Consider the following 57,671-nt stretch of genomic DNA (forward strand, 5'->3'; position numbering starts at 1 on the left):
TTTTTTCAGCTGACGGCGCGTCGGCTTCCCGCACGAACTACATCTCGAGGTGTGCCCGACAAACTGCCGCGACGGCTTCGGAGTGTCCTGAGAGGTGGACCTGCGCGGCGGCTTGGCGCCCGAACAAGTACAGCAACAACTCACCAGGGGTGCCACTGAGCCGCGCAATGGGTTCGCCCGGGTGGACGTAGATCGATTCGTCTGTTCCGGCCCAGTCAATTTCAAGTCCGACCCCACTCAACCGGCGACACAAATAGCGGCTGCCGTGGCGGATGTTGCGCCACAGGGCGGCTTCGAACTCGGGCGACAGAACGCGCGGGCCCAACCCGTTGGCTCTGCGCACATCCTCGTGGTGAACGAAGAACTCGTTGAGGTTCGCTGTGCGACGGACGATCCCGAGGCGAAAGAACCCGGGCGGCGGGCCCGACCGGATCAGAGCGACAAGATCCTCGAACGTGTGCGACGTCGCCACTTCGATCCGGCGTCGCTCGGCAAAACGTTGGAACCGACCGGGAAGCACCAAACAAGGGCCGCCGATGCGGTCTCGTTCCCGCAGGACCAGATGGGCAGCAAGGCCGCACGCGGTCCAGCCTTTGATCAGCGTGGGCGCGTCTGCGCCCACTGCCTCGAACAGATCGCAGAGTTGGCGTCGTTCATGTATGTCGAACATAGGATCAGCCACGTCACCGTCCTGCCAACGAGCCCGCGATGCGAGAACATTCCGCGCTAGGTCATGCCTACGAAACGGTCGATGTCGTTGACGCGGCCGGTCACCAAAATAGTGTCGTCGTAGGCTAATTCGGTGTCGGCGGCGGCGTAAGTGAAGGGTTCGTCTCCGCTTTTCACCGCAACCACGGTGATACCGAACTTCGACCGTATCTTCGTTTGGCCGAGCGGGAGGCCGACAACGTAATGCGGCGGATGGATCTTGGCGATGGCAAAGTCGTCGTCGACCTGGAGATAATCCAGTAACTGCCCTGAGACGAGGTGAGCCACCCGCTCCCCGGCTTCGCGCTCGGGAAACACCACATGCGTGGCTCCTACGCGTTCGAGGATGCGGCCGTGGTGGGAGGTGATCGCTTTCGCCCAGACGTCCTCGACTTCGAGTTCAACGCGCGATGAGGTGATGAGGATGCTCGCCTCGATATCGGTGCCCACCGCCACCACGGCCCGATAGAACTCGTCGACCCCGAGCTCGCGAAGCGTGGCGATATCGGTGCAGTCGGCCGCCACCACCTGGGTGAGGTGCCCTGAGAGTCCCTGCACGACCTTGACGGATTCATCGATGGCCAGCACCTCCGTCCCGCGGCGGGTCAACTCCGACGCGATGGCGGTGCCGAATCGGCCGAGTCCGATGACAACTACCGGCTCGTTTCGCTGATCAGCCAACGACGGTCCTTTCCATCGGTCGTTCGTAGCGGCGCTCGCGTTGCCGCAGCGCCAACGCCGAGGCCAACGTGAGTGGGCCCAGACGCCCGACGTACATCAACACGATAATGAGCCACTTGCCGGTATCAGGAAGATCCGCGGTGATGCCTGTCGAGAGCCCCACCGTGCTCAAGGCCGATACCGCCTCGAACAGCACCTGGTCGAGAGGAAAGTCGGTCAGGGTCAACAGCGTGAACGATGCAGCGGTGCTCAGCACAACAAACAGAACAGCCACGGCCAACGCTTGCCGTTGATTGTCGGCGGGCACCTGCCGCACTCCGACATTGACGCGGCTCTCACCGCGCATCTCCGCCCACAATACTACGGCCAACAAACCAAACGTCGTCACCTTGATCCCCCCTGCGGTGCTGGCGCTCCCGCCGCCGATGAACATCAGCAGATCGGTGAACAACAGCCCTTCTGAGCTCATGGCACCGATGTCGATCGCGTTGAATCCCGCGGTGCGCGGCATGGTTGCGGTGAACACGGCCGCCAACAGCCGGGTGCCGACAGGCATCGAACCCAGCGTGTCGGGATTGTGCCGCTCGACGGCCGCGATCACCACCGTGCCGACGATCAACAGCGTCACAGTGACGCTGACCGTCAACTTGGTGGTCACCGACCATGCCCGGAGGTGCCGCCAAGCACGCGCCAACTCGAACACCACTGGGAAACCCAACCCGCCGACGATCACTGCCGCGCTGACCGGCAGCATGACCCACGCGTCGGCAACATAGCCGACCAGACTGTCCGCATTGAGTGAGAAGCCGGCGTTGTTGAACGCCGATACCGAGTGAAACACTCCGTGCCACAAGGCTCCCCGCACCGTGAACTGCCCGATGACGATGAAGCGAGCCACCAGTATGGCCGCTACGACCGCTTCACAGGCCAGGCTGAAGAGGATCACGTTGCGTACGACGCGGCCCACATCACGCGGTGTCAACGTCCGGGTCTGGGCTTGGGCGACCAACCGGGCCCGCAACCCCAACCGCCGCGACAACAGAACCACCATCAACGAAGCAACCGTCATTATGCCCAAACCACCGAGTTGGATGAGCACCAGAATCACGACTTCTCCGAAGGTCGACCAATACGTCGCGGTGTCGACGGTGATCAGCTCGGTCACACGCACACCGCCGAGGTTGCGGTGAACACCGCATCGAGCACACTCGCGCCGACGCCGGATTCCGTGGCCGCTGGCAGCGCCAACTATGCACTGCCGATTGCGATCGCCGCGGCGAACGAGGCCATGATGACCCGGCCCGGATGGAATCGTTCCGCGTTGCCGGCCACGCGGCGATGCTACGTCGTGCGGATTGGCTGTGGTAGCTGGCCCTGGCCTGCGGGCCCTATCCTCCTCCACTCCGCTGTGCATCCAGCGCACTCTCCAGACGCTCCAACACCTCCCGCAAATCCTCAATGGCCGCTTGGATTTCATCGACGCTCAGGGTTGGCGGCTCGGTGATCGTAGGCGCGGCTGGGAGCCCAGGCGGGTGGGTGGTCGCCGGTGCCTGCGCTGGTGGGGCGGGTGCCGCTGCCCCACCGCCGGGTGCAGTGGCGATTGCTCCGGTGCCGGGCCCGAACACCTGGTCGAGGGCTTCGGCCAGGGTGGGTGCGTAGCCGACCCGCACACCGCCGTCGACGCGAGGTTCGCGCAGGCTGACCAACACCCGCGACAGCTGTGGGAACGTCGAACTATTGGATGTGGTGGGGATGCGTTCGGTGTAGAGCGGCTCGACGTAGAGAATGCCGCCGTCGGCGATCGGCAACGTCAGCAGGTTGCCGTACTGGATCCTGTTGGATCTTTCGAGCAGTGTCCGCTCGGACGCGACCCGGGTGTCGGAGATCATGGAGTTCTGAATCTGTTGGGGACCTTGCGTCAATGTGTCGGTAGGCAATCGCAGCACTGTGATCTTGCCGTAGGTGGCCGGATCTGAGTCGACCGAGATGTGCGCGGCCAAGAACTCGCGGTTGTACCCCACCATCGCGCTGGCAAGTCGGAACGACGGTTGCGCCGTGTCGGGATCACCGATGAGCACGTAGAACGGCGGCTGGGCGGGATTGGCGTCGTTGGTGGAATCCGAGGGCACCGACCAGAATGCGTTGGTGGTAAAGAATTCTCGTGGATCGTTGACGTGGTACTTGGCCAGCATCTCCCGTTGCAGGCCGAACAGATCCTCCGGGTAGCGGAAATGGCTGTGAAGTTCCTCGGACACCTGCTCTTCGCCGGTGACCGTGCCCGGGAAGACCCGCATCCACGCCGCGAGCACTGGATCATCGCGATCGACCTGATACAAGGTCACCGTGCCGTCGTACGCATCGACAGTGGCCTTGACCGAATTGCGGACGTACGACACCCGATTGGGCTGCACCAGCGAACCGCTCTGACCAGCAGACTGGGCCGACAGCCTGCCGGGCTGTGCATACGGGTAATTGTCGAGCGTGGTGTAGGCATCGACGATCCATACGATCCGCCCGGACACCACGGCCGGGTAGGCGTTGGAGTCCACGGTCAGCCATGGCGCGACGCGCTGCACCCGTTCTTTGGGGTCGCGATGGAAGATGACCTTCGATTCGGAGCCGATCGCACGCGAGAACAGAATGCGGTGCTGGCCGAATCGGAACGCAAACGCCGTGCGGGTGAACCAGTTCCCGATCGACACACCCCCGAAGCCGGTGTATGTGTAGCGTGAACTGTCAGTGTCGTATTCGCCTGGCGGCTGGTCGGGGCCGGCGCCGACGATGGCGTAATCGGGGTCTGCCTGTGCGATGATCTCGCCGAAGTAGATCCGCGGTTGTTCGACGGGGATGAGCTGCTTACCCGTGGCCTGAGAAGCCAGATCACTGATGGCGTAGATTGGGTAGCCACTGTTGCTGTCGGAGCTGTTGGCCGCATCACGGACTGCGGCGTTGACCCGGTTGGCCGGGGCGGCGACGAACCCGTTGCCGTGGGTATACACCGTGTGGCGATTGATCCAGTCCCGTTGGTTTCCGGTCAAACTGTCCGGTGACAGCTCGCGCACGCCAACTACGTAGTCGCGCAGCTGGCCCTCGATTCGGTAGCGGTCCAGGTCAAGTGGATCGGGGAAGCTGTAGAAGTTCTTGAGTTGCTGTTGCTGGGTGAAGGTGCGTGACAACACACTCGGATCGAGCAACCGAACATTGGAAATCGTGGTCCGGTCCGCGGCGACTTCGCGTGGAGGGGCCGTGCCGATTCCCGGGTAGTCGCGATATTCGACCCAGTCACCGTCGAGGCGATACGCATGGCGCGTTGCGGCGATGTTGCGTTCGATGTAGTCGCGTTCCATCTCTGCGGCATTGGGCCGCACCGAAAACTGTTCCATCAGCAGTGGCCACGCCCCGCCCACCAGAACTGAGGAGAGCACCAGCAGTGCGGTGGCCATCGCAGGGATCCTCAGATCCCGCACCACCACGACGGCGAAGAAGGCCACCGCGCACAACACCGCGATAGCCAGCAGCAGGAGCTTGGCGGGCATGGTGGCGTGAACATCGGTGTAACTCGCGCCGGTGAACATCGGCTCTTTGCGGCTTCCCGACAGCAGCAGATACCGATCTAACCAGTACGCGACGGCTTTGAGAAGAACGACTAATCCGGCGATCACTGCAAGCTGAATGCGAGCGGGCCTGGTCACCACCCGCTGAGTCGTGGTCACCCGAACGCCGCTGAAGATGACATGGGTTGCGGCACTGGTGATCAACGCGAAAACCGCAGCCACGAACAACCAGCTCAGCACCCACCGATAGAACGGCAGCTCGAACGCGAAAAACCCGATGTCGAGGCCGAATTCGGGATCGGTGACGCCAAATAGGCCACGGTGCAAAAACAGCTGCACCATGGGCCATCTCGATTCACCCGTCGTACCGGCGTGACCGGGTCGTTCGCGGTCGCGGGTACGACAGCGGGCCGGGATGCGTACGCCAATCGCATGGCCGCTCCCACGCTGGCACTCACCAGCAGGGCCAGCACGACAAACAACGCGACGCGTGTCGCCAGGACCGTGACCCAGGCGCGACGAAAACCCAACTCGCCGAACCACAACCAATCGACATACGCATCCAATAATGGCGCGACGACGAACAACACCGTCACCAGGCCGACCAACGCCGTCACCAGCGTGATACGAGCACGACGCGAAAGCATAGGGACGCTACCCGACTCGGGTTTGGCCATCATGCGCTCCGCACTCATCAGGTGGCGGGCGCAAGTACTGTCCAACGATCAGCGGTGAACCCGCCTCATGATCGATACGCTGAATTCTACGGCAGTCGGCCCGTTCAGAAGGTGTTTCCGGACCACCGGTTCCGCGGTCCAGTCCCCCGCACGTCTCGCGGGTCTGATGCTGCATCCGATCTCGAACCATCCCGGGCGAATGGTCTGCCGGCGTTAAGGATGCGTAAGGATTGGTGCGGTTGGCCGCTGTGGAGTGGGTCGATGTGGTTGGCATCACCGTGGTGCTCTCACACGTCAGCGGTCCATGGACGGCGCTGACCCTCGCCACGGTGGTGTTTCTCGGCACCGGAATCGCCGTCTACGTCGCCGCCGGGGACACAGCTCGCACAGCCCGCACGGTGTCAGCGGTGTGGCTGGCCGCGCATGAAACGGTCCCATCCGAGCTTCACCGCACGCTGCAGCACCTCGCACACACGCTGTCTGACGCTGAGGGACGCCACCGCGACGGGCTGATGTCCAAGGCGGAGTACGAGCACACCTGCTGGCAGGTCTATGACGAGTTGGCAGGCGAACGGTTCGTGCCTGCAAATGACCCCAGCAGTCGTCAAGCCAGAACCTGGGCATCCGCCGCGACGCTCGCTGACTCGTACCACCGCTAACTCCGCGAGGCCGTTCTGCGCACCGTGCAAGCCGACAGCCATGATCCGATTGGGAGCCGCAACTAGCCCGGCATCGGTTGGTTGAAGGGTGTGCCACGTACATTCTTGCGGGCTGTCACCGTGAGCACCGCGCACGGACGAGTCAGTCGTCATCGTCAGCGATTCGGATGTACAGCAGGCGGTCGCCTGGCCGCAGTTCGGCCCAATGCCCGTCAAATCTTTCGGCGGTCGCCCTTCTTCAAACGATCGGACCTCGCGTTCGGCGATCGCAAACCCGACATCAGGCGTCAGCAGGTCTTCCATCATCTCCACCACGCTGGGCGTCTGCGTCGCGATGCCCAGCAGACGGCCCGCGGTCTCCGAGGACACCACGGTCGAATCCGCACCCGACTGCCGCAGCAGGTGCTGGTTCTCGGCTTCCCGGGCGGCCGCGATGATCTTCGCCTTGTTCAGTTTCCCGCCAGCCGGTTTCAACGAGCAGATCCGCAACTCCACGCGGGTCTATCCCGAATTTCCACAGTCCTTTACGGACGACGAATCGCTGATAGGAATCCCGCGCACCGTACAGGCACTGCCCGTCGACAAAGTCTTTGCGGAAGTACGTAAACCCCAAGCGGCTGCGCACGGCGCATGCGGCCATCGACTGCAAGGTGCGCCGCACCGCCACCTCGCGCAGGTACATCGTGACCGATTCCAGCACGAAGAATGTCCGCATGTTGGCATCAAATCCACTGTTGGCCAACCATTCTGCAAGATCGTCGGTATCCAGGTCCATTGCCAGCAAAGTGACGGTGGGCGGGATGCGGCCGAAACAGCGGCGCAACGCGGCCGACTTCGCTTCGATGTTGGCCGGCAGATCCACTTCCCAGATTGCTGCCCCCGCCAGCTCATCCACCCGGTAGGCGCGGGTGTCCAAGCCCGCGCCAACAATCACCACCGCATCAAGCCCGTTCCCAGCCGCTTCGCGCAGCAGGTCGTCGATATAGCGCTTGCGGCACAGCAGACTGGTCCACGCACCAGGGGCCGACTTGTCACTCACGGCGCGCAACATGCGCCGCACCGCGCCAAACCGGCACAGTGCCAACGGTACTCGCCACGAAGGTGGAAGAATCCGGGCCGCCCACGGGTCGCGCACCAGCGGGGGTGACTCAAACTGGTCGACTGCCACCAGCAACATCGGACCGATCGCGGTCCGCTCGACATCCATACCCACGGTGCACACCCCATTGTCGCAGAATCATCACTTCTGCCGACTAGGCTTCCCGGCACACCATGTCCGACGCTAGCAGCACCCGCGCCGCCCGACCAGTCCTGACTCACGGCCCGCCTAGCGCGACACCGTGAGACGCAGCGCCTGGTGGGCTCAGGGCAGCAGCCCAACTTGGCGATACAGTGCACACAGGTGGTGCCGCATCTATCCATCATCGGGTGGAACAGGCTGCAAGACATGATGAATCACGCCAGCCACCAATCACGGCCTGCCGCATCGCTGGATGTCCCCGCCGGGCGGGGCGCTCGATCAATCACACGAATCGACAATCCGCACAGTCTCAAACCCACACGCCGGCGTCAACCTGGTATGTCCGGCCCCTGGCACGACGACGTCCACGTCAGCGCACCGTGCCACACGCTCAACCAGCACTGCCTCAACCTCCGACTATATGTTGATATTGGAAACTATATCTCTATATTGTTGTCGTCGTGGAACGTCCCTACGGTGCTCAGGATCGTGGCCCCGACGACCTGACGGCTCGCGCACGCATCCGCGACGCTGCGTTGATCCAGTTCGGCGAACGCGGCGTCAAAGGCGCAACCATCACCGGGATCGCCGAACTGGCAGGTGTATCACCGGGTTTGGTACAACATCACTTCGGCACGAAGGACAATCTGCGTCAGGCCTGTGATGCAGAGGTCATCGAGGTATTCCGCCGCCGCACCACCCGAGGCGTGGAAACCGGAGCGATCACCCAGCCCGGTTTCATCGCTGACCTCTATCAGCTGAGCACGCCGATCATGCGCTATCTCGCCAGAACCGCGGTAGAAGGTGGCCCAGCGGCGGCAGCCATCCTCGACGAACTCACCGCGGGTGCCGAGGAGTTCCTCATCAGCACCTGGCCGCAACGATTCACCCGCGGATCTTCACGTGCTCGCGATGCTGCGGCAGTGATGTGTGCGATGCACACCGGAGTGATCATGCTCCACGACCATTTGGCCCGACAGATGGGCTCAGATCTCACGGGCGGTGAAGCGGCCCGGGTCGGCCTGGCGATGGCCGACCTCTATTCGGTCATCGGCGAATTCATGAACTCCGACACCGGTCGCGGCATCACCGACGCCGTGACCCAATACCGCGACGACACGAAAGGCGCACCATGACAGTCACCTTCGACGGCCTCACCCCGATCGAGAAGACCCTGCTGGTAACCCTCAGCGGCCGCGCCCTCGATATCCAACAGAAACGGCCGCTGCTGGGCGATCGGTCGGCGGAAACCGTGAGCAACCGCCTCGACCACGACATCCCCAAACTTTCAAGCACGGTCCGACTCGCCGTCGCCGTACGCAGTCGGATGCTCGACCGGCTCGTCGATCAATTCATCGCCGACCATCCTGATGCCGTCGTGGTGGAACTGGGGTGCGGTCTGGAAACCCGCATGCACCGCCTGGCACCGCCGGTCACCGTCGACTGGTACGACATCGACCTCCCCGACGTCATCGCCCTACGCCGGCAGCTCATTCCAGAACTGGATCGTGGCCACCCTATCGCAGCTTCGCTGACCGAACCCGGATGGCTCACAGAGATCCCCTGCGAACAGCCGGCAATCATCGTCGCCGACGGCGTGTTGGGCTTTCTCACCGAAGCCGACAACAAACAGATCCTTCGCACCATCACCGACCACTTCACGGCAGGCGGTGAACTCATATTCAACGCCTACACACCCTTGGTCGCACGCATGATGGGCGCACTCCGCGTGCTCCGCGACGTCGGGATCCCGAAAAACTATCGTGGTTACGGTATAGCGAACCCACATGCCATCGAAGAACTCAACCCGAACCTGACGTTCATCGAAGAACAACTCGGCGCACAAGCACCCGAAGCCGACCAATTCCCCTGGGCCACACGCCTGATCGCCAAAATCTTCGCCCGCTGGCGCGCACAGGCGCGCCGCGGTGTCTGGATCGTGCTCTACCACTTCTAATACCAGGAACCAGCTACAGCAGGTGTGGCTACGCTTCGGCGACACTGACAGATTTCTGATGACCAGCGCCTAGAACGCGTGCTTAGGATGCTGAAACATGCCCTGCGCGACCACAAGCCACATGTCTATATGTTGTTCAGATTGATTTGCAACCGGTTTCATCAGCGATTATTCCAGTCTGCTCGGGATCCATTGTGCGGGCCACGATGGAGTGAGCCTGGCTCAGCCTCATTCCGAGGACGATCAAACGCATCCACAACACCCCGTCGCTGTCGTGGCCGGCGACCCGTTTCCCAAATTGCGCACCGTTGAGCGCAAATGGGAGTCGTCCAGCGCCGGCGTCGGTGGTCACCGTCATCGATGCGGGCCCCGGATGTACCTGGTAGGTGCCGGCAATCTCCTGCTGACGACCCGAGCCTGCCGCACTCGTGCCGGCGACTGCGTACCCGCATGCGACCAGCTCACCGACGACCCCTGGAAGAGCGATCCTCGACAGCTGCTCGAGCGAAAGGTTCGACTCTGGGAGAAGCACGAATGTCAACTCGATCATCATCGCCACCGAACGGAAAGAGCGACCGAGCTATCGCAGCATCTCCCGGTGACCGACCTGCCCGCGTGTTGCAGGTGGTTCTCGCCCGGCTGGCCATAGTGCTGGTATACCGGGTGCAGGTGCGGTCGAGAGGGTGTAGTGGTGGCGGTGCGGGGCAAGGTGTCGGTCGATGAGTCGGCAGATGTGATCACGGATGCGTTGGTGACCGCGTCGCGGTTGTTGGTGGCGATTTCTGCTCGTTCGATTGCCGAGGTTGACGAGTCGATCACCATTCCGCAGTTCCGCGCCCTGGTGATCCTGTCCTCCCGCGGTCCGTCCAACCTGGCGACGTTGGCGGGATTACTCGATGTCCAGCCATCGACGATCGGCCGGATGGCCGAGCGGTTGGTCTCTGCCGGTTTGATCGACCGGCGACCGCACCCGAATTCACGCCGCGAGCTCATGGTCGAGTTGAGTGCGCGTGGACGAGACGTCGTAGATACGGTCACGGCTCGCCGCCGGCGTGAGATCGCCCGCGTGGTGAAGGCGATGCCGGAGCGTGAACGTCGCGGTCTGGTCACTGCGTTGACCGCGTTCACCGCTGCCGGGGGTGAGCCGCCCGCCCACAGCGTGATTTGACCGTGGGTTACTGAATGGCATGGGTTACGACGTCCTCGTAGGCACGTTTCTGGTCAGCATTGACCGTAGGATTGAACACCATCACGACGTTGAAGAGCTGAAAGCTGTGGTCTGTCAAGCCCGCGTGGAGTTCCGCCACACCGCTGCTGCGGAACGTCATGACCGACACCGTGTCGGACTCGATCTTGTCGGTACATCGAATGACTGGACAGTCTCGTCGACTCACATCGTGTGCGTGCGGTAGCGGCAAGCCCGACTCGGTGATCATGGCTGCGAGATCGCCTGCGCTATAGCGATTCATCACGAAGACCGGATTCGGTGGCGAAGCCACGTCCGTCGAAGGCTCTGCGGGCGTTCCTGAGGTACATCCAGTCACAGCCAATGTAGCTGCCACGGCGAGCACGGAGCCGATCCGAACTGCCCCTGTCGAGCCTGGCGAGCGCCCTCTGATGGTCATCGATTGATCGACGCAATCTGCACCGCCATCGCCAGGGCATGGTAGACGGTACGCGGGTCTTTCCAGCTGACGCCGTCCTCCTCATTCACGAGTGCGGACAAACGCCGTTGCAGTGGTTCGGCCGGTTCATCGTGATTGAGCACGTCCACAGCGATCGCGGCAGCAAGGTAGTGAGCGTCGGTATGGTGCAACGTCGCGAACGCCGAGTGCTTGTCCATGGCGATCGCGAACTCACGTAGCGATTGGGTCAGCCTGCCAGGGCCTGCTACTCGAAGTATCCACTCGACCGCCGACAGTCGATACCGATGTCCTGAATCGCGGTAACGATCGACCACTGTGGCTGCACCTGCCCTGCGTGTTTCGACCGCCGCTTTGAGGATTTGGGTGGACATCGCGTCCCTCCCGGTTCCGGGTCGCCCGGATCGTAGTAATGGATGCGCTCGCTCCCGGGAGCCGCGGGCGACCGTTGGGCGATGCGAGGGGTGCGGCCGCCCGCGGCAGCCTGACGGGTAAGCGGCGCTGACCACAGTGGCCGATCGTAGCACCATGCAATAGTAGCTGCGAGCATTTGTCCGCCGCAGCGCCCTGCGCTGAACATGGAGCCATTTCACGTTTGCCATCTCGACACGAAATCGACGCGGTGTCACGGTCCAGGCTCCATCCTGGTGACCACCGTTTCATAAGTGACCCAACCGATCAGCGTCGATCCGTCAGATGAGGTGACCGGTAGTCCGGTGCTCCCGTATCCGGACAGCATCGCCAGGATTTCGCTGAGTTTCACCCCCGCGCTGACGGTGGGCACGTGGTGCAGCAGGTCGGCGACGGTCGCCGGTGGGTACCGTGCAGTCAGAGCCTTATTGACGTCGCGGGCCGTGACACAGCCTCGGTAGCTGCCGTCGTTACCGACCACGGGATGCAGTTCGTGCGACGAGTTGGCCATGGCGACGGCCGCGTAGCTGACAGAAGCCTTGGCGGGCAGCGGTTGTGGCGGGGGCTGTGCGATGTGCTCGGCGGTCAACGGTAACCGACTCGGCGCATCCAGATCGATGCCGCGGCGCCACAACTTGGCGGTGTAGATAGTGTCGCGAGAGAGCAGGCGCCCGGTGCCGGCGGCGATGGCCACCGACGCCATGAGCGGGAGAATGATCGAGTACTGACCAGTCAGTTCGAACAGGATGATGACCGCCGTGATCGGGGCCCGCGTCGCGCCGCCGAGGGCGGCGCCCATGCCGATCAACCCATATGCACCCGGGTTTTCCGTGATGCCGGGAAACATGTCGTGCACGATCGTGCCGAAGGCGGTGCCGGCCATGGCGCCAATGAACAAGGTGGGCGCGAACACTCCGCCGGAGCCGCCGATTCCGATGGTCACACTGGTGGCCACCATCTTGCCGACCATCAGGATGACCAGCATCCCGATCAGATACTGACCGTGTACAGCGTTCTGTAGCACGGGATATCCGACGCCGTACATCTGCGGCAGGGCGATGAGCAGTCCGCCGAGCAGCAGACCGCCCGCGGCGGGCCGCGCCCACTCCGGGCCCCGCCACACCCAGTCGCAGGCGTCTTCAACAAGGTAGAGCAGTTTGGAGAAGGCGACGCCGATGATGCCGACCGCGACCCCGAGTGCGAGATACAACGAGTACTCCGCCGGACTACGCACACCGAACGTCGGCAGGGCGAGGAAGGGTTCATCACCGAGCAACGTTCGACCCACCACGGCGGCAGTGACACTCGACAGCACGACAGCACCGAAAGATTCAGCGGCGAAGTCGCGCAGGATCAGCTCCATCGCAAAGAACGGTCCCGCCAACGGTGTATTGAAGGTAGCCGAAATCCCGCCTGCGGCACCGCATGCGACCAACAATCTGATTCGCGAGATATCGAGGCGCAGCACCTGGGCAATCGTGGACCCAGCCGCTGCACCTATCTGCACGATTGGACCTTCGCGGCCGACGGATCCGCCACCTCCGATACACAGTGCCGACGCCAGCGCCTTGACCAAGGTCACGCGCGGCGCGATACGCCCGCCGCGGTGACTCACGGCGTACATGACCTCAGGGACACCGTGGCCTCGCGCTTCCGGCGCGAACCGGTACACGATCGGCCCATAGATCGCACCTGCAATCGCCGGCGCCAGCAGGAGGAACCAGAATCCCAGCCACGGCCAGTGAGTGCTCGCAACGCGACCGACGCCAGAATAATCGTCATAGCCGGTGAACATCCGCGTGAACGTGGTGATCAACCAGCGAAATCCGACCGCACCGAACCCGGTGACCGCCCCGACTGTCACCGCGAGCGGAACAAGTGCCGACGAACCTGCGCGGAGCCAGTTCCCGATCGACCAACTGCCCGGCCATGCCCAAGCGCTCACCGAACCGAGCGAAGCCCTTCCAACCATAGCACTATGCAATCATTGCATTGGCAGTGAATCCAACCGACAGCTCAAACTCGGGAAGGAGTCTGTGGTGAGCGCGAAGGCCCAGCGCCTGGGTCCGGTTGTCGCGATATTCGCGATCTTGCTGACAGCGTGCCAAACCACGCCACCGGACCGCAGATCCGACGTCGCCCGACTGGCACAACTGATCCGGGAAATACCGGGTGTCCTGACGGTGACGAGCGACGTCGTCAACAACCCCGCACGAGGATTGATGTCCTTCACCATCCACGTCGAGACTGCGGAGGACATCAGCGCCGGTCAATTGGGTGCAGTCACCGCTCGCTACTTGCAGGCACTGAGCATGGTGGACTACACGGGCTACCAGACCGAGCTCGAAGCGCACTACGGCTCGAATCACTTCGCGATCGACGGCGGTGCATTGCCGATCGTGAACGACCAGCAAATCATCAGTCAGGCACGCGGCTGGGTTGCGCTGCGCCACCAGTTTCCCAGCTCAACAATCAACCTGCGCGCTACGATCGTCCACCCAGAAGGTCAGTCGCAAGCCCGGGACCGGGGTCATTCGAACATCGGTACGATCCACCTCGGTGACGGGTCGAACTTCACTGACGTCGCCGCCGTTATCACGGTGCTGGCCGACCGGTTCGCCGAATTGGCTAGCCTCACTTGGACTGTGAACGCAGGAACCCCACATCCCGCCGAGATCAAGACATCGGGCCGGTACCCCAGCCCACAGGAACTTGACGTGTGGCGCCTGGTCAATGCCGACCAGAGCATCACGCATATCGACAAGATGACGGTTGGCGGCCGAGTCGGCGCACCAGTTTGGATAGCCGAAGCGACGCGCTCTCACCACCCCGATGCCGCAGCCGCACTCGCACAACGGCACCTACCCTTAATGCGTCGGATACCCGCCCCAGTGCTTTACACCAGTAGCGATCAAATCCAAGGGAATATCGCCAACGACGGCCGAGCGGCCGGTCCCATCGCTATCACTGTGGGCGGCTGCACCGACCGCCAGGAGTACCAGCTATCACCTGTCGAACGAGATCTGATGAACATCTACGAAACCTGCGGTCATCCCTGACCGGTGCGCTTGCCGCGGTTCAAGCTCGCGGCCACGCCCATGCGTCGCTGAGGTGGTCTCGCGGATACGTGCGGAGTTCACCGAGCAACAGCCATCGATAATGGTTTGTGAATTGCGTCGGCGTTAGCGAACGGCAATGGGCACCTGGAACTTTCGATACAAGCAATGAGGTCGTTGCGGCCGGCGTCAAGGTCAGCGCGCAAAGTGCCGCGCACTGCGGTGATTTCCCCGAGATTCTGGTCGGCTTCGACGAGCTTGGTCCATACCGGTTGGCGCATCCCGTCGTCGCGTGAACCACTCAGCTGCATCGCGGGCAGCAAGACCGCGGCTTCAGCGAGGATGAATCGTACTCGTCGCACAGCTCTTACGGCCCGCATCAAGGTCACTGCCTCGGACGGACACAGCTGATGCCCGCCCAACGCGCGCGGTCGTTCTGGCAGCAGACCGCAACGCTCGTAAACAGCGAAGGGTCTCGACGTTCGCACCGGAAGCTAAAGGCGGAAAACGCGCAGCAGTTCGCCTCCCGAGCGGCGAGATCTCACGCCTGGAAGCTATGTTGTAGCGGCCATACGTCGACGATAGACCCGTACCGCGGTACGGGATGCAAGCCCGGCCGCGACCCCCTATGCCGCTCGGGGAACGAATTTGATGAAAGGCATGTGTCGGCCGACCGCCCGGAAGTCAGACTCGGACCCGTCGACGGCGAATCCCATCAGCCGAGGCAATAGGTACTTGGCGGCAATCCGGTGTTTCGCCGCGTACCTTGCGAAGATGTCGGCACCCCGTTCTTCTGGTAACGGTACCGCTGTCACCGGGATCGCCCTGCGACCGACCTGGATACTGACATCCGGGGTGTGGATGACGTTCTGATACCACGCGGCAGTGGATCCCCAGCCGGAGGCAACGACAAAACTGTCGTCCGCGGGATCATGCTCGACCACTTCCAACACCGTCTGACGCGGCTTGCCGGTGATGCGTCCACGATGGTTGAGCAGCAGCACTCGCCCGCCGAACAACCAGCCGACGCCGAACCGATAGCCGTAGATCGGTAGGCGAAACAGCAGCCGACCCAACCCCGTGGGCGGCTTCACATTCTTGATGATCTCCACCATCACATCCCTTCACATCGGATACTCGGGCAGCGCGATGTCATCGCGCAGGGTACGAGCCACCAGACGATCCCCCAACGGAACGACATTCAGAGCACGCATGACCAATTGACCCAGTCGGATACCGAGCTCTGTCTTCGGCGCGAACACGGGGATGAGCTTCTCCGCGCTGCGCTGTTTGGCTTCGACCAGTGGGCGCATGAGCTTCTCATAGGCTCCGAACGCTCGGCGGTAATCGCCACGGGCACAGAGCAATTCACCAGCCAATACATACGCTGCGGTGATAGCCAGACCGGTGCCTTCCCCGGCAAGTAACGATACGCATCCGGCGGCATCGCCGATCAACGCGACACGCCCCTGGCTCCAACGGTCCAAGCGAACCTGGCTGACGACGTCGAAGTAAAGGTCATCGGCGTCATCGACCGCGGCCAGCATGGGTTTGCATTCCCAGCCTTCATCGGCGAACTCGCGCCACAGCAGTGCCTTATGCGCGTCGAGACCCCCTGGATGGCGGTCGCGCCCTGAGCGGAACACGAACAGGAACAGGGTGCGGTCGTCGCGCAAGGCGAACCGCGCGGCGGATCGCCCAGGCCGGCTGTAGGTGACATACACCAGTTCATCGCGCGGTCGATAGCCCTCGACCACACAGGCCGCGACCCAACAGCCCAAATAGTGTTCGGCGCCCGGCCCGAAGGCCAGCCGGCGAACCGTGGAGTGCAGCCCGTCGGCGCCGATGACGAGGTCGAAATCACGATCCTGCATCCGCTCGAAGCTCACCCGCGCACCGTCGGTGTGTTCGTCGATCGCCGTGATGCTGTCGTCGAAAATCGTCTCCACATCGTCCGCGATGGTGGAGTAGATGATGGCGGCGAGATCACCGCGAGCCAGGCTGGTGAGCTTGCCGTCGGTGGCGTGGCGGAAGCCGTCGACACTCAGGCTGGACCGGGCCCGACCGTCGGGACCGACCGAGCGCAGCGTCTGCACCTGGTAACCCGCGCTGCGGATCGCGGCTTCCAAGCCCATGCGCTGCGCGACCCGGTAGCCGACACCCCAGAAGTCGATCACGTAGCCGCCGGTGCGAAACTGCGGCGCCCGCTCGATCAACGTCGGCTCGTGCCCGGTTCGGTGCAGCCAATACGCCAGTGCCGGCCCGGCCACGCCGGCTCCGCTGATCGCGACCTTCATATCGCACATCCCTTCGCGCAGCCACCAGTGTAGTGAGCAATAGTTGCACTAAGCAATAGTAGCCGCGCCCAGGGTGAGTGTCCCCGAGAGCGTTCCCCAGAGGGTTGCTCGCCAGAACTTCGAAGCAAGGAGTTTCACCCATGGGCGGTCAGCTTTTCGGCGCGTTGACCCCGCCATCTGGATCAGATGGGTGATGATGCGTATGTGTCTTATGAGGCAGATGTGGCGAACGTGCAACCGCCCGATGACGCGTTGCCCGAGCAACCAGCTGCACGTACGGCAGCCCAACCCGAGCCACCGGTCGAACAGCCTCCGGAGTCCGCTCAGCCGGATCAGCAGGACGCGTTGTCCATGCCGAAGCCTTCGCTCGGTCGCAGGAAGGCCGACGACATCGGCCGGGCTTCGTTCAAGGCCATATCTGGCATCGCCCGTTTCATGGCGAGCGCCGCTCGGTATGGCGCGGTCGCTGCCACGAAGGCATGGCGTGGACTCGAAACGGTGCCTACCGCGGGCAAGCTCTTCTCCTCGGCGATCCTCGCGTTCCTCCTCGGAATCTTCGGCGCCGTCGCGCTCGACAGCGTTTTGGGCTTGCTGTGCACGGTCGTCGTGGTACCGGCGAGCGCCGGCGTTCTCGGTGCGTTGGGATGCCGCTGGTACGGCAGGCTCAGCGTGGAGACGGCCCCACGTACCTATGCTCACCAGGCTGAGCGCACCGACTCAGAACTACAGCGGTCGGTCCAGTACGTGGACCGAAAACTCACGTTGGCGATCACCTCCCTGGGGACCGAACATCACCATCAAGCGGTCATAGCGCTCTTCCAAGCGAAGACCGCTGCCGAACTCACACTCGGCACCGAACAAGACCTCGCTAGCTATGGCGACATCTCGCTTCGCCCGGAGGACTACGGCCTACGGCCGAAGATCCGGAGCGGGGCGAGCTCGGCGGCGCGGGAGAGCACCTCACTGGCATCATGACCCGGCGCAATCTCTGAACCGTTCGGCTAACCGGTTTCACGATGGACTCAGGCGACACATGCAGGGCGGCCCGTGACCCGAACCCAGATCCGTGCGAAGGTCGTCAGCGTCGTCGCGTTCAGGTCACTGCTCGTCTTGGGCGTGTTGGACTTCCATTTCACGACCCGCAACCGGAGACTGCCAGCGCAGCTTCGGCGCCGGCAATGCCGATACGCACGCGCGAAACTCTGCGAGTCAGCCTCGAACCAAAGAAGACTCTCCTCCTCGAAATTTGCGCTTCATCGGAGAACTCGCGGAACCTGAGCCGCGATCGCCAACGCCTGATACACCGCGTGCGCATCATCCCACGCCACCCCGTCCTCACCGGACAGTAACGCCCGCATCCGTTGCCGAAGCGAATCGGCTGGATCCTCGTGATGGATCAGGTCGACCGCGATCGCGGTGGCGACCAAGGCAGCGTCGGACTGGCCGAGCCCGCTGAACGCGGAGTGTTTGTCCAGTGCAAGCGCAAAGTCCCGGATGCCCGCCGTGAAGCCGTCAGCGCCTGTCACCCGCAGCAGCCATTCGACCGCCGACAGCCGGTACGGGCTCTTCACGTCCCCACCGTCTGCCGCCATCATCGCCTCAGTCCTTGACCATCGCCAACGATGTCGGCAGCAATGTCGAACTCTCGCCGGGGCCGACGAAATATGCGATCGGCCCGTGGCGAGCGAACGCGCCTTGACGAATTACTGCCTCGTTCGCTAATTCGGAGCGCTTGCACCATCAATGGTGAACAGAAGGGGCTGCCTGGCAACGAACCACCTCACCTGGTCGAGACCACACCAAGCACAAGCGGCAGGTCGCCACCTCATGCTGCCGACCAGACTTCCCGGCACACCGTGGTCGAACCCTATCGTGTCGAACCTCGATACGCATCGATAACCCGTTATCACCGTGTCATTAGCTCCGAGACGGAATGTCCGGGTTCATCCCGCGTTCACGGGAGAAGCGCTCGGCTTGGGGCGAGGGGCACTCACGGCAACTGACCGGCCGGTCCGGGTTCAGTCTCAGGCTGGACCAGGCGGAAATGCGAGTTGGCCCGCTGCAGGAAACGGCGTTCGAAATGCCCTTCGATCTGCTTGCCGTCGACCGTACCCGTGAGCACAAGCCGATCCGGATCGTCTTGGCGGTAGAACAGGACGATGGGCTGCGATCGGTCAGGGCGGCTCAGCTCGAGGCGACCGTCTTCGACGTCGAGTTCATACGCCGTGATGTAGCCCGCCGGGTTCTGCGTGACGGCGCTCATGTAGTCGCTGGGCCGGTGTGTGATCGCGACGTTGACCCATGGCTCCGGGCCGGTCTGCTGCAGGGTGGCCTCCCGACCGTCGATGGTGAACGACGTTGCCCGCCAAACCCCGTCGATCGTGGACAAGCGGTTGTGCATCAAGTGAAGGCTCACGGCACTCAGCACGGCCGTGAACACCACACATGCCACGGCAAGACTCCACTTGACGCCTGAGCCGGTGCGCCGCAGCCATCGCGTGTCCGCACCGGGTACGGGCCACAGCGTGACGGGCTCAGTTGCCCCACGCTGCAATACGACCCGCGCCAAGGGCCGCCAGTACGGTGCGGTGATCGCGACCGCGATGAGCAGCAATTGACCGGAGACCTGTTTGACCGGAACGTCATAGCACAGGTTCAGGAGGAACACCTGCCCCATGGCGACGATCGCGATCAAGGCGCCCAGCAACCAGGTGCGCCGCCACAAAAGCAGTGCGCCCGCGACAAATTCGACCATCCCGGCAGCGATCGAATACGGGGCCGATGCGCCCATGAATCCCCACAGCGTGTTCATCAGGCTGACGTCGCCGACCAATTGGATCTGATAGCTCGGCAACGCCATGTAGCCCATCTGTGACGGGATCAGCTTGGCCAGGCCGTACAGCAGCATCGACAATGCCAGCGCCAGCCGCGCCACCACGAGCAGCAACGCCGCCAGACCGCGATAGTTCGGCCGCCTGCCGTCGAGAACTGTCCAGAGAGCGGTGATCACCACGGCGACCAGAAGCCAGCCCAGGTGAAAGCACCACGTGGCCAGGGAATCCCCCGATGTGGACAGGGCCAGGTGCACACCTTCCCCGCGCGCCACATAGCTGCCCAGCTGAGCAAGCGCCTGCAGCAGCGGCCACATCACCACCGCCAAGCCGAGATTGCCGTAGACCGAGAGCACGATGATGCCTCCACCGATCGTGAACAACAATCGGAATGCGAGCTTCTGCGCCGGGCTCCAGACCGCGGCAGGCTTATCCGGCTCGGCAACCGGATCGTCGGACAGATCAGCGGTGGTCGTCACACCAAAACGCTAATCCAACGGCAACCGCCCCGTCGCGGGGGAAAACCTCCAATGCCGCGGCGCCCGATCGTCACGAAATACGCTGAGCTTCTCCAGTCTCGGCGTCGAAGAAGTACGTCCGCTCGGGCGGCATCGCGAGGCCGATCTTCGCACCGGACGCGAATTCGGTATCGGCGGGGGCTTGCGCGATGACACGGGTCTGCCTACCGGCTCCGCTGTCCACCACGGCGGTGATCAGAACGTGGCTGCCGAGCGGCTCGACGAAGTCGACGCGGGCGGGCACCATGCCGTCCACACACGAGTTGTGCACCCGCAAATGCTCGGGACGCACGCCGACGGTCACGGGGCGATCGGGAGAAGACATCGGCCTGACCTCTGCGGCACCGACGTGCAGAGCGCCATGGCGGATCTCGGCCGGGATCAGGTTCATCGGCGGGCTTCCCATGAACGCCGCGACGAACGTGTTCGCGGGCCGGTTGTAAATGTCATCGGTGGTGCCGATCTGTTGGACCTCACCGGCCGACATCACACACAGCCGATCTCCCAGCGTCATGGCCTCGACCTGGTCGTGCGTGACATAGATGGACGTGACGGGCACTTCGCGATGCAGACGCTTGAGGTCACCACGTACTTGGTTGCGCAGTTTGGCGTCGAGGTTGGACAGCGGCTCGTCGAGCAGGAACGCCCGCGGATCACGCACGAGCGCCCGGCCCATGGCCACCCGCTGCCGCTGGCCACCCGACAACTGTCCCGGCTTGCGGTCCAAAAGCTCGGTGATCTGCAGCAATTCGGCCGTCTCACGCACGCGCCGCTCGATCTCCGCTTTGGGCGTGCGCCGCTGCCGCAGCCCGTAGGCCAGATTGCGATGCACCGACATGTGCGGATAGAGCGCGTAGTTCTGGAACACCATAGCGATGTCCCGCTGCCCCGGCGCGAGATCGTTGACCACCTTGCCCCCGATTCTGATCTCGCCGGATGTCGGCTTGTCGAGACCGGCCAGCATGCGCAGCGCGGTGCTCTTGCCGCAACCGGACGGGCCGACGAGGATGAGGAACTCGCCATCGGCCACGGTCAGGTCGAGGCCCTTCAATGCGAGCACGCCACCCGGGTATCGGCGTGTGACGCCACGAAACTCTACTTCCGCCAAGGCATTACTCCCGTCTCGCAGATCTTCACCATGGCTATCCCTTCAGGCCGGTGCTGGCCACGGATTGGACGAAGTACCGTTGCGCGCCGATGAACACCAACAGCATCGGCAGCAGGCTCATCACGTTGGCGGCCATGAGCAGCGGCCACTTGACCCGGTGTGCGCCCTGGAAGTAGCTGAGCCCCAGGGGGATCGTCATCTGATCCTGCGACGTGATGACGATCAGCGGCCACAGGAAGTCATTCCAGGACGTGAGCACCGTCAACGCCGCCAGGGTCGACAATGCCGGCAGTGACAGGGGCAGCACGATCTTGAACAGCACACCCAGCCGCGACGTTCCGTCGACCCTGGCCGCCTCCTCGAGCTCCACCGGAACCGTCTGAAAGAACTGACGCAGGAAGAAGATCCCGAACGCGGTGGCCAGGTTGGGCAACATCAGGGCGCCGATGTGATCGATGCCCAGGCCCGCCCACACGTTGTCGCCGAACCACTTGACGATGAGGAACACCGGGATCATCGTGACCTGGAAGGGCACCATGAGCGTGGCCATCAGCGTCACGAAAAGCGCTCCGCGCCCGAGGAAACGGATGCGGGCGAACGCGTAGCCGGCCAAGCTGCACACGATGAGGTTGCTGGCCAGCACCACCAACGTCACCAGGGCGCTGTTGAGGAAGAAGTGGCCGAACGGTGCGGTGGCCCAGGCCTCGGAGTAGTTCTCGAACCGGGGATGCTCGGGTATCAGCACCGGCGGGAACCGGTTGGCCTCGCCTTCGGTCTCCAGCGAGGTGATCAGCATCCACAGCAGCGGAACGATCAGGATGAAGGTCATCGGAATGAGGACCAGATGCCAAGGGCTGAACGGCAGGCGCCAATGGCGCCGGGTGCCGGTGTCGGGTTCGATCACCGACGGCGCAGGTGCGGGGAGAAGTTTCGTCATGGGGTGTGCACATGCTTTCGGGCGAGACGGAACTGCACGGCGGTGATCAGCAGGATGACCACGAACAGGGCGTAGGCCATCGCCGCGGCGTACCCGGCGTCGAACTGCACGAACGCACGGTCCCACAGGTAGTACACGATGACCGTGGTGGCCCGCAGCGGCCCGCCCCGCGTGGTCGCGTAGACCTCGTCGAACAGCTGCAACGCGTTGATGGTCAGCCAGACCACCAGAAACAGGTTCGCGGGGCCGAGCAGCGGGACCGTGATGGTGCGGAACCGCGTGAACGGGCTGGCGCCGTCGATCGCGGCGGCCTCGTGCAGTTCGGCGGGAACACCTTGCAGTGCCGCGAGATACACGATGACCGAGAAACCGGTCCAGCCCCAGATCGTCATCGCCACAATCACATACAGCGCTTGTGACGGCGAGGCCAGGAACGGCTGCGACGGTGCCCCGACGGCGTTGAGGGCCGCGTTGACCAACCCGTAGTCGCGGTCGGTCAACCACAGGAAGATGATGCCCTGCGAGATGGTCGACACGGCCATCGTGATGTAGGCGGCCGTCCGATACAGCGAGATGAACCGAACAGAGCGGTTCAGCGCCGTGGCGACCACCAGACCGACCACCATCGTGCCGGGCACGAACAATGCCGTGTAGATGATGGTGTGCTTGATCGCCTCGACGAACACCGGATCGTCGGCCAGCTTGCGGTAATTGTCCAGCCCCACCCACGGGGTTTCGGGCGTGAGCAGATCCGACTGCTGAAAGGACAGCATGAGCGACATGAGCACCGGCAGCAGACCGAACACACCGATCAGTGCTGCTGCCGGGCTCACCAAGGCCCATCCTGCCGCGGTTTCGGATTGACCGACACGGCTGAGCCGGAACCGGTTCCGCTTCTTGGGGACTTCCTCAAGCATGTCCGTGAACCCCGGGTCGCCTATTTCCCGGCCAGGGTGGCGTCGGTGGCGTCGGCCGCATTCTTCAGCGCGGTCGCGGGCTCGTCTTTGCCCAGCATCACGGCGACGACGGCCTGCCCGAGCGCCTCGGAGATCGCGGGATACTGCTCGACCGCCGGCCGCACCTTCTTGACGTTGGTCAGGTTCTCGACGAATGTCGCACTGCCGGGCAGTTTTTCGTTGAGTTGGTCGCGGAAGGCCGGATCCTGCCCGACCGACAACCGCGTCGGCAGGTCACCGGTGCCAAGGGAGAATGTCCTGACCTGATCGGGTGCGGTCAGCCACTTGACGAAATCGATCGCGGCCTGCTTCTTCTTGTCGCCGTTGTCGAACACCACCCAGTTATCGGGGCCCGAGATGGTCTGGTGGGCACCGTCGGTGCCGGAGAAGGTCGGCATCACCTGCACGCCGTAGTCGATGTCGGAAAGCTGGCTCAGATCCCATGGTCCGGTGACCAGCATCGCCACCTTGCCGCTGTTCATCAGCTTGGGGCCGTTCTCGTTGGTGGTGTCGAGGTAGAGCGACTTGTCGGTGACCGCCATGTCGCGCAGCGCCGTCAACGCCCTGACCCCGGCCTCTGAGTTGAACGCGGCGTGCGTGTTGTCGGGAGTCAGCACGTCACCACCGGCTTCCCACAGCATCGGGATGTAGTGCCACACCGTGTCCTCGCTGCCGTCGGCGGGAATCAGCCAGCCGTACTGGCCCTTCGACGGGTCGGTGAGCTTGGCGGCCGCGGCGCGGAAGTCGTCCCACGTCCAGCTCGCAGTCGGCGCCGCAACGCCGGCGTCGGCGAACAATTTCTTGTTGTAGACGATGGCCAGGTTGTCGACCAGGGCCGGGACGCCGATGATCTTCTCGCCGACGGTCGCGGCCTGGCGTTCGGCGGGATAGAAGTCATCCCAGCTCCAGTCGCCCTGGTTCACCACGTCGGACATGTCGACGACCTGACGGATCTTGGCGATGTTCGGAGACCACGATCCGAACATGTACGCGACGTCGGGGGCGCTCCCGCCCCGCACGGCCGTCAGAACCTTCTGCAGCACAAGGTCGTTGCTGGAGTAGAGCTCGGTGACTTTGACGTCGGGGTGCTCCTTGTTGTACTGGTCGATGAGGTTCTTGAAGACTTTGCCTTCGGTGTCCTGATAGCCGTGCCAGACGGCGATCTCGGTCGGGCCGGACGACGAGTCTGCGCCCCCGCAGGCGGTGAGCAGACAGACGAGCGCGGTAACCAGTGCGATGCAGAGCCGGCGTCGGATCACGGTGGACACTCCTTGGTTGGCGACTTCTGAACGGGGGATACGACTTTCACGGTCTGAGAGTCTGGCGCAGCGACTCGGGTAGCAGGTTCCCGTGCGCGGTGGTCAATTCGTCGCACAGTTCCCAGATCTGGTCCACCGTGAGCGTCGCGGCGGTGTTGGGATCGACCATGGCCGCCGCTCGGACCAGGCGCGGATCGCCGTCGGTGTATGCCCGGACCGCGAGGTCCACCGGCCCGAGGAAACTGCGGTTGAGCGCGGCGCACTGCGGGGGCAGTTCGCCAACTCGCATGGGGTGCGCCCCCAATGCGTCGAGCGTGGTCGGAACTTCGACCGCGACCCCGTTCGGCAGGTTCGTGATCAGGTCTTCGTTCGCGACGTTCGCCGAGATCACCCTCGTGGTCCCCGTCTCCAGAGAGTGGATCACCTGGGGTGCGTACTCCGTCGAGCTCGTATCGATCGGGAGTTCTTCGGTCCCGGCCAGCTCCGTGCGGACCCGGCGGTACTCGGCGAGGTTCGCCTCGCTGATGGAGACATACTCACCGATGTTGATCCGCAGGCGCTCGACCTCGGCCGGATGCCGGACGTACCAGGGCACGTATTCGCTGGAATGCTCGCTGGTCTCCGTGGGGTAGTAGCCCAACCGGCGGTACATGTCGACCCGCACGCGCCTGCGCAGTTCGGGATCTGCCGCGATGCGCTCGTCCAACGTCGGATAGAGACTCTGACCGTTGCGTTCCCACCGCAAAACCCACGCCTGGTGGTTGACCCCCGCCGACCAGTACGACACCTCGTCATACGGCACGTCGACGAGTTCGCACAGGCCCACCATCGTCCAGTACACCGAATGGCACAGACCGAGCACCTTCAGCTTGGGAGCGACGCGGTGCAACAAAGTGACGTTCATGGCCATCGGGTTGGTGTAGTTGAGCAGCCACGCGTCGGGGCATACCTCCGCCATGTCCCGGGCGATGCCGGCGAGGACGGGAAATGTCCTGAGCCCACGGAAGATCCCGCCGATTCCGATGGTGTCACCGATGGTCTGGTTCAGCCCGTACCTGGCCGGTATCTCGAAGTCGCGCAGCGTCGCCTCGTGCATGCCGACCTGGATGACGTTGATGACGTAGTCGGCGCCGTCGAGGGCGCGCCGGCGGTCGGTGCTGGCGATGACCTCCGGATCGGCACCCGCGGCACGGGCGGTGGCCCTGGCAATGGCCTCGGCGGTTTCGAGCCGCTCGGCATCGATGTCGTGCAGGACGATTCGGACCGATGCCAGCTCGTCGAAGGACAGGATGTCGCCGAGCAGTTCGCGGGTGAACTCGACACTGCCCGCACCGATGATGACAATTGTGGGTTTCACGTATGGCTCCTCAACTGGGTGCTTTCGAAGGCCGCTGCGGTTGGAGTCGGTGCGGCACCACGTTTTTCGTCGCTGTAGACCATCAACGTGGATCCCACCAGGGCCAGCAGGATTCCGACCGCACCATAGGGCGTGGGCAGGGTGTGATAAGCGGCGAGCGACACCACGATCGTGAGCGCCGGCGCAAGCGCGTTGGTGGTCGGCGCCACGATCGTGGCCTTGCCGCGGCTGAGTGCCATCACCAGGAAGAGCGCGCCGACGGCGTTGAGCAACTGCGTCGCCGCGGTGAGAACTGGTGCTTGCCAAGGAAATCCGGTCGGTATGCCGCCCATCGAGAGCACTGCGACCGGGATCAGGATGACCGCGCTGATCGCCATCCAGCCGAAGGTGGTGACTTCGTTGACGCCGATGGTCGCCGTCTTGCGCATGAAGTAGGCTTGCACACCCCACGCCACGCAGATCAGCACCGCCAGCGGCAGCCACGGACCGGACGAACCGTCAGAGTCGCCACCGGTGATGCTGAACAGCACGATCGCGGCGAGCGCGGCAACGAGTCCGACGACCGCGAGCGGGCTGATGCGCTCGCGCAGCAGCGCAATCGCCATCAGCACTGTGACAGCCGGTGAGATCGACACGATCGGAAAGATGAGATATGCCGGCCCCATCGTAAGGGCCTGGAACAACAGCAATTGGCCGCCTGCGCCGGTGAGCCCGATGAGCAGGCCGTATACCGCGGCCCGCGGTCGCCGGTCGAAACGCTGTCTCCGCAACGCGAAGGCCGCCGGGATGATCATGGCGAGCGCCCAGATGCTGTAGATCATTTCGTCGGGATATCCGTATTTCGTTGCGGGAAGGGCGGACAGCGCGCCCCAGACACCCCAGAACAGAATGAGAAGCGCGGCGTAGAAGATCCAGCTGCGCGACGGTTGTCCGGTCATGGTGGTCACTTCTTCAGATCGAGTAGCAAGGTGGGGTTCAGCGGATGTCCGCTGTTTTTGGCGGCATAGAGCGCCGCTCCGATCGCCGGATCGAGCAGCGGGCGCCTCAGGTCGTACCGGGCGTCGGTGGCGCGTAATGCATCGACGAACAACCCCAGAAAGCCGTCGTCGGAAAACATTCCGCCCGAGTAGGAGACCGGCACGGTTTCGTCGTCGGCGAATCCGAGACGCACCCGTGTGGTGTCGACCAGCGCCACGAGCTCGTCGGCACCGGCAACCAGGATCCGGTGGGCCGCCTTGTCGCCGGCGCTCGCCGCTTGACACACCGTGGTCGCCAGCGCGGCAATGGAACTGCGGCTGCCCGACCACTTGTCGATGACGAGGCTTACGGCGTCGAGATCAGCGGTGAGCTGCAGCCGCTCCTTGATGAGTGCGAAAAGCGGTCCGCGTGCCAGCCTGCCGTCGCTCATCCTGCTGAAGGTGTTCAGCCCCTGTGTCGCCACCCAGTACGCCGAACCTTCGTCGCCGAAAAGCTCTCCCCATCCGCCGACCCGTTGGCCCACACCCTGGCGCTCGCCGTAGGTCATCGACCCCGTGCCGCTGATGACGTTGATGCCGTCCTCGCAAGCCAGTGAACCTGCCCAGCCGCACACCATGTCGTTGCCACAGTGGTAGCGGTCATGGCCGAGTACGCGTCCGGGCACGGCGTCCAGACGTTCGAGATCCTCGCTCGCCTCGCCATAGCCGGGCAATCCGAAGAACGCCGAGTCGATGTCGGCGGGTGTGATGCCGGCCTGCGCGCAGATGTCGGTAACACCTTGAGCCAGCACGCGTTCGACCACGTCGAAGCCGTCGCTGAAGTAGTACGAGGTCGGGGCGGCCGACCGTGCCAGCAGCCGGCCCGCCGCGTCGATCAGAGCGAACGCGGTTTTCGAGCCGCCGCCGTCGACACCCAGATAACGAGCCATCGCGTTCACCGCACCAACGACCGGTCGGCGGTGCCCAGCGGATAGATGGTCACGCCTTTGACCACGCGGCTGACTTCACCGGACGGGAACGGATTGTCCGGGGTCTTGGCGTGCTCCAGCGATGTGAACAGCGCCAGATACTGGGCGAACACCAGGTACGGCAACGCGATCTGGGCATCGTCGAGGCTCCCCAGGCCTGGCAGCACAATGGCGGGCCCCAGCTCGTCCGGGATCGGTTCGGTGCTGATCACGGTCACGGCATCCGGTCCGAGTTGCGCACGGATCTCGGCGATGATGTCGAGGTCGTACCGGCGGGTGTAGGGGTCCGTCGACACGTACACCACGACCATGGTGTCACCGTCGAGCACGGATTTCGGGCCGTGCCGGAACCCCAGCGGCGAATCGAAGTAGGTGACGACCTCGCCTGCCGTGAGTTCCAGGAGTTTGAGCGCTGATTCCCGCGCCAGCCCCTCGAGTGGACCACTCCCCAGATAGACGAACCGTTGCTTGCCGGTCCGCGCCAGGGCCCGGACGTCGGGCTGCAGGCCGATCACATGTTCGGCCGCGGACGCCAGGGACTCGGCATCGGCCGGCCGGCTCGCGCCCAGCATGGTCAGGCACGCCAACAACATCGACGTCAAGCTCGACGTCATCGCGAACCCGGTGTCGTTGGTGCGCTCGGGCATCAACACGACCTTTGAATTCGACCGGCTGCTGTGGGCGCGAGCCAGCTCACCGCCGCTGTCACAGGTGTACACGAGGTGCCAGACGTCGTCGACGAGTTGGTCGGCCAGGGTCGTGGTGGCGAGGCTTTCGGGGCTGTTGCCCGAGCGTCCGAACGAGACGACCAGCGTGGGCGTCTCACGTTCCAGGTGATCGAACGGGTTGGCGACGATGCTCGTCGTCGGGATCGCCTCGACGCGCCGGTTGAGGTGACGGCGGAGTGCGGGGGCCGCGATGTCGCCCAGGAACGCCGAACTGCCCGCGCCGGTGAGGATGACCCGCAGGCCTTCACGGTCGGTGACGCCACGGAGGAATTCGGCGATGCCGTCGTCGGGACGGCTCGCGACCTCGCGCCAGGCGTCCGGTTGCTGACCGATCTCGAGAATGGTTGCCCCACCCTCCACTTGGGCGGGGATGTCGCGGTTGATCTGAGAGCTAGTCATCGGCCCCTCCGGTCGTGAGCACACGGTCTGTGGTCTGGCAAGCGCGGGCATAGGGGCGCAATGCGTCGCGAATGCGGTCGAGCATCAGGGACTGCGGGTCGGGCGCCAAGACACCCGCTCGCACCCGCTCGTACTGTGCGGGTAGGAACTGGCTGATCAACGGCAACGGCACCGTCGCGCGGTCAAGGTTGGTCAGCAGGGTCCGGCGAGCCGTCTCAACCTCCTCGTCCGCCCAGTAGTAACGCAGTCGATCGCTGTAGCTGTACCGGCGGGCCGTGCGCTGGGTGATCGGATCGCCTTCGTAGTAGTTCTGCCAGTATCCGGGTTCGGCCAGCATCCTGCGCTCGACCACCTCGATGAGATTGGACCGCGATGGCGACGCGACGATCTCGTTCTCGATGTGCGCCAATCCGAACAGCGCCTCTCGCATCGCAAAGGTCAGGGCGGGACCGACTTTGAGGATGGCCCAATGGTCTTGCACGAGAGCGCGGAGATGTTCGGGCCGCTGGTAGTCCGTGGAGTGCGCCTCGAACACCAGGTGATCCTCGGTGTCGAGGACATGGCGCAGTTCCGCGGTGGCGTCGTGGCGGTACTCGATGACGTTGACGTGATCGAACTCGACGCCGGGCTGTACCACCAGCGCGATGATCCGCGGCCAGACGTGCTCAAGACCGACCGCGGAGAACGCGGCGCGGTGCGCGGAGATGGTGCGCCGGGCCCGGTCGGCAGGCGTCGGCGTGAGCTCGCCCAACGTTTCGTGCGCACCGCCGGGAACCGGGACTTCGGTGCCGATGACGTACACGGGACCGGCCACACCAGCGCGATGGGCAGCGTCTTCGGCGACCTGCAACAACCGCGCGGTACGGCTCGCCACCACGTCGTCGGACAGCACGGCGGGGTCGTCGCCACACGACATGCTGCAGTCGAGATGGATCTTGGTGTATCCGGCTTCTACGTACGCCGACACGAGCACCTCGGCGTTACGCATTGCGGCATCGGCGGATTCACGCTGCCATCGGTTGGGCCCGAGGTGGTCGCCACCGAGCACGACCCGGTCCCGCGGGAACCCGTACTCGTCGGCGACGCCGAACACGAGGTCACGGAAATCTGCCGGGCGCAGGCCCGTGTATCCACCGAACTGGTCGACCTGGTTGGACGTGGCCTCGATGAGCACATAACTGCCGTCGGCGGCGGCCTGCTCGATCGCGGCCGCGACCACGGTCGGGTGTGCCGAGCACACCGAATAGGTGCCCACCGCCGCACCGGCCTTGTGCCTGGCGATGGTCTCGGCGATCCAGTGTGCTGAATCCGAACGGGATTCGCTGTCCAGCAATATGTTCGAACGCGTCTTGGTCATCGCTCTGGATGTTCTCCTATGGTTGCGGTCGGCGTGAGCGCGCGACACAGGGCGACGACGGTGTCGCTGATCGCTTGGCGCGCGGTGGCCAGGAACGGCCGGGGATCGGAGACCGACGGATTAGCACTGAGCGAATCGCGGACAGCCTCCGTGTAAGCCAGGTTGAGTGCGGTGCCGACGTTGACCTTGCGGATGCCCGCGCGCACCGCGGAGCGGAGCTGAGGGTCGGAAACGCCCGACGAGCCGTGCAGGACAAGGGGTATCGCGACGCGTGATGCGATGTCACCGATCAGGTCGAGGTCGAGGCGGGCATCGCGTGTCGTCATCGCGTGGGTGCTCCCTACGGCCACGGCCAGCCCGTCGACACCTGTCGTCTCCGCGAACGCCGCGGCCTCGTCCGGGTCGGTGCGGGCTCCCTGCGCGTGCGCGGTGAGTTTGCCTCCGATCTCGCCCAATTCGGCTTCGACCCACAGGCCGACGCGATGCGCGCGTTGCACGTATGCCCGCGTCCGGTCGATGTTGTCCTGGAATGGCAGGTGGGCGGCGTCGACCATGATCGAGGTGACATCGAGATCGGCCGCGGTGTCGATCACCTCGGTGAGCAAGGCGACGTCTTGGAAGTGGTCGAGGTGGATTGCCAGCGGTGCCGCGCACCGCTCGGCAATGCGTGCGCAGGCCGAGACCAGCGGCGCGAGGTGGCCGCCGTGGAACCGGACGGTGTTCTCGCTCACCTGCATGAGCGCGGCGGCCCCTGCGCGTTCGACCCCCTCGGCGATGCCCTCGGCATGCTCGAGAGTTACGACGTTGAACGCGAGCACAGCGGTGCCGTCCGCCGTCGCGGCAGCCACGAGATCGGCTGTGGCTGAGAGGGTCACGGTGTGACCGTGGTCGTATCGGGCATTCGTCGATAATGGGAAGATCGCTCAAAGCGTGCAATAGTTGACGGTGAAGCGATCAGGAAAAATGATCGTTTCGCTCATATTGGAGGATTCAAGCAATGTCGACCAAGCGCACGGACCGGATGCGGGAAGTGCTCTCCCTGTTGCGTGACCGGGGCGAAGTGGAGTCTCAGGTGCTGTGCGCCGAGTTGTCCGTGTCGGCCGCCACGCTGCGCCGCGACCTCAGCGAACTCGAAGACCAGGGCCTCCTGGTGCGCACGCACGGTGGAGCCCGCGCACTCGATCCGAGCGACAGCGAGATCCCGGTCCGGCTGCGTGACCACCGGACCGTCGCCGCAAAGCGGCGGATCGCTCAGCACGCCGCGGCACTCGTGCCGGCGGGCCCGCAGGCGGTGGCCCTCACCGGCGGTGTCACCACCGGCGAGGTGGCGCGCGCCTTGAAGGGCCGGCCCCAGATGACCATCGTCACCAACTCGCTGACCATCGCGGCCGACTGCGCGATCGACGCTCACATGAAGGTGATCATGACCGGCGGCCTGGTTCGGTCGAATTCCCTTGAAGCCGTTGGCCCGATGTCCGAACATGCGTTTCAGGTGATCACGGTCGGCACCGCGATCCTCGGTGCCGACGGCATGTCGGCCGAGGTCGGGGCGACCACCTTCGACGAAGCCGAGGCCCGCACCGCGATCGCGATGGCCACCAACGCGCAATGCGTCATAGTCGCAGTCGACGGCTCGAAGATCGGCAAGGTCACGCTGGCAAAGATGGCGCCGCTCAACGAGATCGACCACCTGGTGACGGACTCCACGGCCGATGCCGAGCAACTCGAGCGCATCACCGCGGCGGGTGTGCGCGTCCACGTCGTCGAGGTGAGCTACGACTGATCACGTCGCATCATCCGGCGCAGCCACTTCTGGTCGTTGGTGGCGGCGTACGCGCTGACCAGCATCACGACCGCTCCCGTCAACTGCAGAACTGTCGGCCGCTCGCCCAGCACGACGGCCCCGAGCACGAGCGCCCCGACCGGGGTGAGCATGAGCAACGCGGCTCCGACGTCACTGGACAGGCGCGGCGTCGCACGGGCCACGAGGAGCCACCCGAGCACCTGGCCGAACAACGCCGTCAGCGCGAGCCAGCCCAGTGCGGCCATGCTCGGAGTGAGATCGACACCGTGCCAAGCGGTTCCGGCGATCAACGATGCCACCGCCGCTGTGGCGACCACGAGGCTGTAGGACTGCACGACATGACCGTGACGCCCGGAGCGCCGCAGCAGGTAAAGGAATCCCGAGTAGCACACCGCGGCGCCGATCGCGTGCACGGTGCCCCACACCGGGTCCGAACCTGACACGCCGTGTTCGAGTACTCCGCCGGTCAGGACCACTCCCACGATCAACCAGGGAAGACAGAACAGGTAACGGCGGTGCACGGGCTCGCGGTCGATGATCAGTGCCAGCAGCGGCACGATCACCACCTGGGCGTTGACCAGAACGGTCGACAGGCCCGCACCCACTTCCGCGATCGCCTGCGTCCACAGCAACATGTCCCCGGCGAAGAAGACCCCGGCAGCCGCGGCCGGCAGAAGCCACCGCGACGGTCGGCGAGTTTCCCGTCGGCGCTCGCGCACTGCGAGCCCCGCCAACGCGGGTAACGCGAGCGCACAGCGGTAGAACGAGGCAGTTCCCGGCGACACCCGGGACAGGTCGATGAAGATGGCCGATGCGGACACCGACAGGGCACCGGCCGACATCGCCAGCTCGGGCGTCCTCAGCGCAGCCAATCGTGCGTTCATGCACAGCGCATACCCTGGCGAGGTGACATCTCCACGTGGCGGATGCGTATGATCACGAATCTGCAGCTCAGCGGCACCTAACCAAGACGGCCAGGTGAGCCTGGATCGAACCTTCTCGTTCTCAGCAGCGGATACCTTCAAGCGGCGCGGTCGCTGCTGCCAGCGCCTCACCGACCGTCGTCGCGAAGCCCATCGTGGAGGCCGACCCGCCTAGATCCCGGGTACGAACCCCCGACACGGTCAGCGTGTGGTCGACCGCCGATTCGATCGCCTTGGACGCGTTCAGATAGGCGGGTTGGTTCATGCGAGTGCCCCACCAGTCCAGCAACAGCGCGGCGGACACAATCAAGCCCGTCGGGTTTGCGATTCCCTGTCCGGCGATATCAGGGGCCGAGCCGTGACCGGCGTTTGCGGCGGCATGGTGATCACCGACATTTAGCGCTCCGGCCAGCCCCAGGCCGCCCGCCAACGCCGACGCTTCGTTCGACAGAATGTCACCGAACATGTTGGTGGTGAGCAGAACATCGAACCGCTCCGGCCGAAGATAGAGATCGGCCGCCATCGCATCGATATCCATCTCCCGCAACTCGACATCCGGATAGTCGGCGGCGACCTCTTCCACGGTCGCCACAAACAGTCCGTCGGTCACCTGCATGACGTGACGCTTGCCGATGACAGTGACGTGTCCACGTCGCGCACGTGCGTGCTCGAAGGCGACCTTGGCGATGCGACGGGAGGCTTTCTCTGTGATCAATCGCAGCGAAAGTGCGGTGTCCGGTGTGGGCCGGAACTCGCCGTATCCTTCGAACAGGCTGCGGTCGGCATAGAACCCCTCGGTGTTCTCACGCACAACCAACACGTCAAGACCGTTGCGGCTCAGCGGAATACCAGCCCTGGCACGCGATGGCCGCAGGTTTGCATATAGATCGAGGCGTTTACGGATGGTACCTGGAATGTTGACGCCGCCGTCGCTGACCGGCGGGTACAACGTCATACCCCCGGGCCCGAGGATCACGCCGTCGGCGGCAACACAGGCTTCGACGACCGCCGGCGGCAGAGTCGTGCCGGTGCGGTCGTAGCAGGCCATCCCGACTTCGTGAGTTTCGAATTGCAGGCCCAGGCCGAACCTATTGTCGGCGATGTCGAGGATATGACGCGTCGCGGCACTGATTTCAGGCCCGATGTCGTCTCCTGGCAGCATGGCGATCTTCATCTTTTCTCCAATCATCTTGGGATAAACGGGGTTTTGATGTGCACTAGATCGGATAGGCCGACAGGGCACCTACGGCCAGCATGACGATGCCGACGACACAGGCGCGCCAGATCGCCTTGCGATGGTGGTCGCCCAGTTCGACTTTGGCCAACCCCACCAGGAGCAGAAATGAAGCGACCAGCGGGCTGGAGGTGTGCAGCGGCTGGCCCACGATCGAGGCCCGCGCCATCTCTTCAGCACTGATCCCGTAGTGAGAAGCCGCCTCTGTCAGGACAGGGAGCACACCGAAATAGAAGGCGTCGTTACTCATGAAGAAAGTCAGGGGAAGCGACAGCACACCGGCGACGACGGTGAGGTGCGGCCCGAAGCCGGCGGGGATGATCTCGACCAACCACGCCGCCATCGCATCGACCATTCCCGTTCCGTTGAGAACTCCGGTCAACATCGATGCGGCGAAGACCATCGCGACGACGGACACCACGCTCGCGGCGTGTGCCTTCAGTTGTTCGGCTTGCTCGATCACTCGAGGGAAATTGATGATCAGCGCAATGGCGACACCTGCCATCAAGACCACGGGAGGTTCGACAATGCCCCACACCAGCAAGGTCATCACCGCGGCGGTGAGTGCGAAATTGACCCAGACGAGTTTGGGGCGAGCATGGGGCCGATGCAGGTGGCCGGCGGCCTCGGGCGGCAGGTCGGCAAAATCTGAGGCGGACGCTCCCGGCTCATGAATGTGATTGCGCGGACCGTCTTTTGCGTGGTCCGTCGGCGTCGCCGAGATGGTGTGCCCGACCGTCGCCAGCTGCTCGGAAGCCACTGAGATCGGTTCGGTCTCAGCCTGTTCGGCGCCACCACTGCCTACTGCCAGGCGGCCGACGCGCTTGCGCTCACGACGCCCGAGGAAGTACGCCAGCACGTGCACTGCCACGACGCCCGCCACGATGGCCGGAATCATCGGGACAAAGATGTCGATCGGCGACACGTTTAGTGCCGCGGCCGCACGTGAGGTCGAACCGCCCCACGGCACGGTGTTGAGGACACCGTTGGCGGTCGCCGCTACGACCGTCAGAACAACCGGGCTCATTCTGAGCCTCAGATAGATCGGCAGAAGCGCCGACGTCACGATGATGAAGGTGGTCGAGCCGTCGCCGTCGAGTGACACGATCGACGTGAGCATCGCGGTACCAACCACCAGTCGCATCGGGTCGTTCTTGACGAAGCGCAGGATCACCCGGATCAACGGATCGAAGAGCCCGACGTCGATCATGATCCCGAAGAACGTGATCGCGAAGAACAACAGGGCCGCAGTGGGAGCCAGCTTGAGCAGGGCCTCCATGATCATGTCGGACAGGCCCAGGCCTGCGCCCGCGAAGAGCCCAAAAATGGTCGGCACCACGATGAGTGCCGCAACCGGAGTAACGCGCTTGGTCAAGATCAGGTACATGAAGGCCGTGATCATTGAGAAGCCAAGTATGACGAGCATCGTCTTCCCTTCAACGTGTGACGTGCCTCATGGTATACCTTAGCGCATTCCATTTGGAACACCATGTGGCGAGTTACTATGCATACGTGGCACGCGACAGCAAGGCCGACCAGGTGTACAGCACCCTGCGCGACGAGATCCTCAACGGCCGACTCAGGCCCGGGGATTCGCTCAGCGTGCTCAAGGTCGCCGAACGTTTCGGCGCATCGCGCACGCCGGTTCGCGAAGCGTTCGTGCGCTTGGAAACAGACGGCCTGGTATCGCTCATCGACCGGCAAGGAGCACGGGTCTCCTCAATCTCGATCGGAAGCGTTCGCGACCTCTTCGAGATGCGAATCATGTTGGAGAGCCGGGCAACTCATCAAGTAGCCCAGGCCGCAGCGAGCAATGACGAGGTTCAGCGGACCTTCGGTGAGCTGATCGAGCAGCTCACCGAAGTCGTCAACGACGAGGCCGCCGTGCGACACCGCGACCGCTTCTACCAACTGGCCGAGGCGTACGACCAGGCCATCATCACCTATGCCCGCAATCAACAACTCTCGCGGGTACTTGCCGAGATGCGACCCCACATCGCACGCCTTCGCATCGTTGCGCACTCACCCGAGCGGCTCACCCAGTCGGTGCAGGAACATCTCGCCATGTGCCGTGCCATCGTCGACGCGGATCCCGACGCCGCCGCTGACGCGTGCACCCAACATCTCCTCAACACCGAAAAAACAATCCTCGACGCCGTGCTTCACTCGGCCGGACTCGCAGTGCCCGTCGAGCTTGTCACCACGATGTAGTCATTCGCCGGCCCCAGGGCCTCGAGAGGCTGGTGAAGGATCAGTTTTCCACCCTTGTGCGGTGCGGTCCCGTACCGTACTGTCAACAAAGTTGATATACCTGGCCGTGCACCGAGGCCGGGTGGCTGAGTCTGTTGCCGCATCGTCGAGGGGCTAAGAGGTGCAAGGGATTTCGTCGCGTCGCCTGCTCTCACGGGGGTGGATGCCGCTGGTCGCGGTTGCGGTGATCGCGGTCGCGGGATTCGCCGTATACCGGCTCAACGGAGTCTTCGGCGCCAACCACAGCACGGCAACGCCTGGCGCCCTGTCGGATGAGATCGTGCCGTTCAATCCCAAGCACGTGGTCCTTGAGGTGTTCGGCCCGCCAGGCACCGTCGCGACGATCAACTACGTCGACGTCGAGGCACAACCGCAGCGCGTCGACAACGCGACCCTGCCGTGGTCGTACGACACCACCACAACCGACCCCGCGGTCTTCGTCAACGTCATGGCGCAAGGGGACAGCCACTCGATCGGCTGCCGGATCACCATCGACGACGTGGTCAAAGACGAGAGAACGGTCAACACGTTGAACGCGTACACGTACTGCTTGGACAAGTCCGGATGAGCGAGGACGTCGAGGTCCGAGAACCCCGTAAGCAGCGCGTCGCCAGCACGATCCGATGGCTGTCGGTACCGATCGTGTTGTTCTGGTTGGTGGTCGCCGCGATCACGAACGTTCTCGTGCCACAACTGGAAGTGGTCGGCGAAGCTCACAACGTGGCCTTGAGTTCGCCCGACGCCCCGTCCCTGCAGGCGTTCAAACGCATCGGCGCGGTGTTCGACGAGTTCGATTCCGACAGCGCGGCGATGGTCGTCCTGGAGGGCGACAAACCGCTCGGGCCCGAGGCGCACGCCTACTACGACACTCTGATCCAGCGAATCTCGCAGGACCACAAGCACGTTCAGCACGTCCAGGACTTCTGGGGCGATCCGCTCACCGCGGCCGGTTCGCAGAGTCCGGACGCCAAGGCCGCCTATGTGCAGGTGTTTCTCGCGGGCAATCAGGGCGAGGCGCTCTCACTGGAATCCGTCGACGCGGTTCGCGACATCGTCGAGCGCACACCCGCGCCACCGGGCGTCAAGGCGTACGTCACGGGCGCTGCCCCGCAGATCGCCGACCAGTTCGAGGTCGGCAACGAGGGCACCACCAAGGTCACGCTGCTGACCATCGGCGTGATCGCCGTGATGCTGCTGCTCGTCTACCGCTCGATCGTCACCATGATCCTGGTGCTGATCACGGTGCTGATCGAAATGGCCGCTGCGCGTGGGATTGTGGCGTTCCTGGCCAACTCCGGGATCATCGGGCTCTCGACGTATTCCACCAACCTGCTGACCCTGTTGGTCATCGCGGCAGGCACCGACTACGCGATCTTCGTCCTGGGCCGGTATCACGAAGGACGCAACAACGGCGAGGACCGCGAAACCGCGTACTACAACATGTACAGCGGCACGGCCCATGTCGTCCTCGGCTCCGGGCTGACCATCGTCGGTGCCGTGTTCTGCCTGACGTTCACGCGCCTGCCGTATTTCCAGAGCCTGGGCATACCGGCCGCGATCGGCGTCCTCGTCGCGCTCGTCGCCGCCCTGACCCTGGCACCCGCGGTCCTGACCCTCGGCAGCCAGGTGGGCCTGTTCGAACCGAAGCGCCGCGCCAACACCCGCAGATGGCGGCGCATCGGGACCGCTATCGTGCGCTGGCCCGGCCCGATTCTCGTGGTGACCGCCGCGATAGCCCTCGTGGGTCTGCTGGCTCTGCCCGCCTACAAGACCAGTTACGACGTCGGCGCTTACATGCCGGCGAGTGCGCCGTCGAACGTCGGCTACACCGCCGCCGAGCGTCACTTCTCGAAAGCCCGGCTCAACCCCGAGCTGCTGATGATCGAATCGGACCACGATCTGCGCAACCCGGCCAACATGATCCTGCTCGAGCGGGTGGCCAAGGCGGTGTTCCACACACCCGGTGTCGCCCAGGTGCAATCCATCACCCGCCCACTGGGCACTCCCCTGGAGCACAGTTCGATCCCGTTCCAGATCAGCGCGCAGAGCACGGGCCAGATCGAGAATCTCTCCTATCAGCAGGCCCGCGCTCAGGATCTGCTCAGGCAGGTGGCCGAGATCGACAAGACCATCGGCATCCTGCGCCAGCAGTACACCCTGCAGCAGCAGAGCGCGTCGGCGACCCACGACCAGGTCGAGGCGTTCCACCAGACGGTCGAGGTGGCCAAGGATCTCCGGGACAAGATCGCCAACTTCGACGACTTCTTCCGCCCGCTGCGCAATTACTTCTATTGGGAGCCACACTGTTTCGACATCCCCATCTGCGCGGCGCTGCGATCCATCTTTGACGCGCTCGACGGGATCGACGCGCTGACCGAGCAACTGGGCAATGTCACCGCAAGCCTCGACAAGCTCGACCAACTGCAACCCAAGCTGCTGGCCCTGATCCCGCCACAGATCGCCAGCCAGCAGACCAACCGCGACCTGACCATGACGAATTACGCGACGCAGTCCGGAATCTATGACCAGACCGCCGCGGCCCTGGAGAACGCCACCGCACTCGGAAAAGCCTTCGACGACGCCAAGACCGACGATTCGTTCTACCTTCCGCCGGAGGCCTTCGAGAACTCCGAGTTCCAGCGCGGCCTCAAGCTGTTCCTCTCGCCGGACGGCAAAGCGGCACGCATGATCATCACCCACGACGTCGATCCGGCTACGCCCGAAGGGATTTCACATATCGACGCGATCCGGCACTCGGCCGAGGAAGCCGTGAAGGGCACACCCCTGGCCGGTTCTCACATCTACATCGGCGGCACGGCCGCAACCTACAAAGACATCCAGGGCATGGCCAAGTACGACCTGATGATCGCAGGCATCTCGGCACTGAGCCTGATCTTGCTCATCATGATGTTCATCACCCGCAGCCTGGTCGCGGCGTTGGTGATCGTCGGTACGGTCGCGTTGTCGCTCGGCGCGTCGTTCGGCCTGTCGGTGCTGCTGTGGCAACACCTCCTGGGCATCCCGCTGTACTGGGTGGTGTTGGCGCTGGCCGTGATCCTGCTGCTGGCGGTGGGTTCGGACTACAACCTGTTGCTCATCTCCCGGTTCAAGGAAGAGATCGGCGCCGGGCTCAACACCGGAATCGTCCGCGCCATGGCAGGCACGGGCGGCGTCGTCACCGCCGCCGGACTGGTATTCGCCTTCACCATGGCCTCTTTCGCGTTCAGCGACCTGCGGGTGCTCGGCCAGATCGGCACCACCATCGGCCTTGGCCTGTTGTTCGACACATTGATCGTGCGCTCGTTCATGACGCCGTCCATCGCCGCCCTGCTCGGGCGCTGGTTCTGGTGGCCGCAGCGGGTCCGGCCGCGCCCGGCCAGTCAGATGCTGCAGCCGTACGGATCCCGGCCCGCGGTGCGCCAACTGCTGTTGTGGGACGACTGATGACCGCGCCGCTGACCACCTGGCTCCTGGACTCCGACCCGGCACTGCGCTGGCAGGTCGAGCGCGACCTGCTGATCGAACCGCCCGACGTGTGGGAGTCGACGCGGTCACGGATCACGACTGAAGGATTCGGCGCACAGCTGCTGGCCAAACAGGATGTGGACGGTCAGTGGGCAGGCGGCGCGTTCTTCCCCGCCGACTTCGACATGGACGGACCCGAAGCCGCGGGTGGCGGGCAACCCTGGACCGCGACCACATGGACGCTGAACACGTTGCGGGAGTGGGGGCTTGACCCGGCAGTGCTGCAGGAGCGCCAGACTGCTGAGTTGTTGGAGAAGAACAGTCGCTGGGAGTACAACGACGAGCCGTACTGGCGCGGTGAAGTGGACTGCTGCATCAACGCCTGGACGGTGGCCAACGGTGTCTGGCTCGGCGCCGATGTCACGAGCGTCGTCGACTGGTTCGTCGAGCACCAACTCCCCGACGGCGGCTGGAACTGCGACTGGGTCGAAGGTTCCCGCCGCTCGTCGTACCATTCGACGCTCAATTCGCTCAAGGGGCTGCTCGCCTACGACACCGCCACCGGAGGGACCGAGGCGACGCGTGCCGCCCGCCGCCGCGGCGAAGAGTATCTGTTGCAGCGCGGGCTTTTTCGGCGGCTGTCCACGGGCACGCCGGTGGAAACGTGGGTCAGTACGTTCGCCTACCCGTTCCGGTGGACGTACAACGTGCTCAACGCGGCCGATTACTTCCGGCAGTCGACCGAATTGGACGGCCTGTGGCCGGACCCGCGGATGGCCGACGCGATCGAGATGATCCGGGGTGCCCGCCAACCCGACGGCACCTGGCTCCAGGCCGGGCGCCAGCCCGGGCGGGTGTGGTTCGAGGTCGACGTACCCGCAGGCGAACCGTCCAAGTGGCTAACGTTTTTCGGCGCTCGGGTGCTCGCCTGGTGGGACTCCGTACCGGAAGATCAAGCCGGCGGCCGTGACAGCTGACGCCGCCAGTGCGATCACCGGTGCGACGGTGAACAAGGTCATGGTGGCGCCGACGACGGCCCCGCACAACATGGTGGCGACCACGCCGTAACGCAGCTTCTCCCGGTCGCCCGCACCGCCGGCGAGCCTGCTGTCGAAGCCGATCCCGACGATCGTCTGGGTGAGCACCGTGGTGCTGAGTTCCTGAATGCCGAACTGGCGCGCGGTGGCATTCTGGATGCCGAACGCCACGGCCAGCCCAGCGATCAGGATCAATTTCGTGTTGTTGTGGTAGTCGAGCACACCCGTGCCCGCAAGTATCGAAAGCGTCACCAGAACAACGACTTCCACGCTGAGCGCGACGGTCAGCCAGGTGCGGACATCGTGGTCGAGATGGCGTGCGAGCCGGCCACCGACCACCGTGCCGGACACGAACCCGGCGAACGCCACCACGGCCGCCATGAGATCGACGCCGGAATGCGGCACGAACCAGAAGCCCAGGAAGATGACGTTGCCCGTCATGTTCGCGACGAACACGTGGCCCAGCACCAGGACGCTGACCGCGTCGACCAAGCCCGTCGCGAACGTCAGGAGCAGCAGAGCGGCCACGGTCGACCGTTCGGACACCGGCGATGCGACGGGCATGACGACCTTTCTACCGCTTCATTCGCTGTCTGGGCCGCACAGTAGTGGTAAGCCGACGCTGTGACGAGCGTGCAGCTTTCCGTGGTGTTTTCGCGAAAACACGTCGATAACCTGCACGCTCGTCACAGCGTCTGCAACCGAACACCGGAGCCAGACCTGCCCACTGGACTACAGCTGCGGTGACAGGTCCAGTTGGGTGAGCGCCGGCATCTTGGTGATCCGCCAGCCACTGCCGTCACGTACCAGGCTGACGCGATAGGACAGATACCGCAACGACGGAACGTTCTTGGTCACCGGGCTCGTCGACACCGAGTTGGTGTAGACGATCGCGGTGGCCTCCGTGGGGCTGATCGACTCGACCGCGGTACCCATCACCTGGGTGTTGTTCGAGATCTGGGCCTGCTTGTTGGTGGGGGCGATCGAATCGATGAATGTGCGGTACTGGTTGGAGAAGTCGTTGGACAGGAACCGCTGGGCGCGGTCGGGCAGTGTGTCGATGTTGTCCGGCGTGTAGGTCCACAACGTCGTGATGGCATCGGCAGACGTTTGCGCCACTTGCAGTTTGGTGTCAACGAGGGCCCGGTCCGCGAGATACGGCTGCGCCATCGCACCGGCGAACGCTCCCGCCCCGACGAAGAGCACCGCCGCACCCACGGCCGCATACGTCAGCCGCTTACCTGCCGGACGGAACGGCACCAGGACCGGGGCCTTTGCCTCTTCTTCCGGAGCTTCTTCCTCCGAAGCCTCGCCTTCGGTGACCGCCTCGTCGCCGGTCTCCTCGGCGGCAGCTTCGACTACCGAGTCGTCAGCGGCCGGTTCTTCGGGCTCATCCGTCGATTCGCCGGTGTCCTCGAGCTTTTCATCGTCAGCCGGCTCATCCTCGGCCGCCTCGTCAGCGGCTGGCGCGTCAGCGGCTGGCTCGTCAGCGGCTTCGGAAACCGCACCGCGGCGCCCCTTGCCGACGGGCCGCGGCTTCGGGCGGGCCTCGGGTGACGGTCCGGTGGTGGCCGCAGCGTCGACCGGATCCGCCTCGGGCTCCGCATCGACGGGTTCCGCTTTGCGGCCCCGCCCGAACAAGCGCCAACCACGACGCGGCTTCTCGGCCGCCACGGTGGCTTCGGGCTCGACCGCCGTGGTCTCGGTTTCCTCGGGCTGCTCCGACATGGTCAGATCACCTGGATCAGCTGGCTGATCTTCCACTGCTGTCCCTCCCGAATCGTGGTTGCGACCCAACGGTTTCCACTCTCGATCGTGGATTTGCCGTCGGGGGCCCGGGTGCTGATCTTGGTGGCCACCAGGATGTCGGCACTGCCGTTGTCGTTCCACCGTTGAATGCCTGCGCTGAGCACCGCCCCCTCGGTCGGCTCGGCGCGGGCCACCTGAATCACGATCTCGTTCTGCTTCTCTTTGAACATCTTGGCGAAGTCGCCCGTGGCCTGCGCTTGGATGCGGTCCGCGTAGTCGTTGGCGTGGTAGGGATCCAACGTCGTGTAACCCTTCATGAACGCCGTGACGTACGCCAGCGCATCGGCGTCCTTGGCCTCGACCCGGTCACCGATCTCGTGGCGCACCAACATAAATGTGCTGCCGGCTATCGCGGCGGCAACCAACAGTGCCGACAGCACCGCCACGATCGGCAGCCCCCAGCGGACCGGTGGCTTTGGCTCGACCGCGAAGTAGTCGCGTTCGTCGGCGTCGACCTTGCGGCGCGGACTCATTGTCCCGCCCCGTTCATCACGGGCTTCTTGAGCACCGTCAGGTTGTCGACCTGCCACTGCCCGTCGATCTTGCGGAAGTCGACCTGCACCGTCGCGGTGATGAACTTGAGATCGTTGGGATCGATGCCCCGCTGTCCCTGCATCGCCAACAGCATGGTGGCGTGGGTCTGGGTCGCTCCGGGCAGCAGTGCACTGCTCACCGCCCAGTAGTCGTTGTTGGTCGGATTGTTCTTCTTCACCGCGTCCTGCTGCGCAACCAGCTGGGGACGATAGTTCTCGGTGGCCAGCGACTGTGCGTGGGCGAAATCCTTGTCGATGGAGTCGACGCTGTAGCTCAGCAATTGTTCGACGATTCGCGGTCCGTCGTTGGTGATCTGCTCGCGGGCCTGGTGCACCGCCTGGTCCTGCCGGTACACCGCGAAGTAGCCCAACCCGGCCGCCGCCGAACTCAGCACCGCGGCCGCCACCAGCACGATCGCGGCACGGCGGCGCACGTTGTTGTCCGGTGGCTCGACCTGGTGCACCTCGGTGCGGGTCAGCAGATCGGCGAAGGTGCGGTTACGGGAGTCCCACAACGGCCACAACCAGCCGATGAACAGCGCAGCGGTATCCAGCAGATGCGCGAGTTCACGCAGCAGCAGACGCACCACGCCGGCGTCTCCGGCCGACGAAACCACCCGGATACCGAATACCGCTCGGCCGACCGACCAACCCGTGACCGTCCACACCCGGTTGATCAGCATGGCCAGGAGCACCACGAGCGCAGTCGCCGCGTACACCCACCACAGCCAGCCGTACAGGGGAGCCGTCCATGCCAGCAGGGCCAGCGTGACGATCACCGCGACCCCGGGCAGCACGTCGATCGAGAACGCGCCCGCCCGCGCGGGCCACGACGCCAGCCGCACCGAGGACTCCGCGCTCTCCTCGGTGGTCTGCAGGTCAGTCGAGTCCAACACAGCCGTCACGACGTGACCTGATCGAGCCTGGCCACCTTGAAGTTGCCGGTTTCGTCGCGGGCCATCTTCACCCGCAGCCGATAACCCTGTTCCTCATCGACCTTCTCGGAGTTGGTCACCAACGTCCGCACCGCGACGAGCAGATCCATCGACCCGTCGTCATTGTGCTTCTCCACCGCCGCCCGCAGATCCGAAACCTTCACCGTGACATTGGCCGCCTGGTAGGCGTCCAGCAGCATGCCGCTGTACAGCCCGGCCTGAGCACCGAAGTCACCGGTCGAACACTCGATGATCTTGATCTGGGCCGCGTTCATGGCCGCAGTGTCAGGCGCCTGCGTCGCCGTCACACAGTCCTTGGCAGCCTGCAGCGCCGCGGCCTCGTCACTGGCGATGCGCTCACTGTCCTGATGCGACCGCAGCGCCCAATAGCCGCCGGCGCCCGCACCCGCTGTCAGTACGAGCAGCCCCGCACAGACGGCAGCCATCGAGCCCCGACCCAGTCGGGACGGCCGCCGGCCATCATCGACGTGCTCTACGGTCTCCTCGGCTTGAGGTTCTTCGGTTGGTTCTGGTGCTGGCTGGTCGGTGGGGTTCAGCTGGCTGGCGCCAGCATCTCCTTCCATCCGTCATCTCCTGGGTTATTCGAGTTGGTGACGGAGTACTTCACACCGCCGGGACCGACCACCTCGCCACTGGACGGGCTATAGGTAGCGGTCGAGCCTGCTGCCGGAGTGTAGATGCAGGGGTTGGGTTGTTGTCCACTGCACGTCACACTGCCACCGCGAGGTGCGGTCAGCGGATCGCTGGTCGGCGCCGAACCGCCCACCTCCGGAGGAGGCAGCATGCTCGCCGGCAACGGGTTCAATCCAGTATTCACCGACGGCGCCGGAATCACCCGGCCCGGATCGACAGGCTGATCGCAACGGGCGCCGGGAGCCGGGCAGTTGACGATCTGGTTCGGGTCGCCGTACCACGGGTTGGTGCCCAGCGGCTGATACGGCTCGTTCCCGCGGCACTCGATCGGCGTCGCGGCACGCTTGCCCGGCACGTCGGCACACGGGTAGTTACGCGCGCCACGGACCGCGTTCTGCGCATCCTTGGGGATCTTGCAGTACAGGCCCGACGGCAGCGGAGCCGTCGTGGTGTCGGCGGGTGCCCGCCACTCCGAGGCCGGCAGGAAGCCCGTCAGACACGGCGGCGGCATGTTGATGCCGAGACCGAAGTGCAGCAGGCCTTCGGGCGCGAAGATCGTCGCGGTCTGGGCGATCGACGCCCCCTGCGGGAGCACCACCAGAACCTGCTCGACGTTCTTGTTGTACCGCTTGAGCATGTCGATGACGATCTCGAGGTTCGCCAGCGTCTGCGGCAACGATTCCCTCACATCGCTGAATACGGCGTTGAGCTGATCGGCGGTCGGCGCGGCCTGCTGGATGCCGCTGCGCAGCGCCGAATCGTTCTGTGCGCTCTGTGCCGCGAGCGTGTTCAGGTTGGCCGCCCACCGCGAGATCGCGTCACCCGAATTCACCTGGCTGTCGATGATCGGGCCCGAGTTCTCGATGATGTCGTTGACCGGATCGAGGTTGTCCTTGAAGTCGCTCGCGATCGCCTGAGTCGAATCGACCAGGCGCTGCAATGACGGCCCCAGCCCACCGAAGGCCTTGGCGGCCTCGTCGAGCAGAGTGCCGATCTTCTCCTTCGGCAACACCGACAGACCGTTCTCCGCGGCGTCGAGCGCGGGACCGACCTCAGCCGGGACCGAGCCCTTGCGGATCGTCTCCCCCGGCTTGAAGTACGTCTTCGCGTCTCCCTCGGAGATCAGGTCGATGAACTGCTCACCGACCGCCGACACCGAGTGCACGTTGGCGGTCGCGTCGGTCGGCACCTTGTACCGGTTGTAGATGTCCATCTCGATCCGGGCGCCGTTCTCGGTCGGCTCGACCGACGTCACCTTGCCGACGGTGGTACCGCGGTAGGTGACGTTGGCCGTCTTGTACAGACCCGCCGAGTTGGGCAACTCGGCATTGAGGTTGTACATGCCGATGCCTGCCCAGGTGGGCAGCCGCAGGTAGAGCAGACCGAGCACCACCAGTGCGATCAGCGTCAGCACCGTGAAGATCACGAGCTGCATCTTGATGAATCGGGTCAGAAGCATTTCTCACTCCCCCCTTTCCACCAGCGGGCCACCAGGAACGTCGTGCGGGTTCGGCGTGAACCGGACGTCCGGGATCATCGTGTTCGGATCGCGGCCCCAGGCCTGTTCCAGCGCCCGCAGCATGCCCGACACACCGGTTCCCGACAACAGCGCGTTGTCGACCGAGCTCAGCGTGAGGTCCAGGTTCAACGACACGTTGATGTAGTCGCCGCGGATGGCCTTCGGGATGTTGTCGATGTTGAACGGCACCGTCAGCAGCAGCTTGAGCGCGCCCACCAGGTACGGGGCCGCCCGGCTCAGCTGCTTGAGCGGCCGCTGCAGGTTCTGCAGGTTGGTGTGCAGATTCGCGTTGGTGCCCGACAGCGTCTCGTCGGCAGCCGCCGACAACCGGCCCAAGGCCGTCACCGCATCGGCGAACAGATCCCGCGTGTCCGCGAAATGCTGGATCAGCGGCGGGAATTCGGTCAGCACGCGGTCCAGCGTGTCATTGCGCTGCGCCACGATGTTGAGCAACCGGTCCGTCGAATCGATCGCACGGGAGATGTCGTCGCGCTGCTGGTTGAGCTCATCGGTGAACGTGTCGAGCCGGCCCAGGAACTCGCGGATCTGATCGCCACGACCGTTGAGGATGTTGAACACCTCGGTCTGGATGACCTCGATGTTCGGGATACCGCCACCGGTCAGGATGCCCGAGATACCCGCCAGCGTGCGCTCGATGGTCGGGTAGGCCGACGACTGCGCGAGCGGGATGGTGTCGCCGCTGCGCAGCATCTCCTTGGACGGGCCTTCGTCCGGCGGATTCAGCTCGATGTGCTGCGAACCCAGCAAGCTGGTCTGCCCGATCTTGGCCAGGGTGTTCTTCGGCAGCTCGACACCGGGCTCCAGGTCCAGCGTCAGCGTCGGCACCCAGTTGACCAATTCGATCTTGCGGACGCGGCCGACGAACACGTCGCGCACGCGCACCCGGCTGTTGGCGTTGAGCGCCAACGTCTCCGGCATCTGCACGTACAGCGTCGTATGACCGGACTCCGTGCCAGGACCGCCGGGCAGCGGCACGTTCGCGACGCCCCGCCACTGACCACACGAGGTCAGTACGAGCGCGGCAACGGACAGCACGCCGATGCGGCGTCCGATGCGACTCCACTTACTCATCCGACCTGTCTTCTCTTCACGCAAGCGGCTCATCAACCGGCTCCTGCTTCTGCGGGCAGCGGAGGTCCGGCCGGCGCCGGGGCGGCAGGCGCAGCCGGGGCCGCCGGAGCGATGGCCGACAACGGGTCACCGGGGATCACACCGGGCGCGGGCCCTGGCGGCGGGCCGGGCTGCGGATACCACGGCGGCGGCAGCGGATTGTTCTCGTCGTACGCGTTCGGCGGGGCCCCACCGCGGATACCGGGCACCGGCGGCGCGATGTCGGGGCCACCCATCAACTCGGACAACGACTCCGGGGTCAGCATGGCCTCGGTGCCGGGCGACACCTGGACGCCCTGCATGCCGGGCGCGACGGTCCAGCCCGGCTCGTGGTTGCCGTGCGAGAACAACGTGTCACGCGCCCAGATACCCGGGACGGTGGTGTCCTTGAACCCCGGCGGCGGCTGCAGCCGCGGATCCGAGTAGGCGATCTGCTTGGGCAGCGTCATCGCCGTGCTGGCCAGGTTCATGCCGAACGGCAGGTAGTTGAACTTGATCGCGTCGAGGATCGGCGCGAGGTACTGCGCGCACAACTCGGCCGAATCCTGGTAGCCCAGGCGGCTTCCCGCCTGGATCGAGCTGCAGATGAACTGCAGCGGGTTCGAGAAGTTGGTCAGGCCCGGCAGCACCGGCAGACCGATGATGCCGCCCTGGTTCGGCGCCACGATGTTGACCACGTTGGCCGCGAGGTTCGGATAGGCGTGCAGGCCCGTCTCCAGACCGTTGCGCGGCTCGGGCTGCAGGATGGCCGTCGTCGCCTGCTCGAGGTTGTTGACGTCGTGGGTCAGCACGCCGCCGTTCTTGTCCAGGAAGTCCCGCGTGGTCTTGAGCACCCGGTTGAGATCCTGCAGCGCCGTCGCCAACTCCTGATCGGTGTTGGTGAACGAGTTGGTGAACTGCGCCAGATCGTTGTTGAGCGCCACGAACTGCTGATCGCTCTTGTGCAGCGCGTTGACGAACAGCGCCAGGCTCCTGACGACGGTGAAGAAGTCACCGCGGCCCTCGTTGAGCGTCGTCAACGCCTCCGACAGCCCGTTGAGCGTCCGGTTGACCTGCTCGCCCTTGCCCGCGAAGCCGTCGGCGAACGACTCGATGATGTCGCCGAACGGGCCCTTGGGCTGTTCCTTGGTCGGCCCCAGTTCGGCGAGCAGCCGCGTCACCTGGTTGCGCAGCTCGTCGTACTCGATGGGGATCTGGGTCTTCTCGATCGGGATGACCGCGTCGTCCTGCATCGTCGGCCCACCGGTGTACGGCGGGGACAGCTGGATCACACGCGAGGCCACCAGGCTCGGGTTGAGCACCGAGGCCGTCGCGTCCTTGGGCACCTTGTACTTGTTGTTGAAGTGGAAGACCACCTTCATCTTGTCGCCTGCGGTCTCGATCGAATCGATCGCGCCGACGCGCACGCCCATGATGAGCACCTTGTCGCCGGGGTACAGCGCAAGCACCTCGGGGAAGTACGCGGTGACCGTCGTGTTGGTGAGCTTCTTGTACAGGTAGATGCCCGCGTAGCCCGCCACCAGAGCGGCCACCACGGCCAGCGCACCGATGATCACCACAGCCTTGGACAGGTGCGGCAACTTGAGGTTTCGGATGTTGAAAATCGTCGACATGGTGCGGCCCTATCCCTGCGATCCGGGCGGAAGGAACGGCGGATTACCCGGCAGCGGCGGTGTTCCCGCCGGTGCCAGTTCCGGACCCGGTCCCGGCGGCGCCGGGGGTGCGTTCAACGGCAACGGATGTGGCGCGAAGCCCGGAGTGAAGTCCGGCGGCCCGGGCTGCGGGGCAACCGGGACCGTGCGGGCACCGGGCGGGCCGGGGGCCAGCTCACCGGGTGAGGCACCCGGCTGATCCGGCGGCATCTGGCCGGGGATCGCGGCGCTGGGCACACCGGGCGAATGCGGCACACCTTCCGGATTCGGCTGCGAGGTCACCACGTCGGGCGGCCCGTAGTTCGGTCCGTACGGGTTGTCGCCGAACGGTCCGACGGTCGCCGCCGCGCACGGCAGCGGGTTGCCCGGTGACGGAATGCCTTCGGCGGTCGGTGTATACGAGCACGGCGATCCCGGCGGGACGGCTGGCCCTGGGTGCTCGGGCGTGCCTTCCAACGGCGTCGGGGCAGGCGGCGGTGCACCGTTCTCGAACCGCGGGCCGTTGGGATCCGGGAAACGGAAGGCAGGCAGGCCCGCGTTGCGCCAGAACTCTTCAGGGTCGATACCGCGCTTCTTGAACGCTGCGTCGACGAACGGCTGCAGGATCTGCGGCGGCAACAGGTTGACGAGCATGACCTTGAAGTACGGGCCGGACGCCAGTGCCTCGGCGAGCGAGGTGATGAACTTGCCCGCGATGCTCAGGGTGTCGGCCAGATCCTGCTTGCGGTCGACGAGGATGTCGCTGACCGTGCGCAGTTGCTCGAGCACATGATTGAGGTTTGGGTTGTCGTTGATCAGGCCTTCGACCTGATGAGACACCGAGGACACCCGCTCCAGCAACATGCTGACCGCCTGGCTGCGCTGGTTCACCGCCGACAGCAGGGTCTGCGCGTTCACCAGCAGCGCGTTGACCTGAGTACTGCGGTCGCCCAGCACCGTGGCGATCTTGTTGGCGTTGGCCAGCAGCTTCTTGACGTCGTCGTCGCGCTTACCGATGGTCTCGGAGAACTTGGCGACGCCATCGAGCGCCGCGCTCAGGTGTGGCGAGGTCTGATCAACGGTCTCCGACAACACATTCAGCGATTCACGAACCGACTTGGTGTCCCAGCCCGACGCGTTGCGCGTGACATCGAAGATGGCGTCGTAGATCTGGTACGGCGTGGTCGTCTGCCCCACGGGCAGCGTTCCGCGTGGCGCCAGCGTCTTGTTGCCGCGCGGCTGGATCTCGATGTTCTTGCGGCCCAGGATCGTGTCGGTCCGGATCGCGGCCCGGCTCTCGGTGCCGATGGTCTGGCCACCGAGCGTGAAGCCGATCTCCACCTTGTCGCCGTTGATGTCCATGCTCTTGACATCACCGACGTCCATGCCCGCGATCCGCACGCGGTCACCGACATTGAGCCCACCGGTGTCGGAGAACTGCGCGTAGTACGTCGGTACCGCGAACAACATCGGAACGCTGGTCAGTGTCGATCCGACGGCAATGATGATCGCCACGACGGCGACACCCATCAGGCCCTTACGGAACCGGTCGGAACCCTGCAGTGTCCTCATTTCGGCGTGCACCTACCCGACGGCTGCGAAGTGATTCTGACGGTGCGGACCGGGCCGCCTGGTTGCAACCCGTTGAGCTTCAACGAGAGGTCACATGCGTAGAAGTTGAAGAAGTCACCGTAGATGCCACCGGCGCGGCCGATGATCTTCAGCGCGGCGGGAATCTGGATCAACGTGTCGTTGACCTGCTGCTTCTGGTCGATCAACGGCTGCTGGATGACCTCGAGGTAGCTGACAGTGTCCTTGAGCAGCGGGCGGTTGTCGCTCAGCAGGTCGGCCAGCGAACCGGCCGCGTTGCTGATGTTGGCCACCGAAGCGCCGATCGGATCGGCCCGGTTCTTCAGGCCCGTGATCAGTGTTTCGAAGTTCTTCAACGTGTCGTCGAACTGCTGCTGATGCTTGACCGTCGTGTCGAGCACGGTGTTGAGGTTCTTGATGACCTCACCGATGGCCTGGTCGCGGTCGGCGATGGTCGCGGTCAGCGACGCCGTCTGGTCCAGGATGTCGTTGATGGTGCCGCCCTGGCCCTGGAACACCGTGATGAGCGACGTCGCAATGGTGTTGACCTTGTCCGGCTTGAGCGAGTTGAACAGCGGCCGGAAGCCACCCACGAGGGCATCGAGATCCAGGGCAGGCTCGGTGCGTTCGAGCGGGATGGTGCTGCCGGGCGGCAGGATCTTGTTGCTCTGCCCCCGCTTGAGCTCCAGGTAGCGGTTACCGATCAGATCCTGGTACCGCACTGCGGCCGTGGTCTCGTCGAACAGTGGCAGCGAGCGCTCCACGTTGAACGTGACCTCGGCCTGCTCACCGCCGTTGACCAGCTTGACCTTCGAGACCTTGCCGACCTCCACACCGGCGGCGCGCACGAACTGTCCACTGCGCAGGCCGCTGACGTTCTTGAAGATCGCCGAATACTCGTTGGTCCGGTTGAACCGGATCTGCCCGAACACCACGAAGATGATCGCCGTGAACGTGAGCAGCACCAGCGAGAAGATGCCGAGTTTGACGAGCGTGCCCTTGATACTCATGGGTTGATCGACTGCTCCCCTACTTGGCGGCCCCAGACGTACTCGGCCATGATCGGCTGACCCAATTCGAAGTGGTTGTACGGCGCGATGGATGCACCGGTGTCCATGACCAGGTACGGCATGGGCCACAGATCGCGCGTGATCGGCTGCCAGCAACCCGGCCGGCCTTCGGGCCCGCCCTTGGCGTTGACGCGCGGCAGGTTGTCCGGATATTTGTAGGCGTTGCCGACGCCGACGACCAGTGAGTGCGTCAGCAGCGAGTAACCGTTACCACCAAGCGCGTCAGCCAGTTTCGGCGCCGCGTCGTGGAAGTTGCGGATGGTGCAGAACAGCGCGGGGCTGTACTTGTCCAGCAGCGCCGAGGTGGGCAGCAGATCCTGCGCGCCCCGCACCAGATACGGCCCGCCACGCTCGAAGATGTCACCGCCGGTGTTGCCGAACCCGACCGCAGCCATCAACGCCTGATCGATGTTGCCGCGCTGATCGTTGAGCGTGCGCGCGGTGGTCACCGCGTTGGTCAGCCCGTCCCACAGATCGGGCGACGCGTCGGCGTAGACCTCACTGAGATCGGCCAGGCCCCTGGTGTCCCGGCGGATCTGCGGCATCCGCGGGTTCAGGTCGGCCAGGATCGTGTTGCCGTTGACCACCGACTGACCGAACTTGTCACCCAGCCCGTCAAGGGCCTGCGCCGTCGCGGTCAACGTCTCGTTGAGCTTGATCGGATCGACCTGTTCGGAAATCTTGGTGATGGTCTCGAACAACGTGTTGAACTCCGTCGTCACGCCCTTGGCCTGAATCGGCGTCGACTCCGAAACCCGCGCCGGCGACGGATCTTTCGGCGACGCGAAGTAGATGTACTTGTTGCCGAACACCGTGGTGGCACGCAACTCGACGTCCACGTTCTCCGGAATCAACCGCAGGTACTTCGGATCGACATCCAGCGTCAGCTTGGCTTCCGGGTTGTCCCCGACGGTCACCACGTCAACCGACTTGAGCCGGCCGATCGGCACCCCGTTGTAGGTCACCTTCGACCCCGGATCCATCGACAGACCCGCCCGGCCCGACATGACCGTCAGCTCGGTCTTCGGCTCGAAGACGCCACGGAACTGCAACCAGGTCAGCCCGAACACCAACGCAGCGATCAACGCCAGCACGAGCCCCGCCAACTTGTACGGCGGGGTCTTCGGCTTGTTCAGGGGAGCGTGTGGGGCGGTCATCGCGCTACACCGTGAGGTTGAAGTTCGGGTCGGTGCCGTACAGCGCCAACGATGCCAGCAGGACCACAACCACGATCGCGATCAACGAAGTACGCATCGACCTCCCCACTGCCTCACCCACACCGACAGCACCGCCACTGGCGTAATAGCCGAAGTAGCAGTGGTTCAACATCACGACGACCGACATGATGATCACTTCGAGGAACGACCACATGACGTCGTCCACGCGCAGGAACGTATGGAAGTAATGCTCGTACGTACCGACCGACTGGGCATAGAAGATGGTCGTCACCAACTGTGCCGACATGAACGACAGCAGGATCGCCATCGCGTACAGCGGGATGATGACGACGGTGCCCGCCATGATGCGGGTGGATACCAGGTACGAGATCGACTTGATGCCCATGACTTCGAGCGCGTCGACCTCTTCGCTGATGCGCATGGCGCCCAGTTCGGCGGTCGCACCGGCGCCGACCGTCGAGGCCAGCGCCTGGCCGGTGACGACGGGCGCAACGACGCGGATGTTGGCAAGGGCCGCGAAGAAGCCCGTGAACGCCTCGACACCGATGTTGCCCAGCGATGCGAAACCCTGGATGGCGATCAGTGAACCGGCGGACAGCGTGACGAAGCCGATGATGGCGACAGTGCCGCCGATGACGGCCATGGCACCGGTGCCCATGCCGATCTCGGCGACCAGCCGCAGCGCTTCCCGGCGGTAGTGCCGGAAGGCATGCGGGATATGACCGATCACGGTGACCACGAACCACGCGACGTGGCCCATGCTGTCGAGCATCCGGGCCGGGGCGCCCGCGATCTCGTTGGTACGCGCGAACGCCCGGGGGAACCGGGACCGGAGAACTGTCGATGTACTCATATCAGGTCTTAGTTCCGAACCGCACACCGATCGTGGTGAGCACGACGTTGACAGCGAACAGAGCGATCACGCACAGCACCAGGGTCTCGTTGACCGCGGTACCGACACCCTTGGAGCCGCCGGCCGTCGTCAGGCCGCGGTAGCAACCGACCAATCCGGCGATCAGGCCGAACACCGTTGCCTTGATGACGGAGATCAGCACCTCGGGGAAGCCGGTCAACAGTGTCAACGTGGACACGTACGCACCGGCGGAGACGTTCTGGATGTAGACGCCGAAGAAGAAGCCACCGACGAGGCCGATGGTGATCACCGTGCCGTTGAGCATGAAGGCGACGAACGTCGCGGCGACCACGCGGGGCACGACGAGCCGTTCGATCGGGTCGATGCCGAGCACCTCCATGGCGTCGATCTCTTCACGCACCGTCCGGGCGCCGAGGTCGGCGCAGATGGCGGTCGAGCCGGCACCGGCGACGACGAGCACCGTCACCAACGGACCGAGCTGCGTGACGGCGGCCAGCCCGGCGCCTGCCCCGGAGATGTCTGCCGCGCCGAACTCGGCCAGCAGGATGTTGAGCGTGAAGATGATGAGCACCGTGAGCGGGATAGACACCGCCAGGGTGGGCAGGAACGCGACCCGGATCAGGAACCAGCTCTGAAGGATGAATTCCTTCCACTGGAACGGCCGGGTGAGAAATGCCTTGCCGGTGAGTACCGTCATCTTGAAGAAGCCGCCGACCATGGCCATCGGCTTCTCGAGCTGACCACGGACGTAACCGACGAGTCCGTCGGTAGACGCCGTCACCGGTGCACCCCCTGGACGTGTCGCACGTCCCCTCCTCGTCTCAACCCGGTATATGTGATGCCTATCTCCCTACTCGCGAGTAGTAAGTGAGACCACAGGACTGTACCCGATCCAATCCGGGCCGTGCAGCGCATCGGCTGGATTATGCCTTGAACCGTTAGCAAACGTGCCGCCTCTCCCGGAAAAAGTTCGTCAGCCTGCTGAAACCGTTGGAGCAGAGGTACTTTCGTCAGCGTCAATCCGAGTTTGCTCGCCGAAGCGCTGTCTCAGTTCCGTCTTCAGAACCTTTCCTGAGGGGTTTCTTGGCAACGCGTCGACAATCTCGAGCGCTTTCGGATGCTTGTAGCGTGCCAGCCGCTCGGAGAGGAAGCTGTCGAGGTCGGCGAGTTCGAGTTTTGCCTCGCCCGCGGACCCCAGCGCCACGACCGCGACCGGCACCTCACCCCACTTCTCGTGCGGCCTGCCGATGACCGCGACCTCGGCGATCGCCGGGTGGGCCGCCAGGACGTTCTCGACCTCGGCGCAGTAGATGTTCTCGCCGCCCGAGATGATCATGTCCTTCTTGCGGTCGACGACCCAGATGTAGCCCTCCTCGTCCTGGCGCACGAGGTCTCCGGAGTGGAACCAACCGCCTGCGAACGCCTCCGCGGTGGCTTTGGGGTTGTTCCAGTAGCCGGCCATCAACGTGGGCGCGCGGTAGACGATCTCACCGACGTCTCCGATCGCGACGTCGTTCATGTCTTCGTCGACGATGCGCGCGGCCACCGTCGGGATCACCCGACCGACCGAGCCGAGCTTCCGAATGGCGTCCTCTGCCAACAACATGCAGGTCACCGGCGACATCTCCGTCTGACCGAAGGCCGCCAGGATCTGACTGCCCGGGAAGGTCTCGGCCATTGCGTGCAGCAAGGTGTCCGACGCAGGCGCGGCGCCCCACGACAACACCCGTAGCCGCACGTCACGCGGATGCGCCTGCTGCTCGGCACATACCGCCTGCCACTGTGCGGGGACCAGGAAGATAGCGGTGACCTTCTCGGCAGCCAGCACGTCGAGCAACGCCCCGGGATCGAACGCGCCGAGGGGATAGAGCACTGTCGGCAGGCCAAGCAGCAGGCCGGTGACGACGTTGCCCGCGATGCCCGCGATGTGGAACAGCGGAACCCCGATGAACCCGACGTCGTGGTTGATGTCGACCCCGGTGGTGAACATGTTGGTCATGGCCTGCCCGGCCAGGTTCGTGTGCGTGAGGACCGCCCCCTTGGGACGCCCCGTGGTGCCCGACGTGTACATGATGAGCGCCGGGGCGTTCTCCGGGATGTCGACCAGCGGTGCGGGCTCGCCGTCCTCGGCGAGCAGATCGTCGTAGCCGAGGACGCCCTCGTCGGACGGCGCGCCCGCGACGACGACGGTCTCCAGGGTCGGGTCCAGATCCCGCACGGCGGTGGCCACACCGGCCAGTACCGACTCGGTGATCACGACGCGCGCCTGGCAATCGCTGACCAGGAAGGCGATCTCGGGCGGGGTCATCCGGAAGTTCACCGGAACCGCAATGGCGCCAAGCTTGTTGGTGGCCAACACCGATTCGATGAACTCTGTGCGGTTGAGCATCAGGATCAGCACGCGGTCACCGAAGGCGACTCCGCGACGGCTCAGTGCGCCGGCGAGCCGGCTGACCCGGTCGTCGAGTTCGCGCCACGTGGTGGTGTGACCGAGGAAGCGCAGGGCGGTCTGGTCGGGCTGCATCATGGCGTGCCGTGCCAAGTGGTTGGTCCAGTTCTGGCGACGGGCCAGATAGGGCTGCTCAGTGGGGGACGGCTCGACGGTCAACGGTTCACTACTCCACTGGTCGGGTTGCGCGTAGTTTTACATTTGATCAAACTTGAGGTTGCCCCGGTCACACTATGGCCTCGGCAGCTCAGGGACAAGCCCGCGCCCAGACGCACCGAACGACGACCGGAGACTCGTGAACGCACCCGCCCGACCAGCAACGCAGCGCCGCCGCGGGGTGCGCCGCGAACAGTTGTCCGACGAGGTGGCGGCACATCTGAGGGCCGAGATCATGACGGGCGTGCTGCGGCCCGGAACCTTCATCCGGCTCGACGAGACCGCCGCGACGCTCGGCGTCAGCATCACCCCGGTGCGCGAAGCGCTGCGGACGTTGCGCGGCGAAGGCATGGTGCAGCTCGAACCGCACCGCGGGCATGTCGTGGTGCCGCTCAGCCGCACCGATGTCGAAGACATCTTCTGGCTGCAGGCGACGATCGCCCGCGAACTCGCCGCGACCGTCGCCGAACGCATCACCGACGAACAGATCGACGAACTCGAGCGGCTCAACGGCGAACTGGCCGATGCCGTCGGCCAGCAGGATCACGAGCTGATCTCGTCGGCCGAGTTCGCGTTCCACCGGGCGTTCAACCATGCCAGTGGCCGCATCAAGCTGGCCTGGTTCCTGCTCCACGTGGCCCGCTATCTGCCCGCCCTGATCTACTCGAGCGATCCGGGGTGGGGTGCCGAGGCGGTGCAGGGCCACCGTGAGCTGATCGCCGCGTTGCGCCGGCGCGACGTCGATACGACAGTGCGCCTCAACGGCGCTCAGTTCACCGACGGCGCAGCGCGATTGATCTCCCGGCTCGACCAGATCGGGATGTGGAATCACGAAAACGCGTCCGATTCGGCGTCGAACATGTAACGATCCGTTGCGTGGGGGTCTTCCGTAACTGGATTGTGTCGTTGTTCGCTGCCGTTTCCCTGCTCGCCGGATTCGCTGCGCCAGCCGCTGCCGAACCCGTCACCGGGAACTGCGGATTTGCGCCAGATGACATCTACGCCAAGGAATTTCAGTGCAATCGGTACGGCGAGTTCTATACGCCGCCCGATCCCCTTCCGGCGGGCGATCCGGGTGATCTCATCCGCACCGAGCCCATGCGGCTGGTCTACGAACCGTCCGGGCAACTCGGCAGCTGGGTGGCCACCGG

At 64.4% G+C, this 57,671-nt stretch carries 51 protein-coding genes and 3 pseudogenes (1 of these 54 running past the window's edge); 13 read left to right on the forward strand and 41 right to left on the reverse strand.

What is annotated here, in order from left to right:
- Positions 1 to 37: 37 nt before the first annotated feature.
- The 4 genes and pseudogenes from G6N67_RS10400 to G6N67_RS10415 form a co-directional block, all read right to left on the reverse strand.
- Entirely contained in the window at positions 38 to 682 is a 645-nt protein-coding gene (locus G6N67_RS10400; RefSeq protein ID WP_051578677.1) for a TIGR03085 family metal-binding protein, read from the reverse strand.
- 44 nt (positions 683 to 726) lie between these two features.
- Complete coding sequence (locus G6N67_RS10405) at positions 727 to 1,389, reverse strand: potassium channel family protein (RefSeq protein WP_036432361.1); 663 nt, start codon at positions 1,387 to 1,389, stop codon at positions 727 to 729.
- Positions 1,382 to 2,554: a TrkH family potassium uptake protein gene (locus G6N67_RS10410; RefSeq protein ID WP_308289834.1), complete on the reverse strand. Its 1,173-nt coding sequence runs from the start codon at positions 2,552 to 2,554 to the stop codon at positions 1,382 to 1,384. The genes G6N67_RS10405 and G6N67_RS10410 overlap by 8 nt, the downstream gene beginning before the upstream one ends.
- A gap of 223 nt (positions 2,555 to 2,777) precedes the next feature.
- Positions 2,778 to 5,620 (reverse strand): annotated as a pseudogene (locus tag G6N67_RS10415) (UPF0182 family protein).
- 248 nt (positions 5,621 to 5,868) lie between these two features.
- Here G6N67_RS10415 and G6N67_RS10420 point away from each other — a divergent pair.
- A complete protein-coding gene (locus tag G6N67_RS10420) occupies positions 5,869 to 6,279 on the forward strand; it encodes a DUF6611 family protein (RefSeq protein WP_036432359.1) in 411 nt (136 codons plus the stop codon).
- Between the two features lie 142 nt (positions 6,280 to 6,421).
- Here G6N67_RS10420 and G6N67_RS39640 read toward each other — a convergent pair.
- Both G6N67_RS39640 and G6N67_RS10425 read right to left on the reverse strand, forming a co-directional pair.
- Positions 6,422 to 6,726, reverse strand: a pseudogene (locus G6N67_RS39640) (potassium transporter Kef); the annotation flags it as partial.
- 55 nt (positions 6,727 to 6,781) lie between these two features.
- Positions 6,782 to 7,486: pseudogene (locus tag G6N67_RS10425) on the reverse strand (SAM-dependent methyltransferase); the annotation flags it as partial.
- A 494-nt stretch (positions 7,487 to 7,980) separates the two neighbouring features.
- On the opposite strand from G6N67_RS10425, the gene G6N67_RS39575 reads away from it, so the two are divergent.
- Positions 7,981 to 8,655: a TetR/AcrR family transcriptional regulator gene (locus G6N67_RS39575; protein WP_051578675.1), complete on the forward strand. Its 675-nt coding sequence runs from the start codon at positions 7,981 to 7,983 to the stop codon at positions 8,653 to 8,655.
- Positions 8,652 to 9,476, forward strand: a complete 825-nt coding sequence (locus G6N67_RS10435) for a class I SAM-dependent methyltransferase (RefSeq protein WP_036432357.1) — start codon at positions 8,652 to 8,654, stop codon at positions 9,474 to 9,476. The genes G6N67_RS39575 and G6N67_RS10435 overlap by 4 nt, the downstream gene beginning before the upstream one ends.
- 136 nt (positions 9,477 to 9,612) lie before the next feature.
- Here G6N67_RS10435 and G6N67_RS10440 read toward each other — a convergent pair whose 3' ends face one another.
- Positions 9,613 to 10,026: a hypothetical protein gene (locus G6N67_RS10440; RefSeq protein ID WP_131524671.1), complete on the reverse strand. Its 414-nt coding sequence runs from the start codon at positions 10,024 to 10,026 to the stop codon at positions 9,613 to 9,615.
- A 147-nt stretch (positions 10,027 to 10,173) separates the two neighbouring features.
- Between G6N67_RS10440 and G6N67_RS10445 the strand changes: the two genes are divergently transcribed.
- On the forward strand, positions 10,174 to 10,644 hold the full coding sequence (locus tag G6N67_RS10445) for a MarR family winged helix-turn-helix transcriptional regulator (protein ID WP_036435438.1): 471 nt from the start codon (positions 10,174 to 10,176) through the stop codon (positions 10,642 to 10,644).
- Between the two features lie 7 nt (positions 10,645 to 10,651).
- On the opposite strand, the gene G6N67_RS10450 is transcribed toward G6N67_RS10445, so the two are convergent.
- The 3 genes from G6N67_RS10450 to G6N67_RS10460 form a co-directional block, all read right to left on the reverse strand.
- Complete coding sequence (locus G6N67_RS10450; protein WP_131524669.1) at positions 10,652 to 10,975, reverse strand: hypothetical protein; 324 nt, start codon at positions 10,973 to 10,975, stop codon at positions 10,652 to 10,654.
- 122 nt (positions 10,976 to 11,097) lie between these two features.
- Complete coding sequence (locus G6N67_RS10455) at positions 11,098 to 11,493, reverse strand: hypothetical protein (RefSeq protein ID WP_131524667.1); 396 nt, start codon at positions 11,491 to 11,493, stop codon at positions 11,098 to 11,100.
- A 251-nt stretch (positions 11,494 to 11,744) separates the two neighbouring features.
- On the reverse strand, positions 11,745 to 13,475 hold the full coding sequence (locus G6N67_RS10460) for a chloride channel protein (protein WP_036435436.1): 1,731 nt from the start codon (positions 13,473 to 13,475) through the stop codon (positions 11,745 to 11,747).
- 94 nt (positions 13,476 to 13,569) lie between these two features.
- Here G6N67_RS10460 and G6N67_RS10465 point away from each other — a divergent pair, with 94 nt between their 5' ends.
- Positions 13,570 to 14,589: a hypothetical protein gene (locus G6N67_RS10465; RefSeq protein ID WP_131524666.1), complete on the forward strand. Its 1,020-nt coding sequence runs from the start codon at positions 13,570 to 13,572 to the stop codon at positions 14,587 to 14,589.
- 623 nt (positions 14,590 to 15,212) lie between these two features.
- Here G6N67_RS10465 and G6N67_RS10470 read toward each other — a convergent pair.
- The gene (locus G6N67_RS10470; RefSeq protein WP_036435434.1) at positions 15,213 to 15,698 is read right to left on the reverse strand and encodes a nitroreductase family deazaflavin-dependent oxidoreductase; all 486 of its coding nucleotides are present in this window, start codon (positions 15,696 to 15,698) and stop codon (positions 15,213 to 15,215) included.
- Between the two features lie 12 nt (positions 15,699 to 15,710).
- A complete protein-coding gene (locus G6N67_RS10475) occupies positions 15,711 to 16,883 on the reverse strand; it encodes an FAD-binding domain (protein WP_036432351.1) in 1,173 nt (390 codons plus the stop codon).
- A gap of 204 nt (positions 16,884 to 17,087) precedes the next feature.
- On the opposite strand from G6N67_RS10475, the gene G6N67_RS10480 reads away from it, so the two are divergent.
- Positions 17,088 to 17,858, forward strand: a complete 771-nt coding sequence (locus tag G6N67_RS10480) for a hypothetical protein (protein ID WP_036435432.1) — start codon at positions 17,088 to 17,090, stop codon at positions 17,856 to 17,858.
- A 278-nt stretch (positions 17,859 to 18,136) separates the two neighbouring features.
- Here the strand turns inward: G6N67_RS10480 and G6N67_RS10485 are convergent, their stop codons facing one another.
- The 12 genes from G6N67_RS10485 to G6N67_RS10540 all read right to left on the reverse strand — a co-directional run bounded on the left by G6N67_RS10485 (position 18,137) and on the right by G6N67_RS10540 (position 31,153).
- Positions 18,137 to 18,478, reverse strand: coding sequence for a hypothetical protein (locus G6N67_RS10485; RefSeq protein ID WP_036432350.1), 342 nt, complete (start codon positions 18,476 to 18,478; stop codon positions 18,137 to 18,139).
- 395 nt (positions 18,479 to 18,873) lie between these two features.
- A complete protein-coding gene (locus G6N67_RS10490) occupies positions 18,874 to 20,193 on the reverse strand; it encodes a hypothetical protein (protein ID WP_036432348.1) in 1,320 nt (439 codons plus the stop codon).
- A 70-nt stretch (positions 20,194 to 20,263) separates the two neighbouring features.
- A complete protein-coding gene (locus tag G6N67_RS10495) occupies positions 20,264 to 21,340 on the reverse strand; it encodes an ABC transporter ATP-binding protein (protein WP_036432346.1) in 1,077 nt (358 codons plus the stop codon).
- 34 nt (positions 21,341 to 21,374) lie between these two features.
- Positions 21,375 to 22,277 (reverse strand): carbohydrate ABC transporter permease, encoded by a 903-nt coding sequence (locus G6N67_RS10500; protein ID WP_036432344.1) that lies wholly within the window; start codon positions 22,275 to 22,277, stop codon positions 21,375 to 21,377.
- Positions 22,274 to 23,194 (reverse strand): carbohydrate ABC transporter permease, encoded by a 921-nt coding sequence (locus tag G6N67_RS10505; RefSeq protein ID WP_036432342.1) that lies wholly within the window; start codon positions 23,192 to 23,194, stop codon positions 22,274 to 22,276. The genes G6N67_RS10500 and G6N67_RS10505 overlap by 4 nt, the downstream gene beginning before the upstream one ends.
- Before the next feature lie 20 nt (positions 23,195 to 23,214).
- On the reverse strand, positions 23,215 to 24,492 hold the full coding sequence (locus G6N67_RS10510) for an ABC transporter substrate-binding protein (protein WP_036435430.1): 1,278 nt from the start codon (positions 24,490 to 24,492) through the stop codon (positions 23,215 to 23,217).
- A gap of 46 nt (positions 24,493 to 24,538) precedes the next feature.
- Positions 24,539 to 25,849: an alpha-galactosidase gene (gene melA, locus G6N67_RS10515; RefSeq protein ID WP_036432340.1), complete on the reverse strand. Its 1,311-nt coding sequence runs from the start codon at positions 25,847 to 25,849 to the stop codon at positions 24,539 to 24,541.
- Positions 25,846 to 26,787 carry a DMT family transporter gene (locus G6N67_RS10520; RefSeq protein WP_036435429.1) on the reverse strand — a complete coding sequence of 314 codons (942 nt, stop codon included), beginning with the start codon at positions 26,785 to 26,787 and terminating at the stop codon, positions 25,846 to 25,848. The genes melA and G6N67_RS10520 overlap by 4 nt, the downstream gene beginning before the upstream one ends.
- A gap of 5 nt (positions 26,788 to 26,792) precedes the next feature.
- A complete protein-coding gene (locus G6N67_RS10525; RefSeq protein WP_036435427.1) occupies positions 26,793 to 27,755 on the reverse strand; it encodes an N-acetylglucosamine kinase in 963 nt (320 codons plus the stop codon).
- 5 nt (positions 27,756 to 27,760) lie between these two features.
- Positions 27,761 to 28,921, reverse strand: a complete 1,161-nt coding sequence (locus G6N67_RS10530) for an SIS domain-containing protein (protein WP_036432338.1) — start codon at positions 28,919 to 28,921, stop codon at positions 27,761 to 27,763.
- Entirely contained in the window at positions 28,914 to 30,278 is a 1,365-nt protein-coding gene (locus tag G6N67_RS10535; RefSeq protein ID WP_081812513.1) for a D-tagatose-bisphosphate aldolase, class II, non-catalytic subunit, read from the reverse strand. The genes G6N67_RS10530 and G6N67_RS10535 overlap by 8 nt, the downstream gene beginning before the upstream one ends.
- Entirely contained in the window at positions 30,275 to 31,153 is an 879-nt protein-coding gene (locus G6N67_RS10540) for a class II fructose-bisphosphate aldolase (protein WP_036432336.1), read from the reverse strand. The genes G6N67_RS10535 and G6N67_RS10540 overlap by 4 nt, the downstream gene beginning before the upstream one ends.
- 122 nt (positions 31,154 to 31,275) lie before the next feature.
- Between G6N67_RS10540 and G6N67_RS10545 the strand changes: the two genes are divergently transcribed.
- Positions 31,276 to 32,061, forward strand: a complete 786-nt coding sequence (locus G6N67_RS10545; protein WP_036432334.1) for a DeoR/GlpR family DNA-binding transcription regulator — start codon at positions 31,276 to 31,278, stop codon at positions 32,059 to 32,061.
- Here G6N67_RS10545 and G6N67_RS10550 read toward each other — a convergent pair.
- The 3 genes from G6N67_RS10550 to G6N67_RS10560 all read right to left on the reverse strand — a co-directional run bounded on the left by G6N67_RS10550 (position 32,052) and on the right by G6N67_RS10560 (position 35,665).
- Complete coding sequence (locus G6N67_RS10550) at positions 32,052 to 32,966, reverse strand: DMT family transporter (protein ID WP_051578672.1); 915 nt, start codon at positions 32,964 to 32,966, stop codon at positions 32,052 to 32,054. The two genes, G6N67_RS10545 and G6N67_RS10550, sit on opposite strands and share 10 nt — an antisense overlap.
- A 121-nt stretch (positions 32,967 to 33,087) precedes the next feature.
- Entirely contained in the window at positions 33,088 to 34,179 is a 1,092-nt protein-coding gene (locus G6N67_RS10555) for an isocitrate/isopropylmalate dehydrogenase family protein (RefSeq protein WP_036432332.1), read from the reverse strand.
- A gap of 43 nt (positions 34,180 to 34,222) precedes the next feature.
- Positions 34,223 to 35,665 (reverse strand): CitMHS family transporter, encoded by a 1,443-nt coding sequence (locus tag G6N67_RS10560; protein WP_036432330.1) that lies wholly within the window; start codon positions 35,663 to 35,665, stop codon positions 34,223 to 34,225.
- Between the two features lie 86 nt (positions 35,666 to 35,751).
- Here G6N67_RS10560 and G6N67_RS10565 point away from each other — a divergent pair, with 86 nt between their 5' ends.
- From G6N67_RS10565 to G6N67_RS10580, 4 genes are all read left to right on the forward strand, one after another.
- Positions 35,752 to 36,450 carry a GntR family transcriptional regulator gene (locus G6N67_RS10565; RefSeq protein ID WP_036432328.1) on the forward strand — a complete coding sequence of 233 codons (699 nt, stop codon included), beginning with the start codon at positions 35,752 to 35,754 and terminating at the stop codon, positions 36,448 to 36,450.
- A 202-nt stretch (positions 36,451 to 36,652) separates the two neighbouring features.
- Positions 36,653 to 37,057, forward strand: a complete 405-nt coding sequence (locus G6N67_RS10570; RefSeq protein ID WP_036432326.1) for an MmpS family transport accessory protein — start codon at positions 36,653 to 36,655, stop codon at positions 37,055 to 37,057.
- Positions 37,054 to 39,933, forward strand: coding sequence for an MMPL/RND family transporter (locus tag G6N67_RS10575; RefSeq protein ID WP_036432324.1), 2,880 nt, complete (start codon positions 37,054 to 37,056; stop codon positions 39,931 to 39,933). Before G6N67_RS10570 ends, G6N67_RS10575 begins: the two co-directional genes overlap by 4 nt.
- The gene (locus tag G6N67_RS10580; RefSeq protein ID WP_036432321.1) at positions 39,933 to 40,931 is read left to right on the forward strand and encodes a prenyltransferase/squalene oxidase repeat-containing protein; all 999 of its coding nucleotides are present in this window, start codon (positions 39,933 to 39,935) and stop codon (positions 40,929 to 40,931) included. Before G6N67_RS10575 ends, G6N67_RS10580 begins: the two co-directional genes overlap by 1 nt.
- On the opposite strand, the gene G6N67_RS10585 is transcribed toward G6N67_RS10580, so the two are convergent.
- The 14 genes from G6N67_RS10585 to fadD5 all read right to left on the reverse strand — a co-directional run bounded on the left by G6N67_RS10585 (position 40,854) and on the right by fadD5 (position 56,523).
- The gene (locus G6N67_RS10585; protein ID WP_036432319.1) at positions 40,854 to 41,555 is read right to left on the reverse strand and encodes a YoaK family protein; all 702 of its coding nucleotides are present in this window, start codon (positions 41,553 to 41,555) and stop codon (positions 40,854 to 40,856) included. The genes G6N67_RS10580 and G6N67_RS10585 overlap by 78 nt on opposite strands.
- A gap of 168 nt (positions 41,556 to 41,723) precedes the next feature.
- Positions 41,724 to 42,719, reverse strand: a complete 996-nt coding sequence (locus G6N67_RS10590) for a mammalian cell entry protein (RefSeq protein ID WP_051578671.1) — start codon at positions 42,717 to 42,719, stop codon at positions 41,724 to 41,726.
- Positions 42,720 to 42,721: 2 nt separating this feature from the next.
- A complete protein-coding gene (locus G6N67_RS10595; protein WP_036432317.1) occupies positions 42,722 to 43,273 on the reverse strand; it encodes an Rv1363c family protein in 552 nt (183 codons plus the stop codon).
- Positions 43,270 to 44,238: an RDD family protein gene (locus tag G6N67_RS10600; protein WP_036432315.1), complete on the reverse strand. Its 969-nt coding sequence runs from the start codon at positions 44,236 to 44,238 to the stop codon at positions 43,270 to 43,272. Before G6N67_RS10600 ends, G6N67_RS10595 begins: the two co-directional genes overlap by 4 nt.
- Positions 44,235 to 44,852, reverse strand: coding sequence for an Rv1363c family protein (locus G6N67_RS10605; protein ID WP_036432313.1), 618 nt, complete (start codon positions 44,850 to 44,852; stop codon positions 44,235 to 44,237). The genes G6N67_RS10600 and G6N67_RS10605 overlap by 4 nt, the downstream gene beginning before the upstream one ends.
- Complete coding sequence (locus G6N67_RS10610) at positions 44,822 to 46,381, reverse strand: MCE family protein (RefSeq protein ID WP_163642163.1); 1,560 nt, start codon at positions 46,379 to 46,381, stop codon at positions 44,822 to 44,824. The genes G6N67_RS10605 and G6N67_RS10610 overlap by 31 nt, the downstream gene beginning before the upstream one ends.
- A 3-nt stretch (positions 46,382 to 46,384) precedes the next feature.
- Positions 46,385 to 47,533, reverse strand: coding sequence for a virulence factor Mce family protein (locus G6N67_RS10615; protein ID WP_036432312.1), 1,149 nt, complete (start codon positions 47,531 to 47,533; stop codon positions 46,385 to 46,387).
- Positions 47,534 to 47,565: 32 nt separating this feature from the next.
- On the reverse strand, positions 47,566 to 49,185 hold the full coding sequence (locus G6N67_RS10620) for a virulence factor Mce family protein (RefSeq protein ID WP_036432310.1): 1,620 nt from the start codon (positions 49,183 to 49,185) through the stop codon (positions 47,566 to 47,568).
- A gap of 9 nt (positions 49,186 to 49,194) precedes the next feature.
- Positions 49,195 to 50,775, reverse strand: coding sequence for a virulence factor Mce family protein (locus G6N67_RS10625; protein ID WP_036432308.1), 1,581 nt, complete (start codon positions 50,773 to 50,775; stop codon positions 49,195 to 49,197).
- Positions 50,772 to 51,803, reverse strand: coding sequence for an MCE family protein (locus tag G6N67_RS10630; protein ID WP_036432306.1), 1,032 nt, complete (start codon positions 51,801 to 51,803; stop codon positions 50,772 to 50,774). The genes G6N67_RS10625 and G6N67_RS10630 overlap by 4 nt, the downstream gene beginning before the upstream one ends.
- On the reverse strand, positions 51,800 to 53,020 hold the full coding sequence (locus G6N67_RS10635) for an MCE family protein (RefSeq protein ID WP_036432304.1): 1,221 nt from the start codon (positions 53,018 to 53,020) through the stop codon (positions 51,800 to 51,802). The genes G6N67_RS10630 and G6N67_RS10635 overlap by 4 nt, the downstream gene beginning before the upstream one ends.
- A 4-nt stretch (positions 53,021 to 53,024) precedes the next feature.
- Positions 53,025 to 53,894, reverse strand: coding sequence for an MlaE family ABC transporter permease (locus G6N67_RS10640; RefSeq protein WP_036432302.1), 870 nt, complete (start codon positions 53,892 to 53,894; stop codon positions 53,025 to 53,027).
- 1 nt (position 53,895) lies between these two features.
- On the reverse strand, positions 53,896 to 54,696 hold the full coding sequence (locus tag G6N67_RS10645) for an MlaE family ABC transporter permease (protein ID WP_036432300.1): 801 nt from the start codon (positions 54,694 to 54,696) through the stop codon (positions 53,896 to 53,898).
- Positions 54,697 to 54,888: 192 nt separating this feature from the next.
- Complete coding sequence (gene fadD5 / locus G6N67_RS10650; protein WP_036432298.1) at positions 54,889 to 56,523, reverse strand: fatty-acid--CoA ligase FadD5; 1,635 nt, start codon at positions 56,521 to 56,523, stop codon at positions 54,889 to 54,891.
- Positions 56,524 to 56,659: 136 nt separating this feature from the next.
- On the opposite strand from fadD5, the gene G6N67_RS10655 reads away from it, so the two are divergent.
- Both G6N67_RS10655 and G6N67_RS10660 read left to right on the forward strand, forming a co-directional pair.
- Positions 56,660 to 57,385 carry a GntR family transcriptional regulator gene (locus G6N67_RS10655; RefSeq protein ID WP_051578670.1) on the forward strand — a complete coding sequence of 242 codons (726 nt, stop codon included), beginning with the start codon at positions 56,660 to 56,662 and terminating at the stop codon, positions 57,383 to 57,385.
- Positions 57,386 to 57,396: 11 nt separating this feature from the next.
- Positions 57,397 to 57,671, forward strand: partial view of a lipase family protein gene (locus tag G6N67_RS10660; protein ID WP_407663336.1) — the 5' end (the start) only. 1,066 nt of this gene lie beyond the right edge of the window; only the first 275 of its 1,341 coding nucleotides appear in the window; it begins with the start codon at positions 57,397 to 57,399; its stop codon lies beyond the right edge, outside the window.

It is taken from the genome of Mycolicibacterium mageritense, assembly GCF_010727475.1.
Classification (GTDB): Bacteria; Actinomycetota; Actinomycetes; order Mycobacteriales; family Mycobacteriaceae; genus Mycobacterium; species Mycobacterium mageritense.

What these genes read in the sequence shown, in the direction of transcription:
- G6N67_RS10625 (WP_036432308.1), bottom strand. Translation starts at nt 50,775, where the DNA reads ATGAGGACACTGCAGGGTTCCGACCGGTTCCGTAAGGGCCTGATGGGT.
- G6N67_RS10485 (WP_036432350.1), bottom strand. Translation starts at nt 18,478, where the DNA reads ATGATGGCGGCAGACGGTGGGGACGTGAAGAGCCCGTACCGGCTGTCG.
- G6N67_RS10555 (WP_036432332.1), bottom strand. Translation starts at nt 34,179, where the DNA reads ATGAAGATCGCCATGCTGCCAGGAGACGACATCGGGCCTGAAATCAGT.
- G6N67_RS10560 (WP_036432330.1), bottom strand. Translation starts at nt 35,665, where the DNA reads ATGCTCGTCATACTTGGCTTCTCAATGATCACGGCCTTCATGTACCTG.
- G6N67_RS10635 (WP_036432304.1), bottom strand. Translation starts at nt 53,020, where the DNA reads ATGACCGCCCCACACGCTCCCCTGAACAAGCCGAAGACCCCGCCGTAC.
- G6N67_RS10505 (WP_036432342.1), bottom strand. Translation starts at nt 23,194, where the DNA reads ATGCTTGAGGAAGTCCCCAAGAAGCGGAACCGGTTCCGGCTCAGCCGT.
- G6N67_RS10455 (WP_131524667.1), bottom strand. Translation starts at nt 11,493, where the DNA reads ATGTCCACCCAAATCCTCAAAGCGGCGGTCGAAACACGCAGGGCAGGT.
- G6N67_RS10580 (WP_036432321.1), top strand. Translation starts at nt 39,933, where the DNA reads ATGACCGCGCCGCTGACCACCTGGCTCCTGGACTCCGACCCGGCACTG.
- G6N67_RS10620 (WP_036432310.1), bottom strand. Translation starts at nt 49,185, where the DNA reads ATGTCGACGATTTTCAACATCCGAAACCTCAAGTTGCCGCACCTGTCC.
- G6N67_RS10550 (WP_051578672.1), bottom strand. Translation starts at nt 32,966, where the DNA reads ATGAACGCACGATTGGCTGCGCTGAGGACGCCCGAGCTGGCGATGTCG.
- G6N67_RS10475 (WP_036432351.1), bottom strand. Translation starts at nt 16,883, where the DNA reads ATGAAGGTCGCGATCAGCGGAGCCGGCGTGGCCGGGCCGGCACTGGCG.
- G6N67_RS10570 (WP_036432326.1), top strand. Translation starts at nt 36,653, where the DNA reads ATGCCGCTGGTCGCGGTTGCGGTGATCGCGGTCGCGGGATTCGCCGTA.
- G6N67_RS10615 (WP_036432312.1), bottom strand. Translation starts at nt 47,533, where the DNA reads ATGAGTAAGTGGAGTCGCATCGGACGCCGCATCGGCGTGCTGTCCGTT.
- G6N67_RS10520 (WP_036435429.1), bottom strand. Translation starts at nt 26,787, where the DNA reads ATGACCGGACAACCGTCGCGCAGCTGGATCTTCTACGCCGCGCTTCTC.
- G6N67_RS10590 (WP_051578671.1), bottom strand. Translation starts at nt 42,719, where the DNA reads ATGTCGGAGCAGCCCGAGGAAACCGAGACCACGGCGGTCGAGCCCGAA.
- G6N67_RS10605 (WP_036432313.1), bottom strand. Translation starts at nt 44,852, where the DNA reads ATGGAAGGAGATGCTGGCGCCAGCCAGCTGAACCCCACCGACCAGCCA.
- G6N67_RS10435 (WP_036432357.1), top strand. Translation starts at nt 8,652, where the DNA reads ATGACAGTCACCTTCGACGGCCTCACCCCGATCGAGAAGACCCTGCTG.
- G6N67_RS10595 (WP_036432317.1), bottom strand. Translation starts at nt 43,273, where the DNA reads ATGAGTCCGCGCCGCAAGGTCGACGCCGACGAACGCGACTACTTCGCG.
- G6N67_RS10610 (WP_163642163.1), bottom strand. Translation starts at nt 46,381, where the DNA reads ATGCTTCTGACCCGATTCATCAAGATGCAGCTCGTGATCTTCACGGTG.
- G6N67_RS10585 (WP_036432319.1), bottom strand. Translation starts at nt 41,555, where the DNA reads ATGCCCGTCGCATCGCCGGTGTCCGAACGGTCGACCGTGGCCGCTCTG.
- G6N67_RS10500 (WP_036432344.1), bottom strand. Translation starts at nt 22,277, where the DNA reads ATGACGAAACTTCTCCCCGCACCTGCGCCGTCGGTGATCGAACCCGAC.
- G6N67_RS10640 (WP_036432302.1), bottom strand. Translation starts at nt 53,894, where the DNA reads ATGAGTACATCGACAGTTCTCCGGTCCCGGTTCCCCCGGGCGTTCGCG.
- G6N67_RS10530 (WP_036432338.1), bottom strand. Translation starts at nt 28,921, where the DNA reads ATGACTAGCTCTCAGATCAACCGCGACATCCCCGCCCAAGTGGAGGGT.
- G6N67_RS10440 (WP_131524671.1), bottom strand. Translation starts at nt 10,026, where the DNA reads ATGATCGAGTTGACATTCGTGCTTCTCCCAGAGTCGAACCTTTCGCTC.
- G6N67_RS10630 (WP_036432306.1), bottom strand. Translation starts at nt 51,803, where the DNA reads ATGAGTATCAAGGGCACGCTCGTCAAACTCGGCATCTTCTCGCTGGTG.
- G6N67_RS10525 (WP_036435427.1), bottom strand. Translation starts at nt 27,755, where the DNA reads ATGGCTCGTTATCTGGGTGTCGACGGCGGCGGCTCGAAAACCGCGTTC.
- G6N67_RS10535 (WP_081812513.1), bottom strand. Translation starts at nt 30,278, where the DNA reads ATGACCAAGACGCGTTCGAACATATTGCTGGACAGCGAATCCCGTTCG.
- G6N67_RS10575 (WP_036432324.1), top strand. Translation starts at nt 37,054, where the DNA reads ATGAGCGAGGACGTCGAGGTCCGAGAACCCCGTAAGCAGCGCGTCGCC.
- G6N67_RS10545 (WP_036432334.1), top strand. Translation starts at nt 31,276, where the DNA reads ATGTCGACCAAGCGCACGGACCGGATGCGGGAAGTGCTCTCCCTGTTG.